Source organism: Mesorhizobium sp. CNPSo 4684, from assembly GCF_057784315.1.
Genome location: NZ_JBWLUX010000041.1, coordinates 1 through 54,937 on the forward strand (window position 1 = coordinate 1; position 54,937 = coordinate 54,937).

The window sequence follows — 54,937 nt, forward strand, 5'->3', positions numbered from 1 at the left end:
CCTACTCCACCGTCACCGATTTCGCCAGATTGCGCGGCTGGTCGACGTCGGTGCCCATGAAGACGGCGGCGTAATAGGCCAGCATCTGGATCGGCAGCGCATAGATGATTGGCGAGATGATTTCCGGCACGTCGGGCAGGATGATGGTCTCCATCGTCTTGACGCTGACCTGCGCCGCGCCCTTGGCATCGGTGATCAGGATGATCTTGCCGCCGCGCGCCGCCACTTCCTGCATGTTCGACACGGTCTTCTCGAAGATGCGGTCATGCGGGGCAATGACGATGACCGGCATGTTCTCGTCGATCAGCGCGATCGGGCCGTGCTTCAGCTCGCCGGCGGCGTAGCCTTCGGCGTGGATGTAGGAGATTTCCTTGAGCTTCAGCGCGCCTTCCATGGCCAGCGGGAAATTGGTGTCGCGACCGAGATAGAGCACGTCCTTGTAGCGCGAGATTTCACGCGCAATGCGCTCGATCTGCTCTTCGAGCTTCAGCACCTGGTTGGCGTAGCGCGGCGCTTCCGAAAGCGCGCGCACCAGCGTCTTTTCCTCGTCCTTCGAGATCGTGCCGCGGGCCACGCCGGCGCGCACCGCCAGCGACGCCAGCACCGAAAGCTGGCAGGTGAAAGCCTTGGTCGAGGCGACGCCGATCTCCGGCCCGGCCAGCGTCGGCAGCACGACATCGGATTCGCGCGCCATGGTCGATTCGCGCACATTGACGACGGCGCCGATCTTCATGCCGGCCTTGCGGCAGTAGCGCAGCGAGGCAAGCGTGTCGGCGGTCTCGCCCGACTGCGAGATGAAGAAGGCGGCATCATCAGCCGACAGCGGCATTTCGCGGTAGCGGAATTCCGAGGCGACATCGATGTCGACCGGCAGCCGCGCATAGCGCTCGAACCAGTATTTGCTGATCAGGCCGGCGAGATAGGCGGTGCCGCAGGCCGAGATCGCCAGCCGGCCGATCTTGGCGAAATCGAAGGGCAGCTCCAGCGGCTTCGACACGCCGGAGACGAAATCGACATAATGCGCCAGCGTGTGCGAGATCACTTCCGGCTGCTCATGGATTTCCTTCTCCATGAAATGGCGGCGGTTGCCCTTGTCGACCATGAAGGAGGTCGACAGCGACTGCTGGCGCTTGCGGTCGACCTTTTTGCCGTCGATGTCGAAGATGGTGACGCCCTCGCGGCGCACCACCGCCCAGTCGCCGTCTTCGAGATAGGTGATCGAATTGGTGAACGGGGCGAGCGCGATGGCGTCGGAGCCCAAAAACATCTCGCCGTCGCCATGGCCGACGGCCAGAGGCGGGCCGTTGCGGGCGCCAACGATGAGGTCCTCGTCGCCCGTGAACATGATGGCCAGCGCAAAGGCGCCTTCCAGCCGCTTCAGCGCCTGGTGCGCGGCCTCGACCGGCTTCAGCCCTTTGGCCAGTTCCCGCGCCACCAGATGCGCCACGACCTCGGTGTCGGTCTGCGACGAGAAGACGTAGCCGTCGCGGATCAGTTCGTCGCGCAACTCGGCGAAATTCTCGATGATGCCGTTGTGGACGATGGCGACGCCGTCGGAAAAATGCGGATGCGCGTTGGTCTCGTTGGGCACGCCGTGCGTTGCCCAGCGCGTGTGACCGATGCCGATCGTGCCGTCGAGCGGCTCGTCCTTCAGCCGCCGTTCGAGGTTGATCAGCTTGCCTTCGGCGCGGCGGCGCCCGAGCGCGCCTTTCTCGACGGTGGCGACGCCGGCCGAGTCATAGCCGCGATATTCCAGCCGTTTCAAAGCATCGACGATGAGCGGCGCAACCTGGTGCTGGCCGACAATCCCGACGATGCCGCACATGGCCTGCTCCTATTGTCAGCGAACCCTGGCCGAGTTGCTGCAACAGATACATTACCTCTGCTTGATCGCCAGCTGATCGTTCAATCGAAGGAGCAGATTAAGGTTAATCTGACGCCGAACAACGGCGCACCTGTGAAGGGAATAGTGATCTGCTACGGCTATCGGCTCAGAATGTGGCGTATGATCAGCCCTGGGTGGCGACCGCGAGCCTCTTGGCCCTATGGTGCGGAAAAAGGACCGAGCATCTCTTCAGAGGCTGCGTTGCCTGGTTGAGAGAAGGGCCTATGTGATTTAAGGGGCACAGTCGTAGTCCGGTGCAAAGGCAGCAGATGACACAAACTCTTACCGGTGACGGTCGCACAGTGGGCGCCGTGATGCTCATTCAAGGATTGCTAGCGCAAATGATCGCACGGCATCCTGAACGCGACCTCATTCTCTCGGAGGTGCAGCACCTCGTGAATGAGATGAGATCGCAGGCATCCGATCCCTTTTCGGAAGGAACGTCTGACCAGTTCGTGTTTCTTACCGAGGTTGCCGAGGGCATGGCAGACACACTGGCAACTATCACCGCAACTGCCCAAGCACTCGTGGTGCCGTCGGCACCTGAAACGGAAGACCAGGCAGGCGAACGAAAGCCGCGAAAGAAATCGCCTCCGAAAAGAGCCCGCCAGCCGGTGCCAGCTGACAGTCTTAAATAGCCTGAGAGGGTCCGGCGTGGAATGATCCGAGAGACCGGTTGGTTACGGACAAGCCGTGTCTCGAACCGGGCCGGGGGTGCGTGAACCCGCGCCTCTGGGGACCGCTGGCGCGGGCTTGCGATTTGGATTTCCCAATCATCAAGGACGGATATCGGGGGAGAATCCGTATCCGAAATCCGGAAACTTTGACTCAGTTTGCGTCGTTCCTATCGAGATGGAGGGTTCACATGCTGAACTTAAGTTGGCTTGGCGTGCTGATAATTTCGTATGCCGCAATCGTTGGCACGAATCGATTCCTGTTCCAAATAACGCCCGATCGAACGGCCACGCCCGATCGAACGAAAGGATCCCTTCAAGCGTTCGAAATTCTCGCCGTGCTAGGTAACGTGATTTTGCTCTTCGGATTTTTCTCAGCGCAAGGGCTATAGCGAGCACGCGGATTTTGGTGTGACAGGCCATCGATCTGAGGTCGTAGGCCGCCAGGAAGCAGCCCATCCAATCGATGCGCCACCTCAGTGCATCCAATGTTTCTTCTTTCACACGCCAACCGGCCGCCTCTCGCATCGAGAAAAGACTACCAAGCCCGGCCTGGCCAACCCGAAGACAGAGCGTTCGGGCCAGCGCAGATCCACTCGGGTTTTGGCCTGAACGATCCTTCGTTTAAATGCTTCGCTGAGATCAGGAGCAGCGCAAACATCTTGGTCAGCCGGGGTGCTTGCTGCCCTCCGGTGAGGCCCGGTGCGCTTACTGTCTCCCCCGACATGAGAGCGCCGGGCCGCTGCAGATCACCGCTGCTGTCAAAGATCGGGCATGTTCTGGTTGTACCTGAGAACTTCCAGTGCGCCGCGCACTGCTTGGTCGAGTCCAGGCGACAGCGATCATTTGGACGCCAGCTTCGAACCGGCTGTCGACCGATGCGCGGCTTCCGAACCGAAATCGCAGCTTGGGGCAAGCCCAGTCGATGCCAGCCTTTCCAATAAGAGGAAGGAGGACTCACGAACTGGTTTGCCTGCGCCCTTCCTTTGCTGCCCTGTACTCGCCTTCCCAAGGTAAGCTTTCAAAGTCCGGCCTATACCCACGTTCGCGATAGTGAGCCGCGTCAACGTAGCTGGCTTTCTTGTCTTCCATCACACACGCGCATGGAGGATTTCCCGGACACCTGTAAAGGCCTGTTACTGTCATGGATGTTGCTTCCTTGTACTAATTGGCCTCGGTGCCCAAAAATTATCCTGACCTGTCCAGCTAGAGCGGTGTTTGTGCCCGGCCGCCACTAATGCGCCGACAGCAATCCAACGCTAGAGACCGAGAATTTGGAACTCCCGCTTGAACTATCGACATTCCGGTGAGCCATTTCATCGTTCGAAGACATGAAAGCAAAGCGCCGTGCGGAGCGACAATTGACAGGTCCGGCGGACCGCCTGGTTTTGTATTGGCGGCTTGATCGCCAGTTTTGCCGGGCCGCGCATCCGTTTCGTATTGCACCGGCGTCAGGTCCGATGGATGGCTGGCCGCGGACGCTCTGCCGAGCATATCGCCATTCTCAGCCAACTTCGCGGTCGCGACTTTCGAGCGCCTCAAGCATGGTCGTGAACAGGCTACCCACCTCCTCTGAAATCTCTTCGGGTGGAATTCCCGCCTGTCTTGCATCTGTGGTTGCTCGTTCCGCAAGGCCTCGCGCCAAATTTGGATCAGATGACGAATGGTGCGGAAGATTGTCGTCCATCCATCTCTGCAGAAAGTTCAAGCCCCGCACGCTCACTGCGAAACCGTTCTTGGTCGTAGGCTTTGTGGTCTCAATATCGGCAATCGAACCTCCTCAGGTCACTTCAGCTGCGCGTGATTACTCACCTTCACAGCGGACTATCCAGGTTGCATTTGTCGGCAGACACAATCAAGACGGTTAAGTTTTCCACTACTATAATTTGTTTGCCCCAGTTTTGTTCCTACCCAATTTCAAGCGCCGCCCCTATGGTCCGCCCATGGAACGACGACACACCATCCGAAGAGGCGCGGACAAATTGTGGGAAGTCTACGACGTAGACGACCAGAACGTTGTCCATATAGACGGGGTTCCCCTGGCCCATTTGCAAGACGACGAAGCCTTGGATGCCTTGGAGTTGCTGGAAGGCGGGTTCCTGGTTCCCAGTGACTTACCCATGACTGGCTGAAGCCGTTTTTGCCGATCGTTAGCTACCGCCAAACGCAAAAGCTCACCTGCCGTAGCGATTGCCGAAGATAGCGAAGCACCGCCGTCCTGAATTCCGTCGCTCACGTAATTCGTTCGCATGTTTCGCTCGCATTTCCCCCGGATGCATAAATTGGTCAGCCGGCGCCCCAATGCCCGCCGGTTAGGCCCAGCGGCCAACCGCTGCCCAGTCCCTACGCGAGCCGCTGGGCCCCCTGCAAATGCAGGACAGTCGTGGCTCCCCTCGAAGAAGATAGCGCAGGGTACATGTTGGAGTAAGTGAAGGTCTCCACATTGTGATGGTTTCAAGATCACCAGCACTGCGGACTCGGATTAAACAGCCGCGGCATCCGGCACGACCTCAGGTTTTATTATAACCAACAAAGACGTCTCTGACACATTTGCGATCTTTGAATGCACCAGCACACAGGAACGTACGGGCGGGGAGATCGTGCAATGGTCGGTGTTAGGGATACGCTAAAATCTGAGGCTGAACGGATCTCGATCGACAAGCACACAAGGGCTGACGAACTGCGTCGCGAACTAACCCTGCATGACGAAGCCAGGGCAAAACTGAGAGCCGATCTCGACAACAACGCCGCTGCAGGTTCGCGCGTATACACCTACAAGCCCATTGTTGAGGGGGTGGCTCAATGTCCACGCTGTTGGATACTCCATGGAAGACAAGAGCCCATGTTGGATCAAGGCAGCATCGAGGAAGGCAGTTCGCTCAAGTGCCGAGCGTGTGGGTTGCAGGTGTCCTCGGGATCGTGAAATCTCTGACCGGCGCCGGCAGACAGCAATCGGTTCCCAGGTGCAGGGCCATGGTTTGCGAGAAGCGCCTGGTGGAATCGAACCTGTTCACCGCTCATTGTGAATTTGACCAACGCAGGGATCGTCATTCATTTGGCCGATGCGTCGGCACGCTGGAGGACGGAAGCTGAAAATTGCTGCCGCCAGTTAACGCTGCGCCATCGATGGCTGCAGCAATCTCGGATCAAGGATTAATGCCGATTGTTGCGCGTAGACTCTTATCCGATCGTGGCAAGGACGGCCTTTCCGTTTACTTTGGTGGGTGTTCTCTTGCTCGCGCTGTTGCCTGAGCGACTCCTCGAGATTCTCGACATGGCCTTCACGTCCAATCATGACAAGCTCAACCATGCTGCCGCCTTCGCGGTTTTGGCGGCCCTTGGCAGCCTCGGCTGGCCCGAGCAAAAAACAAAGCTGGTTGTTCTTCTGCTTCTTATAGGTGCCGCGATCGAGATTCTTCAGGGCACGCAATTGATAGCGCGCGACAGGGATGTATTCGACTGGCTTGCCGACGGCGCGGGTATGATCTGCGGCCTGGTCGTCGCGGGCTTGATAACGAGGCTGGCTGGCGCACTGCGATAAGTGTGTGGTGGATGCCGGGTTCGCTCAGGGGTAGCAAAGCGGGCCACACGTCGCCAACAATTCTCAAGACTTCGCGTTTGAGATGTGTCCCGAATTGCCTACACGATGGGCGATAGACGGTGTTGCTCGCGCGAGAGCGTTTCACCGTTTCACGGAAACGGCGAAACGTCCTATCTTTTTGTTTTTACGCAATTTCCGGACGGAAAACCGCACACACTTTTCCTGGAATTGCTCAACCGAAGGCTTGAGGTGCCGGCTGCACTGGCCATCGACCGTGTTGACGACAATCTCGTCTAGCTCGATCGGCTGGTTGGACCGCATCGATTACGCCTGGCGTCTGATCACTAGCCGCAACGGAGGCGCCCGGCCAGCCCAGCGAACACACCCCAAATGCGCCGCGAGTATTTCTCAGCATCATCAGAATGATCGATGAAAAGATTTAGACGGGCGGCGATAAGTGACCTTAATTTCAGCGTGAGCCAGCCATGTCACCAGCCAATTTCGGACCTGAAAGGGTAATTGAGGATCCAGAGTCGGGTTTTCAACCAGCGGCCTCCGATACATGGTCGAACGTGCCAGAATATGCGCTTGATCAGGGCGGTCCCGTTCTGCGCCCTTATCGCCGGATGGGCACGGACTTTGCCGATACTGCCGTCTTCGATCATCTGCGAAGCATCGCCGGGCAGTATCCCGAAAAGCTCGCAGTCAGCGACGGAACCAATCGCTTTACCTACTCGGAACTTCTTTCGGCCGTTGAGGCCCTGTCTAGCCAAATCGCCACCATTGTTCCCGATGGACAGGCAGTCGGGATCCTTCAAGCAAACTCGGCCTTCTACCCGTTGGCAATGCTGGCAAGTATGGCTGCCGGGCGACCTTCGGTACCACTGAACACCAGGGATCCCGACTCCAGAATCAATGCAATCGTGGCTGCGGCGCGGCTATCGGCTGTCATAGGCGATGGCGACATACGCCCGACGGGTCTGCCGCAAGCTGTCCGTTGGATCGATGTCGTGCCCCGCGCTATACCGAAAATCGATCGGATACCCCAGTCCTTTTCCGTCTCCGTCGATTCGCCGGCAATCGTGCTCTATACCTCGGGTAGCACCGGGCGCCCCAAAGGCATTGTCAACAGTCAGCGCAGTCTTCTGTGGCGTGTTCAGCAATATGTCGACGCATGCCACATCGACTCAACCGACGTCTTCTTGCCCCTGACGGGGCCAGCCACGATCGCCGGATGCCGGGAGGTGCTCGCTGCCCTTCTCACAGGGGCCACTCTTCATCTTGTCGAGGTCGAAGCGATAGGCTTGCGCGCCCTTCTGGGCCGGATCCAGTCCGAAGGCGTGACGGTCACTTATTTGGTGCCGGCGCTGCTGCGCGCACTCTTGGCAAATAGGTCAGAGGATGCCTTCCGCACACTAAGGGTCGCTCGAATTGGGGGCGAGAAGGTTTCGTGGGCCGATATTGCGCTGCTGCGCCAAGCGGTCTCGAGCGACTGCCTCGTCCAGATCGGTTACTCATCAACCGAGACCACTGGCTCACAATGGTTTTTGCCGAACGACTGGCCAGAGCAAGGCGCGTCGGTGCCGGTGGGCTGGCTCCTTCCAGGAATTACATTTGCGATTGTCGATGACGAGGGACGGCGCGTCCCGCCGGGCACGACCGGAGAGCTCGTAATAAGAAGCCCATATGTGTTGCTTGGCCATTGGGAAAACGGCGCAGTCGTGCCTGTGGCTTCGGATCCAAACAATCCCACCCTCCGCATCTTTGAAACGGGTGACCTCGTCCAGTTGGACAAGCATGGCCTGCTCCAGGTCGTCGGCCGCAAGGGACGCCAGATAAAGATCAATGGCCGACGCGTCGAACCGGCAGAGCTGGAACAGGTATTGCGCAGCGTGCCCTCTGTCCAGGACGCCGTGACTATTGTGACGGCGGCTACCGAACTCGTCGCTTTCGCAGTACCTCGTGGCCCGGCCAGTTCCAACTTTTCCGACGACCTTCGCCAGCTTGTCAGAATGACTCTGCCCCCACCTTTATGTCCCTTGAGGTTGCATGCGCTGACCGAAATTCCACGCATGCCGAACGGAAAGGTCGACATAGCGAGGCTTGCCGCGTTGGACAGCGCAAGCATCAGGACAGCCCCGACTCCGCAGGTCTCGAATGCCGGACGCGAGCAGAATGTCCATCAGGTGGTGCAGCGGGCCTGGACCAAAATTCTCAATACCCGCGTCGCCGCCGGGCGTTGGGATGATGCAGGCGGCGATTCGCTGAAGCTGTTGCACTGCGTCATGGAAATCGAGGGTGTCATTGGACAGGAACTCGACCTCGAAGCCTTCACCGTCGGGATGACCTTCGACGAGATGGCAAAGGCGGTTGCCACGGCAAAGGCGGGCAACCAGCAAGCCAATGCGCGCAAGGACCACGTTCCAATTCTTTTTCTGCTCCCTGGGTCGGTTGGCTACGGCCCGAGCCTTGCCGCCTTCGCGTCCTCTATGGGCAAGACGGCGCGAGTAGTTCCGGTCCGATATCCTGCCCTGGCGATGATATTGCAGGGCGAAAATACTGTCGGCGCCATGGCTGACGCCGCACTCGCTCAAATAAACCGCGCCCAGCCTGCAGGTAACGTACGACTCCTCGGCCATTCACTCGGCGGCGTTGTTGCTTTTGAAGTCGCTTCGCGGCTGCTGGCTGTCGGACGAACCGTGAAATTTTTGGGCATCCTTGACACGAGCCTTCTCGGCGAACGGAGCACCTATCGGGAGACAATTATCCGCACATACCATCGAATCCGAACCAATCGCATCACGGCCTACCGGATGGCTTGCCGTGCTCTCGCAAAGGTCACGGTCAGGATGGGCTACGAGGCGCAAGTCGCTCGCATGCTCGACCGGTATGCGCAGGATAAGTTCAACGCGACAAGCTTCAGGGCCAAACTGGAACTTCAGGAAGTTTTGAGAGCCCGAGCCTTCTGGCAGTGGCTGCAGATGCCAAAGCCGACACTGCCGATCACGGGCACCCTATTCCGTTGCGCTCGGCCAGGAATGCCTCGAGCCATTGGCTGGGACAGTGCTTTCGCAGACCTGGATGTGATCCCGATCGTCGGCAGCCATATCGATATGGTCTCAGAACCTCATGTCGCCTCGAACCGCCCGCTCATCGAGGCGGCCGTGGCGCGGACTTATCTGCCAGAAGAGTTTCGCCAGGGGGAGGACAGGTCATCGACGTGATCTCAGGATTCGGCAAGGATACTCTGGTGCTCGATCCTCGTGCGGAGGTCGATCGCATCATTGAAATCTTGCGCCAGCAGGTCTTCGGCACCCTCCGGCGCCGAGGGGTGGTTGTCGGACTCTCCGGCGGGATCGACAGCTCCGTCGTCGCGGCCCTTAGCGTTCGCGCGTTCGGGAAAGACAAGGTCCTCGGCATATTCATGCCGGAGCTCCATTCCTCAGGGGACTCGCTAAGGCTTGGCCGCACGGTGGCAGCGCAACTCGGCATAGACTCGATCCTTGAAGACATCACGCCGGCCTTGGAGGGGATCGGCGCCTATTCCCGCCAGGTCGACGCAATCAGGACCGTCGTTCCGGCCTATGGCGACGGCTGGAAATGCAAGCTGGTGATGGCATCCGTCCTTGAGAGCAACGGCCTCAACATAACACGCCTCACGGTCGAAGACCCCGAGGGCAATATCGACACCGTTCGCTTGTCGCCAGCAGCCTATCTGCAGATCGTCGCCGCCACCAACTACAAGCAGCGGGTGCGCAAGATGACGGAGTACTATCACGCGGACCGTCTCAACTTCGCGGTGGCGGGTACGCCAAATCGGCTGGAACATGACCAGGGCTTCTTCGTCAAACAGGGCGACGGCATTGCCGACGTGTTGCCGATCGTTCACCTCTACAAAACGCAAGTCTATCAACTGGCGGAATACCTTGGGATAGACCCGGAGGTTCGCAGCAGACCGCCGACCACGGACACTTTCTCCATGGCGCAGAGTCAGGAGGAATTCTATTTCGCACTGCCTTACCACCTGACGGACTTGTGCCTCTACGGCGTGAACCACGGCATTTCCGCCGCCGAGGTCGCCACGGTTGCCGGCCTCACCGAAGACCAGGTCCAGAAAGTCTTCAAGGACATCGAAAGCAAGCGGCGCGCAGCGCGTTACCTTCACGCCAGACCTCTGCCGGTCACTGCAATGGACGAGGGCTGACCGGATGTGCGGCATCGCCGGAATCGTGGCGCTGAGTGCTGCTGCGGCACCCCCGTCGCGTGAGGCGCTGCTGCGCATGGCAGGCTCGCTCGCTCACCGCGGCCCGGATGAACGTGGCCTCTACCGCGACAAACGCGCGGGCCTGGCCCATGCCCGCCTGTCGATCGTCGACCTGTCGAGCGGTCAGCAGCCGCTCGCCGACGCCAGCGGTACAACGTGGATCGTCTTCAACGGCGAGATTTTCAACTATGTCGCGCTCAGGGAAAAGCTGGTCGCACTCGGCCATCGCTTCCGCACCCGCAGCGACACCGAGGTGGTCATCCACGCCTATCGCGCGTGGGGCGAGGCCGCCTTCGAGCGCATGAATGGACAATGGGCGGTCGCGATCTGGGATTCGCTGGCCGGTCGTCTGGTTTTGTCGCGTGATCGTTTCGGCATCTGCCCTCTGCATTTTTGCGAGCATGCTGGTCGCCTTTATTTCGCCAGCGAAGTGAAAGCCATTTTTGCGGCTGAAGCGGCTGTGCCGAGAGCCTTCGATCCAGCCGGCATCGACCAGACTTTCACGCTCTGGACGGTGGTTCCGCCGCAAGGCGTATTCCAGGGGGTCAGCGAACTCAAGCCAGGGCATGTCCGCATCTACGAGAACGGCACTGTCCGCGAGCGGGCCTTCTGGAAACCTTGCTATCCCGACGCTTCCGGCTCGCATCATGAATTTGCCGGCTCGCTCGATGATGCAGTCGACAAGGTGCGTAGCGCACTGCAGTCCGCGACGTCGCTCAGGATTGAGCAGGCAGATGTGCCGGTCGGCTGTTACCTTTCCGGCGGACTCGACAGCTCTCTTGTCGCCATGCTGGGAAGAGGCATCGCAGGAAACCGCTTCCAGACCTTCTCGCTGCGTTTTGACGACGCCGAATATGACGAGACCCGTTACCAGCGGCTGGTCGCTGGCGCGACGGGCAGCGAGCACCACGAGGTGGTGGTTTCGCGCAGCGACATTGCCGATATCTTTCCGGAGGTGATCTACCACACCGAGCGCCCAATCCTCAGGACGGCGCCGGCGCCCCTGCTCCTGCTCTCGAGGCTGGTGCGCAAGCATGGCATCAAGGTCGTGCTGACGGGCGAAGGGGCCGACGAAATGTTCGCTGGCTACGATCTGTTCAGGGAAGGCAAGGTGCGCCGTTTCTGGGGACGCCAGCCAGAGTCGACGCGACGCGCGCGGCTGCTGGAGCGGCTCTATCCGTATCTCACCCGTTCGCCGGTCCATCAGCAAGCGATGGCTCGGCAGTTTTTCGGGCGCGATATCCAGGCCTATGATGGGCCAGGCTTTGCGCATGATACGCGCTGGCGCACCACCAGCGCCGTCAAGCGATTATTCTCGACCGATATGCGGGCCGAGACAGAACAGCGCAATACGGTGTCTGAGCTTCTGGCCCGTTTGCCCGCGGAATTTTCGGGTTGGGCGCCGCTGGCACAAGACCAGTATCTCGAGGTCCAAACGCTGATGTCGGGCTACCTGCTTTCGTCGCAAGGGGACAGGATGCTGATGGCGAACTCCATCGAGGGGCGGTTCCCGTTCCTGGACGATGACGTTGTAGAACTCGCGAATTCGCTTCCGGCCGAATACAAGCTGCGCGTCCTGGACGAAAAGCATGTGCTGAAGCGGGTGGCGAAACCCATTCTGCCGCCCGAAGTCGTGGCCCGCAAGAAGCAACCGTACCGGGCACCGAATGCTCTATGCTTCATCGCCGACAATGCCCCGGCCTATGTCCGTGAAGCGCTTTCGGAGACGGCGGTGCGCGAGGCAAACGTCTTCGATCCGAAGTCGGTCGCGCGCCTGCTCGGTAAGTGTCAGGCCAGAACCATCGACGGGGATTTGTCCAATTCCGACAATATGGCGCTGGTCGGCGTGCTGTCGACCCAACTCCTTCACCAGCAGTTTATCGCCACTCGTCCTGGCACCACGCGAAAGATTGAGCTCATCATCGATGTTGACCACGAGCATCGGGAAGAGGTGTTGGCATGATGCATGGCGCGATACCGCTGTTGCACGACTATCTAAGCCACTCCGCCGCCCGGCTCGGCGACAAGGTGGCGTTGGTCTGCGGAAGGCAACGTCTGACCTATGGCGAGATCGAGGCACGCGCCAACGCTGTCGCACAACATCTGGCAGACGCCGGGGTGATACGCGGCGATCGTGTGATGATCTTTGCCGACAACACCGTCGAGACCGTCGTCAGTTTCTGGGCGGTGCTAAAGGCGAATGCCGTGGTGTGTATCGTCAACCCGCTCACCAAAAGCGACAAGCTTGATTACCTGCTCAACGATTGCCTGCCGACGGCGCTGATAACGGACAAGCACCTGCATTCGGTCTTCAGCGAGCCCGCGCGCAAATGCCCGTCGCTACGCCGGGTTATCGTCTCCGGGTCCATCGATGACGGCGAGTTGATGCAGTTGCCCAATGCGGTGCGTTGGGACGTTGCCGTCGCCGGCCACGGCGCGGCGCCGGTGCGACGCTGCATTGACATCGATCTGGCGGCCATCATCTACACATCGGGGTCGACCGGCGAGCCTAAGGGCGTGATGTTGACGCACAGGAACATGATGACGGCGTGTACATCGATCGCCTCATACCTTGAGCTCGGCGAGGACGAAGTGATCCTCAATGTCCTGCCGCTGGCCTTCGATTACGGACTGTACCAGATGCTCATGGCGTTTCGCACCGGCGCCCGGCTGGTGCTCGAGCGCTCATTTGCGTTCCCGGCGCAGATCCTTGAACTGATCAAGCAAGAGCGGGTCACTGGGTTCCCCGGCGTGCCCACTATCTTCGCTGCCCTGTCGGAGCTCAAATCGCTGAAAGACCAGGATTTTTCGAGCATCCGCTACGTCACCAACACGGCGGCAGCTCTCCCGCTCAAGCACATTCTGATGCTTCAGGAGCTGTTTTCGAGCGCGCGCATCTATTCCATGTATGGCCTCACCGAATGCAAGCGCTGCACTTATCTGCCGCCGGAGGATCTCGAGCGAAAGCCGTTGAGTGTCGGGATCGCCATTCCGAACACGGAAATGTGGATCGTCGACGAGGACGATCGACGGGTCGGCCCCGGCGTCGTTGGCCAACTCGTCATCCGCGGCGCGACGGTGATGAAAGGCTATTGGGGCAAGCCGGAGGCGACCGCCAGAAAGCTCAGACCCGGCCCTCTGCCGGGCGAGCAGGTCCTGTACACCGGCGACTACTGCCGGATTGATGCGGAGGGCTACCTCTACTTCGTGAGCCGTGGCGACGAGATCATCAAATCCCGAGGCGAGAAGGTCGCGCCGAAGGAGGTGGAGAACGTGTTGATGGATATTCCGGGGGTCCGGGAAGCCGCAGTCATCGGCGTTCCTGACGACCTTCTCGGGCAGGCGGTGAAGGCGTTTGTCGTCATGGAGCAAGGAAGAACCATCGGCGAAAAACAACTGCAGAAAGAGTGCCAGAAACGACTGGAAAATTTCATGGTCCCGAAGTCGATCGTTGTTGTAGCCAGCTTGCCAATGACGGACACGGGAAAACTGAAGAAAACGGCTCTGTCATGAGCTGATTTGTGTGGGAATTTGACCTGGCTTTATGTTGTAGAACTGGAGGGATAATTCGATGTTGGCTAGTAAGGACAGAATAGAAATCTACAGGGAGCAAATTCGCGGTTTCCTGGCGTCGAATTTCTACGTGGCCGATGCCGAGGCCCTGGAGAGCGAGACGTCTCTGCTCGACCAAGGCATCGTCGATTCGACGGGAGTGCTTGAGGTCATCGGCTTCATCGAGGAAACGTTCGGAATCATCGTCGAGGACAGCGAACTGCTGCCTGAGAACCTCGATTCCATTCAGGGGATTGCGCAGTACGTCATCCGAAAAACGAACTGATTATCAAAGTTTTATGCAACGGCAACATCGGGAAGGTGGGTTTGTCGTGAGCCACGAAATCAGTGTCGCGGACGCCTACAGCAAAGGCCGCACCATCTTCATGGGGCTGGAACTGCTCGTCGCACCCGGGGCACTCGTGCCCCGACCGGAGACGGAGTTGCTGGGTACGGCCGCTCTCACTGCCTTGCGTCAGCTGAACATGGCGGCGCCCCGCATTGTCGACATGTGCTGCGGCGCCGGCAATCTGGCGTGTGCCATCGCGCACCATGCTCCCGCTTCTCGCATCTGGGCGAGCGACCTAACTGATGGATGTGTCGAGGCCGCGCGCCGCAACATCACCCATCATGGGCTGGCAGACCGCGTGTCTGTGCTTCAGGGCGACTTGTTCGAGGCCTTTTCGGGCCTGGAGCTTGACGGCACGGTCGACATGATCGTCTGCAATCCGCCTTACATTTCGGAAAAGCGGCTCGAGGGCGACCGCGCACACCTGACGGACCTGGAGCCGCGTGAGGCGTTTGCGGCTGGTCCTTATGGCCTGAGCATCCACATGCGCGTGATCAAGGACGCTCCACGTTATCTGCGTCCCGCTGGTATCCTGCTCTTCGAAGTCGGTCTTGGCCAGGATCGACAAGTCATGGGTCTGCTCGAACGCTCCAAGGCCTACGAGAAGATTCACGCGGTCGTGAATGAGGACGGAGAGGGCCGAGTGGTCGTCGGTCACATGAAGAAAGAGGCCTGAACCAGACTTTCGATCGGATTCACTCATTGTCGCGATCCGACAGACTTTAACCATGCGAATTGGCGACGTGACCGGCCTGGGCAGGCATTCGCCTTCCCAGGCCGGTTATCCCCAGCTTGGCAGGCCAATTAGCGATATTACGGCCCAGCGTCACGATTTTGCTGCATTGCTCAATTTTGTCGAACGTTAGCTGGGCGTAATGTTTCGGGAGTGGGCGGGGCAACGAGAGGCAAGAGTTTGTCCAACACCTGCGGAAGCTATGACACCATGCGACATTCTGGCGTGCGAGATCGCATGTCGTGAGGGAACAGCGCGCGCAAGATTTACGCTCAGCCATGTTGGGCTGTGGGCCTGGGCTGGTTGGTATTGGCCTCTTTTCGGCAGTGATAAACGTTCTGGCACTGACCGGCTCCGTCTATATGCTGCAGGTCTATGACCGTGTGCTTCCCTCGCAGAGCGTTCCGACACTCATCGGATTCACGATCGGCATGCTGGGCCTTTATGCCATTTACGGGCTGCTCGATTTCGTACGGCTTCGCCTGTTGGTTCGCATAGGCAATCGACTCTACCGAAACCTGCAGCAAAAAGCCTTCACCATTTCACTGTCACTGCCCCTTCTTGCCGGGCAGGACGGCAACCGGGTGCAGCCGCTTCGCGATCTGGACCAACTGCGCGGCTTTCTTTCCGGCTTGGGGCCGACGGTTGTCTTCGACGCCCCATGGCTACCGTTTTATATGGTGGTCATTTATCTGTTGCACCCTTCCCTTGGGCTGCTGGCAACCGCCGGCGCCGCTGCTGTCGTGATTTTGACGGTGGCGGCGGAAATCATAGGCCGCAGACCCGCCGCTCGTGCATCTGAAACACTGATCGCGCAGCGCGTTCTTGCAGATTCCGGCCGCCGCAATGCAGAGGTCGTTCAAGCGATGGGTCTCTCCGCCCGGCTCGGCCGGCGGTGGAGTGGGGTCAGCCATGCGTATCTCAAGAACCAGGAACGGCTGTCCGATATTGTGGGCGCAACAGGATCGCTGTCGAAAACACTCAGAATGGCCTTGCAATCAGGTGTACTCGGATTGGGCGCCTACCTGGTGATCGGGGGCGAGGCCTCGCCAGGCGTGATTATCGCGTCTTCCATATTGCTAGGCCGCTCACTGGCGCCGGTCGATGTGGCGATTGCAAACTGGAGAGGGTTTCTGGCTGCCCGCCGAAGCTATAGCGACCTGGCGGCTGCGCTGGATGCTTTCGGCAGCCAAAAGGCCCCTATGGAGCTGCCACGGCCGCAAGCACAGCTCTCCGTTGAGGAATTGACGATAGCGCCACCAAGCGCACAGAAGCCGACCGTTCTCAATGTAAGCTTCCGCTTGTCGAGTGGCGCCGGGATGGCGGTTGTCGGCCCGAGCGGATCCGGGAAGACAACGCTCGTTCGCGGTTTGGTCGGGGTGTGGAAGCCCCTTCGAGGAACGGTCCGACTGGATGGGGCGGCGCTCGATCAGTGGGATTCCGAACTGCTCGGCGCTCATATCGGCTACCTGCCACAGGACGTCGAACTGTTTGACGGATCAGTTGCCGACAACATTTCCAGGTTCGGAGGCGGGAGCGACCCTAAAGGTGTCATGGCAGCCGCCCGGGCAGCAGGGGTGGACAAGATGATCATGCGTTTGCCGGAAGGCTTTCAAACACGCATCGGAGAAGGAGGAGCGGCCCTTTCGGCTGGCCAGAGGCAGTTGATCGGGCTCGCAAGGGCATTGTATGGCGATCCGTTTCTTGTCGTTCTCGACGAACCAAATTCCAATCTGGATGTGGACGGCGACGCGGCTTTGGCAGGAGCGATCATGGCGGTACGCCAGCGCGGGGGCATCGTGATCGTCGTTGCGCATCGCCCCTCTGCCCTCGTCAACATCGATCAAGTACTCGTCATGTCCAACGGCATGGTCCACTCTTTTGGCTCGCGTGATGATGTCCTGGCAAATGTGATCCGCCCCTTCCCAAATCCGGAGAGGCCAACAGTCGTTCCGTTGCAGAAAAGTGCAGGCGGTCATGCTTGAGGAATTGCCCCGTGTCTGACGCGACCCTTTCCACATATGCTGCCGGCGCGAGCCAATGGATCGGGACGGATCTAACCGAACAGCCGGATGGCATTCGAGCCAACCTGTTTCTGGGCTTGGCGACCACGCTCCTTTTGATTGTCGGCGGAGGACTTTGGCTGGGGTTGACCAAGATTGCCGGTGCCGTCATTGCGCCGGCAACGGTGGTCGTCGAAACCAACATAAAGAAAGTCCAGCATCGAACCGGCGGCACCATCGGCGGCATCTTCGCCCAGGATGGGGACCATGTGCGTGCCGGCGACGTGTTGGTCAGGCTCGACGACACGTTGACACGGTCAAACCTGCAGATCGTCAGTGAAGATCTTGACCGCGCCACCATCCGCCTGGCGCGGTTGGAAGCCGAGCGACAGGGTTTGCCGGAAATGCAGGTTCCACCCAGCCTTGGGGTGCGAATGGGCAACCCGCAGGTGGCGGCACTTGTCAATGGCGAGCGGGCTGTATTCGAAAGCCGTGCCGCGGCATTGGCCGGCCAGAAAGCGCAGTTGAAAAGCCGTTCACTGCAACTGGGGCACCAGATCGACGGCCTCAAGGCTCAGCAGGCTGCGACGGAGAACTCTCTGGACCTGTTGGCTCACAGCCTGGCCGACGTCCAATCGCTTTACGCCAAGAAGCTGGTGTCCAAAGAGCGACTGAGCAATGTCAGCCTGGAAGAAAGCCGAACCCGCGGCGAGTCCGGACGACTTGTCGCAGCAATCGCCGAGGTGCAGGCTCACATCAGTGAAACTGACCTGCAGGTGCTTCAACTCGACGAGCAGATGCGCAGCGACGTGACAAGTGAACTCCGCGAAACGGAGGCGAAGCGCACCGAGCTCGAAGAGCGCAAGATAGTGGCGGACGACGAACTCGCCAGGACCGATATCCGGTCCCCGCAAACGGGGACCATACAGGAATCCTCGATACACACGGTCGGAGGCGTTATTGGCGCTGGGGAAGTGCTCATGATGGTTGTGCCCGATACTGACAATCTCGTCGTGGATGCTCTCATTCCTCCAACCCGCATGGATGATGTTCACCCAGGACAGCGGGTTTCAATCCGCTTTCCTTCTTTTGACGTCGGAACGACCCCCGTTTGCGAAGGCTCCGTCAAGCGCATCTCTGCCGACCTGATCAAGGATCAGCAACGTCAGCTTTCGTACTTCTCGGCGCGCATCAACGTGGACAATGAGGCGACCTGCCTGACGGGAGAGAAAATACTCAAACCAGGCATGCCGGCCGAGGTCCACATAAGCACCGATGAGCGCAACGTCTGGTCATATTTGCTGAAGCCTCTTACGGACCAGTTCTCCAGAGCCTTCAAACAATAAGGCATTCCCTCAACCTGGCTGTCGCCCGGGTGAGGGCTATTGGACTGCCACATTTTCGAGACCGCTGCTGAACCGCACCTCGATCGTATCTCCCGGTGTCACCTCGGTGTCTTCTTCGGCAGGTTGTTTGCGCCATTCTTCGCCGACCTTACGCACGATCGTGATCTGAGCCCGAATTGTTTCGCCAGCAACTGGCAGCGGCATGGCGGATGCACCAGTGGGCTGCAACTTCTGGCTGGCGGCGCGAAGCCTGGCGGTGGTGTCGGCAAGTCGCACGTCGGTATCTTTGAGCTCGGTCAGCAAGCCGATCCTGCGCACATTGTCATTGCGCTCGCGCTGTCTGCGATAGTCCTCCTGCTGGCGCCGCGCCCTCATGAGTTCGACCGATGTTTGAAGGACCCCGTTGGAAGACAGAAGCACGGAGCGCCGGACGTCAGCGAGCCTGTTGCTGGTCAGATTGCCCGCCTGGAACAATTTCGTCACCCGCGCCAGATCCTCTTCATCGGCCTTGACCCCATCGCTCTCGACCTGCTCGCGCTTTGTCAGAACGTCGATCTGTGTAGCCGCATCCTTCGCACCCTGATCAACATAGCTTTGTTCCTGCTGGAAGTTGTCGAGGGAAAGCTTCAGTCCTTCCGCCTCGGCTTTGGCGATCGCCGAACTGAAAGCTGCAGACAAGGGCGAGCCTTGGGGCGGCTGCATGTCGAAAGTCGCCTGATCCTGGAGTTCGGCGCGAAGACGGGCACTGTGGAAGTAGTCTCGCGTGTATTCCCCCCACAGCGACTCATATTCGCGTTGCAGGTCTACCGGGTCGGGACCAGCCTGGTTCGTCCGCGAGCGCAAAAGGCTGACACCACCAGACACCGCCACGGCCTGCCTTACCGTCATCAACGGTCGATACGCTTGCTGGCCCGGAGTGAGTACGTCACCAGTCACATAGATCGGACGATATTCCGCGACTATGGCCGTCACATCGCCTGGCTTGATGACGATCATCTGCTCTCGCCCATCGGGCAATCGCTGGTGAAATATCTTGGTAGGCAGGATCGCTTCCATGCGAGCCTGCAATTCCGCCGGCGTCAGGCCGCCAACTGACACCATACCGACTTCGGGAAGCGCAATGGTACCGTCTATCTGGATTACGGCACGCTGGGTCCGTTCAGGAATGGAGGAAATTCCGATCTCGACGATGTCGCCGGGAGAAAGCTTGTAGGCAGCTCGCACGTCCGCGGCGCCAGCCATATCGATGGCGCCCAGCATACCGAGCGCTACAAGAAAGGTTCTACTCATGAACGCCATGGTCACAATCTCCACTAGTTGGATGTCGGCTCTTCCGGCCAATCGACTCGGGTGACGAAGTCATAGACAGGCCCGCCGGGCACGCCCCAGTTGCTGGCCCAGATCACCTGCGAACCGTCAGGGGACGGCGAGGCGTGGCTTTCGCTTCGGTAGTCAAAATCAATATTTCGCGTTTGCGCTATGCGCCGAACCTCTCCGCTGCCATCGAGGCGTAGCGCGATCACCTCTCGTGCATAGGGGGCCATTTCAGGACGGCTCGAGACCTCATCAGGATAGCCGCCATAGCTCAGGAACACCCAGCCTGGCTTGTCCAAGGCGCGCAGCGAAGCATGCATTGCCTCGCCATACTTCATAAGGGAAGTCACCTTGCCGTCAGACAGCCGGCGCTTGATCACCTGAAACTTGTCTGGATCGGATTTGCTGATGCCGACGTAGATTTCGCTTCCATCGTCATCGACAGTCATATCGCCATGGCCGGGCCGATGATGTTGTGTCCATCTCTGGCCCGGGGTGCCGTCGACAGAGAAAATAAAGGCCTGTTCGGTGATGCCGTCTGCCACTTCCTGAATGCAAATGATGTTGTTGCCGAGCGGCGAAATCGAACAGTTGTCATTGACGCCAGGAAGTTGCCCAAGCGTGATATCGACGAACTTTTGCCGCAGCTTGAGATCGTATGCAAAGACAACTTCGGCGCCGTCCTTGCGAACCGCACGCACTGCGATACGGTTGCCGTCACGGCTTGGGTTGCCTTTGCCCGGTCCGAAGTGCAGATCGTGATAATCTTTTGAAGCAAACAGCACGTCCTCGCGATTGGTCCGCGGTGCCCAGGTCGATATTTTCTGGCCCTGAACGCAGATCATCAGCGCCGCGTCTCGAGGGTGCCATTCACATTCAGCCGATCGATTGCGCATGAAGATGGGAGCATAGGTGTGCCCGTCAAAGAAGCACATGCCGTTACAGCCGTTGGTAATCACAAGGAGGCTCTGATCCGAATTCCAGGCCTGGGCGCTTGAATAACGGTGGCTGCAATAATCATGTCCACAGGCGACGCCGTTGCCAAGCTGCCCTGGCTTGGTGATGCGGGTGAAGCTTGCGCCAACTACCGGATCGATGGCTGGGCGCAGGTAGTCGGGCAAGTCCATCGCTGGCGTCGCAACGAACAACGTCGACGTGCTGCTCCCCTGACCTCCGGCGACATGCAGATCAAAGAATGCGACAGCGGCAAACAAGAACAATACCAAAGGATGCCGGCCACGAAAGGTCATGTCATGTAGCTCATCTCGCGGCGCACCCGGCCTTCGCTAAGGCGGGCGCGCCACCATTCGATGGTTCGCTCCAGGCCGTCGCGCAGACTGGTCCGCGCTCGCCACCCAGTTTGGCTTTCGAACTGCGAAGAATCGGCGAGCAGTGCACGGACCTCGGAATTCTGCGGCCGCAGGCGGCCTTCGTCTCGATGGACAGGCTTTTTTGAGCCGCTCAACTCGAGCACCAGCTTCAGAACATCTGCAACCGTCGCGGCGCGTTGGCTTCCGGCATTGTACGCATGGCCGAATTCGAGATCAGCCACGCCGGCAGTCAGGAATGCGGCCGCGGTGTCTTCCACAAAAGTGAGGTCACGGATCGGGCTTGTGTCGCCGACCATGATCGCTGAACATTTGTTGTCGAGCGCCTGCCGGATGATGGTCGGCACGATAGCTCGTTCGCTCTGCCGTGGACCATAGGTGTTGAATGGCCGCATCGTCACGACGGGAACGTCAAACGACCTGGCGTAGGCTTCCGCCATCATATCGGCGCCAATCTTGGAAGCCGAATACGGTGACTGCCCCTGCAGCGGGTGCGATTCCTTGATAGGCATGGTTAACGCTGTGCCATAAACTTCGCTTGTCGAGGTGTGAACCACGCGCTCCGTCTCCCATTGGCGCGCAGCTTCCAGAACATTCACCGTACCCAGGATGTTGGTCTCCACATAGGATTGCGCAGCCGCGTATGAGTAGGGAATCGCGATCAGTGCAGCCAAATGGAACACCACGGCTTGGCCACGCACGATCCTGTTAAGGAATGCGCTGTCGCGCACATCGCCCCGGACAAGCTTCAGCTGGCTTCGAATGTTGTCCGGCAAATCGTCGAGCCAGCCGTGGCTGTCGAATGAATTGTAAAGGGCCAGCGCCGTGACATCGGCTCCGTCGCGAACCAGTGCTTCGGTGAGATGCGACCCGATAAATCCATCGGCGCCGGTGATGAGAACTTTTTTGCCCTTATAGCCCATGACTGATTGTCCTCTTTCCTATGTCACACGCTGGTCTTGCAGGTCATCAGAGCGCCCATTCGGCAGCGGCGGGACCCGGCCAAGAATTGCCAGAAAACCGCGTGCCATCCAGACAATGTCGGATGCAAGCGTGCGTCGGGGGTAATAGGACAGGTCGATCATGGCCTTGGCGGGAAACAGCACCTCCCGGTAGTACAGCAGCGGATCCATCGACTGAGGATAAAAACTGGCCTCGTTCCGGAAAAGAACCTGTGATGGACCGAGCAAGCCGGGCTTGTATCCCAGAACGGCCTCCGAGCCGCTATGGAAGCAATCCACGAAGGCGAGGCTTTCCGGTCGCGGCCCAACAATTGCCATCTCGCCCCTGAGGACATTCCACAGTTGCGGCAACTCGTCGAACTTTGTCGCGGCGAGGATCCGGCCTATTCTCGTCATGCGAGTGTCCCCGGCGACAGTCAGCGCGAGACCGTGAGGATCGCATCGCACATCGAACTTGCGAAACTTGTACATGCGAAAGGGCCGACCTCCTGCGCCGATGCGTGTCTGCGCAAAAAAAACTGGACGGCCGCCTTCGACTAGAAGAGCAATTGCAATCAGCAGCATCAGTGGTGCGAATAGGATGACAGCAGCACTGGCTACCGCTATGTCGATCGAGCGTCTCGCAAGCCCATGGGCCGAGCTTGGCACGAAACGCCGATGAAGGGATCGGTCCGTTGCATTCATGCGGCTGTTCCTGCCTGAGCGCCGCTGTTCACCGCCGCTGCCAGAGCTTCCACAACCGCTTCGACGACGGGCGATGTAATTTGGGGGTGAAGTGGAATTGTCAGCTCACGTTGAGCAAAGTCGTCTGTGCGCGGCAAGTGGGTCCCCGGGGAGAGCTCGCGGTAGAGCGTCATCTGGTGCACGGGCGGATAGTGAATGGTGGTCTGGATCCCTTGCGTGCGCAATTCGTCGATGACGTCTTGCCTGTTGGCATAGCGCGGCAGAAGGATCGGCATGATGTGGTATGCGGACTTGCGCGGTTCGCTGAACGGAACTGTCACCGCCGGGCAGTGTTTTGCAATGAGCCGCCGATAAAGTACGACCAGGATGCGCCTGATCTCATTCCATTCCTGCAGGTTTTGCAGCTGCACGAGTCCAATTGCTGCCCGCATCTCGTCCATGCGGTAATTGAAGCCGAGCATGGTCACGTCGTATTGGGGCGTTCGGCTGTTCAGCCGCTGGTGTGTTCCGGTGGTCATCCCGTGCCCGCGGGCCTGGCGAATCCGTTCGCGCAGTTCGGGATCTTTGGCAATGACAACCCCGCCTTCGGCGGTTGTCATGTTCTTGTTGCCATAGAAGCTGAAGGCGGCAGCGACGCCAAACGTCCCTACCTCCTTCAAGCCAGGAGCATGCGCGGCGTCTTCGATGATGTGCAATCCGCGGGCCCGGGCAAATCTCTGCCATTGTTCCCGATTGGCGAGGTACCCTGCAAAGTGAACGAGAATTATTGCCTTGGTGCGCGGTGTGCAGCGGGCCTCCGCTTCCGCAAGCGACATCAACGGCACGTCGGCCGATTCGATATCGACGAAGACGGGAGTGGCGCCGACATAGAGCACCGAATTCGCGGTTGCCACGAAAGTGAGCGAGGGAACCAGAACCTCGTCACCAGGGCCGATACCAAGTCCGTGCAAAATGAGATGAAGTGCTGCTGTGCAGGAACTGACCGCCACACAGTCCTCTGCGCCATGCATGCTGGCAAAGGCCTGTTCAAAGGCTCGCACCTGCTCTCCCATGGTCAGCCAGCCACTATCGATGACTTTTGATAGAGCTGCCTTCTCCGGGACACCCAAAATTGGGGCACTGACCAAGAGCATAATGTCCTCCTAGACTATTATTGGTGATTTGAACTCGTGACGTGATTTGTCAGGCCGCTGCCGCGGCAACCTCGATCGAAGCCGATTGCTCTTCCCAGGAAATGGCTTGGGCGTTTTGGAAGTCGTCCACGCGACCAATATCGAGCCACAGGCCTTCGTGCTTGTAGGTGTGGACGACCGTGCCTTGCTGCATCATCTGCAGCATCAAATCGTCGAATCCGAATGCAATACCCGACGGAATGAATTTCAGAACATCGGGGTTCATGCAGTAGATCCCCATGCTCACGAGATGAGAAAGCGTCGGCTTCTCGCGAAACATCTGGACTGCATTGTCGACTTCGTCGATGACGCCAAAGTCCATCTTGATCAGGCGGTTGGCGGTAGCGATCGTTACCGGATCCTTGTGCTTGCGATGTGCCGCAATGAATCGGCTGAGGCTGAGATCGGTCAGAACATCGCCGTTGAGCACAATAAAGGGTTCACTCAGTTCATCCCTGATCAGCGAGAGTGGCCCGATGGTGCCGAGCGGCTCCATTTCTTGAGTGTATCGTATCTTCAGGTTCCATTGCGAACCATCGCCGCATACGCTGCGGATAAGATGGCCGAGATATCCGGTTGTGATATAGACGTCTTCAATGCCATTGCGCCGCAGCCACTTCAAAAGCAGCTCAAGCACGGGGCGAGCACCAATCGGCATGAGGGGCTTCGGCAGGACCGATGTGAAGGGGCGAAGGCGCGTTCCCATCCCACCGCATTGAATAACCGCTTTCATCCGATCCTCCTGATTTATTACCAAGTCGATGGTGGTGTCCGGGAAGGCGCGTTTGGGTCTTTTCAAACGTGAAGATCGGTTGAAATTCTTGCCGACCCCCGCGCGTCAATCCGAGCATCATAGGAGGAACGGTAAGTGACCGTTGGCTGGATGTCGTCGTGCAATCGAATGGTAGTGATCCAACACTTCTGGTGTTCAATAGCCGTGCTGAAGGTAGGTTGGTCGGTCAGGCTGAGGCCTGCCCCGAACGGCGGCGAGCCATCAATGTCTGCCAAGAGATATTCAAACGTCCGTGACTTCCCAGGCCCCAAAACCAAGGATTTTTGCGACTGCTGGAACGGTCTGCCGAACTCCAGCAAGACGCTGAAAATCCCAGCGAAATTTCCTTAGTTGGGGCCGAATTAGCGAGATTTAGAATCGGGCGTTCCACAACGCTAGGTAGGGCTAATTCAACATGGTTAAACGACATCTAAAAAAAACAGGAGAGTTTTCCGCTATTTAGTATTACATTAGCAAAAGTGATAGTTAGCGATACGCGGGTTCTGCTAACATTGCTTGGGTTGGTTCGACGAGTGGTTGGCCACGCTTCTGAATGCCTCTCACCGATCGGTCTCCCAATCGTAAGGGATGTTTCAAGGGCCCAATCGTCCTTGTTCATTGGGCTCGAGTACGGGTTGGGGTAATGCAATGTATCGAATCGTCATTGCCGACGATCACGGTCTGTATCGTCGCGGCTTGCGACTGGCGCTAAGCGCCGGCATTCCGAGTATAGAGATATTTGAGGCTGCATGCTTCGATGCGGTGGTCAGCCTCTTGGCGGATCAGGCTCCCATACATCTTGCGATCCTGGATCTGAATATGCCGGGGCTGTTCAATCAGCAGGTGCTCGCCGACGTTCTGTCGACATACCCGGATACGCGCTTCGCAATCGTTTCGGGCAATGATTCACGTTCGGAAATATTGACGGCTCTGTCGATCGGCCTTCACGGCTACATCGTAAAGTCGCAAAAAGACGAAGAAGTCGTTTTGGCGGTGAGCGAAATTTTGTCAGGCCGCATCTACGTTCCGGCGCTCTTGTCGCGGACTTCTGCAGGCCAAGGGCTACACGCGCCCCCGCCCGAGAGAGCCTCAACTCAACCGCGGACCGGGACCGGGACCGGCAGTCTTAGCAAGCTGACCTTGAGGCAGAGGGATGTCCTCAAGCTGATGGCCGAAGGCTATTCAAACAAGGAGATCGCTCGCCATCTTGACATCGCCGAAGCGACCACAAAAATCCATGCTGCTGCCATAATGCGTGAGCTTGGAGTGCGAAACCGGACCGAAGCAGCCCTTGTGCTGCAGAATTGGCTTTCGAAAAACGCGAGCTAGGATTCGATTTCATGCTGTGACAGGCGCAGCGAGTACCGCAACCCGTGGTCCAATATCTCCAGTTTGGAGGAGTGGCCGATAAGGGGTGCGCCATCGATCCCGATTATCATTGAACCAAAGCCGTGGCCGATCATCTTGGCCTTCTTGCGTCGGCCCGATTCCACCCAGTGGAAAACGATATCGTTTCCCTCACCTTCTGGAGCGAAGGACCAGGTAACCTCGAGCCGGCCTCCTGGCTCGCCAAGTGCGCCGTGCTTTACGGCGTTCGTCGTCAGCTCGTGAACCACCATTGCAAAGCTCTCTGCCGCACCGCTTGACAATATGATGTCAGGGCCGTCGACCACGATATCGCGTGTTCCCATGTAGAGTTGCAGTTCCCGGACAACCAGATCGTCGAGCAGCACCGAAGCGCTGGTGCGGCGTGAAAGCAGCGTATGGGTCGCTTCAAGGGCTCTAATTCGATCGATCAGGTCCTCCTTGTATTTGGCGACATTGTTCTCGGGAAAATCGACCATTTTTACCAGCGCGGTGATCACCGGGAAAAGATTGCTGAACCGATGGCGTTGTTCGAGCATTACGCGTTCCCGCTTCTTTACCGCTGCGCGCAGCAGCGTGGTCTGCCGGCGCTCTGTCAGGTCAGCGGCTACCCCGATGCGCAGCAGATGGTTATCATGTCTTTCCTCGCGCCCACGCAGAGCTATCCAGCGGATGTTTCCGTCCGCTCGCCGGACGCGTATCTCGATATCGTGATTAGTAGTGGAGGCAGGTTCTGTCGTGGCTGCCAGCTTTGGCCAGTCCGCCGGGTGCACGACAGCAGCAAGATCTTGCAAGGGCCGGCTGGCGGCTGGAGGCAGGCCTAGAGTGTCCCAGAATTTGTCGGAACCTGTGACAGTTCCATCGGTGAGGTCGATTTGCCAAGTGCCCAGGCGGCCAGCAGAAAGCGCGAGAGAAAGCCGCTCCTTCTGCGCCCGGATCGCCTCGCGCGCCGTTCGTCGCTCCGAGATATCGTCGACCACCACGAACATACCCCCCGAAAGGACGCCGTCAGGCCGGGATGAAGACAGGACTACCCGAGCCCAGAATGTCGTATCATCCTTCCTCAACAAACGGACCTCAGCACCGGAAGGGGTCGTGGCATTGCCCTGACCTTCAATCAATATCAACATCGAATCCCGGTCGTCGGGATGAACAAGGCTCACAAGCCGCAATTGGGCGAGCTCCGCTTCAGTATAACCCGTCAGCTCACACAGGCGTCTGTTGGATTGCAGTAGCTCACCGTTCTCATTGGCGTTGGCAAAGCCCATGGCCGCACGTTCGAATGCCCACCGAAAGCGGCCTTCGGTTGCCTCGACAGCAGCGAGCCTGGATTCGGCGACCTCCACCGCCTTTCGCAGGTCTTGTCGGAGCCGGTGGAAGACAAAGGCTATCACGCCACCCGACACCAGAAGGTAGATTGCCCGCAACCAGTCTTCATTGGAGATCCGACCGCCAAGGATGTTCTGGGCCCATAGGCCGGCGCCGGCGATCGCCAGCGTCGCAGCGATCGCGGCTCGACGACCTTCAAGATACACGATGACAATTATCGCCGGAATAGTTTCAATAAAACTTGGCCCGAGACCAGTATGAATTATGCCAGTTATTTGGAATATAATTGTGGCAACAAGCACCAATATTGAAGCCACGTGAGCTAAAGGTGTACCCAGCAAGCCGAAACCCAACCTTCGCAAATGCGATCCCATGCACCAGTCTACATCTTTCGGTCTAGTCCGTCGAGGCTAGGAGGCAACCGCCTAACTAGTACCACTGCCGGATTGCCACACCCAAGCACCAGATTACTATCCGTTCGACAAAGGAAAAACGCAGGAGATATCGAAGAGTTTCCGTCGGGTAGAAACACTGGGCTTGGGGTAGGAACAATGTCTCTGATTGATAGGCGCAACGACACCGTTGCGGGCGGGCGGTATGTTGTCTTGGGGAATAAATATGGTTGCGTGACGCGTACGACGGGGCGCGCTCCAGATAGGTTGGCCGATGTCGGCGACTCGAAGCGCCGCGGCATGGAATCCGTCACCGGCATGCTTGACCGCATCGGCTGTGGGTATCTCGTCCTGAATCGCGAAAAGAAGGTGGTTGAATGGAACGCCGCCGCTCAGGACACGTTCGAACGCCAGGATGAAGCGGCTGGTACAGCCGCCGAGCTTTCGGCCGCACTAAGGCGCCTGGTTGCGAATGTTCCGGCCAACTTTCTGCCAGGCTCGCTGTCATGGGTTGTGATCCGCAGCGCCGGCGACCGGCCGGTGGTACTCAATGAAGGGGGGGTCGTTGCTCCTGATGGAACGAGCATCGTGGCATTGTTGGACCGCGAGAACAGATCGTCGGCCAATCCTCAGACATTGCAAAAGATGTTCGGCCTGACGAGTGCGGAGACCCAACTCGCCATGCGCTTGGCCCAAGGGGATGCGCCCTTGGAAATCGCCCGCAGTTGGCGGCTTAGCCGGACCACGATCAGGTCTCAACTGGCGTCGCTCTTCGCCAAGACCGACACAAAACGCCAAGGGGAACTGGTGGCTCTTCTGGGGCGTATTTCCGTATTGCCGTGAGGGTTGCCGTCTCGATCGCGAGGCGGCGTCACTCGGAATTCTGGCCGCTGTGGAGCTGCCCTCGCGCAGCTCCCAGCCTGCCACGGCGCCACGGTCGGCCAGCTCGACGAGCTCAATCTTGAGGGGGGAAAATTTCGACATGGTCGGACAGAATTCCGAGGGCCACAGGGTGGGCAATGGTCAACGCGACAGGTCCGGTCCGGCGGAGGCAAAATCTGGACCGGCCCCATCGGACCGCGCGATCCTGCAACTGTCGCGGAAAGGACCGATCGTCGTCACCGGCGCAGCGGGCTTCATCGGATTTCATGTCGCTTGGCGGCTTTTGCGCTCCGGTGCGGAAGTCGTAGGGGTGGACAATTTCACCCCCTATTACGATCCAAGATTGAAGGAAGCGCGATTTGCGCGCCTGTGCGCCGAGCCGGGGTTTACTCCGATGCGTCTGGATTTGGCGGATCGGTTGCCTGTGCAGTCGCTGTTCTACGACTTTCGTCCATCGCATTTTGTTCACCTGGCTGCCCAGGCGGGCGTGCGTCATTCGCTGGTCGACCCGCATGCCTATGTACAGTCCAACATCGTGGCGTTTCTCAATGTCCTGGAAGGCTGCCGGCACGCCGGCGTCAAACACCTAGTCTACGCCTCGTCGAGTTCCGTCTACGGCGCCAATCAAACCATACCGTTTTCCGAACACCACGGCGCCAACCACCCCCTCAGCCTCTATGCCGCGACCAAGCGTGCAAATGAAGCCATGGCGCATTCGTACAGTCATCTGTTCGGCTTGCCCACGACAGGATTGCGGTTCTTCACCGTCTATGGGCCGTGGGGAAGGCCCGACATGGCGGTCTACGCGTTCACTCATGCAATCGCCCAAGGGAAAACGATCGCAGTGGCCAACGCCGGTCGTGTGTGGCGAGATTTCACCTACATAGACGACATCGTCGAGGGAGTGGTTCGAGTGCTCGCCGCCCCGCCGCGTGCCGAACCGAATTGGGATGGTTGCGCAGCGGATCCGGCTACGAGCTCGGCGCCATATCGTGTGTACAATATCGGCAATGATCGGCCCGAGGAGATCAACCGGCTGATTGCAATCATCGAGACTGCCCTTGGTCGTCGGGCTCTTCGCACAGATGTGCCCTTGCCTCCCGGCGACGTCCTGGAGACTCGCGCCGATGTCGGCGATCTTCGCAGCGCCGTAAACTTCGCTCCCTCTACAGCCCTCGAGGACGGTGTTCAGCGTTTTGTCGAATGGTATCGACACTTTCATGGAGGCGATACTATTGCCTCGGCAGAACAACAAAACCTCATGCCTGTGTAAACCATTGACCGCGGGTCCAACCCCGCCCAGCTCATCTCGTCCCACCCCGTTCAAGACGTGACCTGTTGCCGGCTGCTTCGGGCAGAGCCTCTTCTATGTCGGCGCGACGCGGCTATTGGTTCGAGCGCTCGCCGATCCAATCGGGGAGATGCGATCCATCCCAGACAGCAATGCGCGGATGAGCGGCTTGCGTATCGGGCTCTCGATGAAACGCCAGACCACGAACGAGGCAAGGAGAGCCGTGGCCAAGACGACAAAGAACGCGGCGTTCTTGCCGATCTGCGGGGCCAGAGCGTTAAGCGAGATGTAACCGATATACTGGTGCAAAAGATAAAGCGGATAAGTCAATCCGCCGAGCATCAGGACGGTCTTTGAAGGTGTTATCATGGAACGGATAAGTATTGCGCCTACGAAAATCCCGAAAACCACAGCTTTGGCTACAAAGAGAGCAGGATAGGAAATGGCTACACCGTGATGCTCCAGCATCCAGCCTTGATCAAACCTGATCGTCTGGCAAGACACCAGGAATGCAACTGCAAGAAGGATGAGCGCCGCCGGCGAACGACCTTTTGCAACGATTTGTTGGGCCAGAATACCGAAGGCAAAGAAAGGCGCATAGTCGGTGATAAAGAGAACTCGTATTGCCGTGCTCCCGAGGAAAAGCTCATTTCCTGCCGAAACTGCGAGCCAGATGGCAACGATGGCTAGTTTCCAGCGCTGAAACGCACCCGCAAGCATGAGCAGTGCGATCCAGCTGTAGAACACGATCTCGACCATGATCGACCAGTAGACGCCGTCCATGGATGGCCTGTGGAATGCGCGGGCGAACATGGAAAGATTGGCGGCATAGGTCGAAACATTAGTCGGAAAACGGGGGTCGTTGGCGATTGAGAGAACGACGAACGTCACGGTCATGCAGACGACGAATCCAGGATAAAGCCGGACAAAGCGCGCGACTGCGAATTCCTGCCAGGTCCGACCTTCGGCCGACCAAGTTATGACGAAGCCACTGATCAGGAAAAACACACTGACGCCGAGATAGCCGTAGATGGCAAACGGTGCAGCGGCTGCATATCCAACGTCGACATCCCCGGTTATTGGCCCGCGAAAAAGATAGTGAAAGGCCACAACCGCCAGCGCCGCAACCAATCGCAACAGGTCTAACGATGCCAGGCGCGATGAATTGGTGTTTCTCGCCTGTTCCATTGCCATCTCCCAGATCGCGTCATGCTTTTGGGGGCTGATCGGCCGCCTGATCTGTCATGGCCACAGCGCCATAGAAAGCCCGCCGAGCGCTGATCGAATAGTGATTGCCGCATCGAGGCGCATCATCGTGCGTTTGCATGAGGTCTGCCGTCCACGACCTCAACCCGAGAAAGGTTCACAAATGTCGAGAGCGCCCGGAGTTAGGAATAGCTCGCTTGCCGTTTGCGTCGCCCTCAATTCGAGCGACCGCGAACGCTTTGGCACCGTAGCTCCAAGCCGTCAGGTCAGCGCAAGAACCAGTGCCGTTGGTGACTTGCGAGCGGGCGCGCCTTGAGTGACATCAATGCAAAGATCAGCCCGGGAATGATCTTCAGTCGCTTGCGAATATAAATCGCCATCGCCATGTTCCAGACCACAAGGGCAAGCGCGAGCCCCACTGCCGCACCCAGTGAACCGTAGATTTCAATGCCCGCCGCACAGCCTATGATGCCAATCGCCGCGCCAACTATCATGGTTATGGCCGCGGCCCATTCATTTCCGGTCATGGTCAACAGGTTCAACTGGGGTCCGCACAGTGCAACGAAGACATATCCGAGCATCAGCACGCGCGCGATCGGCGCCCCTGTGCCGAAATCCTCACCAAACCAACTCAAAAGAGGTCGCACGATCACAAGCAGCGGGAGCGCCATCGCTATGGCGCCGGCTGCGGAAAGCAAGGTCGCTCGCGAAAACAGCGCCTGCAGGGCTTTGCGATCGTTTTGAGCATAGAGGGTAGCTGCAGTGGGCGAAAACATTGTGGAGACGGCCACCAGGGCAAGACTGACGAGCAACGCCACGTTGAGGCCCAGGGCGAAAATGCCCGCGTCACGGATATGCCCAGTCCAGCCCAGCACCATGACCCCAGCCCTGTTGATAAAGACATCGAGCCCGGCCATGAGCATAATAGGCGGAACCACCGCCCACCAGTCTTTCGATGCGTCGGCAGGTTCAGCGCGCCGCAAACCGGGAGGCTGGAACCTTGTGGCCATTACGAATACCAGTCCGACCGTTACACCCGAACTTGTCAGCACTGCTTGCATCACCAATGGCGCATTCAAGGTCCACGCGCCGGACAGGGCAGCAGCTCCAAGCAACGTCAACAACAACCCGTCGCGCACAATGCGTTCGGGCAAAAGGGCTGAGACCCCGCCCCCGAATGCACGAACAAGTGCAGCCCCCAATGCGGAGGCGGTGACCAAAGGCACGGCTGCCATGCCGAGAAGCTGGCTGATCTCAAGTTCCTTGTTGGAAGGACCAGAAAACAAAAAGATGAAAGTGGCGCCAGTCAGACCGAATAGAGTCGCCACCGCCAGCGATCGTTGCACAGCAAACCGGATTACACCGTGCGCCAGGTCAAGTCGACCTTGGGCACGATAGGCGGATACGAAGCGCAGCAAGGATACGTTGAAGCCGAGCGTTGCGAGATAGGCAAGAACCGAAGTCCAGGACAGGACATAGGAATAGATGCCATAACTGGTGGAGCCGACGATGCGCGCAATCAGCAACTGCGCCAGACTGGTCAGCCCTGCGCCTGCGACATAGATCATAAGAGCAAAGATGGCGGCATAGCCGAGGCTACGGGTCAGATCTTCCTTCTTCGGCAAAATGGTATCTGCAGCTGCAAGGGAAGTTGCAACATTTTGAGCGGTTATCGTACCTCCACACTCCTCAATATAGCATCCTACGTCACCTCCAAGCATTGGATGGCCAGCTTCGCCGCGTGGCAAATATCTGACCCCATCGTGCTGAATCTTTGAGATTATCTTTCGTGCGATGCGCTGAATGCTCGCCAACGACGACCGATCATTGAGCGTCTCAACAGGAAGAATATTCCTTTCGTTTCCGAGCAGAATATCATTTATGTTTTGAAATACGCCAAACGCTCGCATGCTTGTGTCAAGATCCGCATCGAGAATTCGCTCAGCAGGAGCATCGTGCTTCATCCGCTCCCGCAAGCGTGTCTCCACGATGGGACGTGGCAGAACAACTCTGAGCGTAAAATCCGCCACCGGCGTGAGTTTTAGCGTCCGTGCGATTGCAATATTATCAGCCGCTCCGTTGAAAATCGCCAGCGATGCAACTGCCTGAACATATCCCTGCTCGAATATTATTATTTCTTCGGATTGCTTCGCCTCATCCCAAGTGTGAGAAAGCTTCAGAATATGTTGCCACACCCTAGCCCGCCATATGAATTTCTTTGGCGGAATAATTCTTATCATGGCAAGTGAAAGCGAAAGATACTTCGCTAAGCCTCTCGGTGATAGCAATACACTAAAGGCAGAAAATATTGCCGCCCCGACTCTAAAAAGAAATAGGAATACTCCAAGGTCGACACTGCCCCCCCTCTTTCTGCGCTGACGACTGTGGACAACCCTCGTAGGGTAGCCTTGTCCACGCAACCGTCCTGCAAGCGCATCAGCAAAGGCTGCCTTGCCTGATCCGGGCGGTCCGAAGAGCTCAATGATCATTTTCCGCAACCGTCCTTTGTCATGCCCCCACGAGCAGCAGGTCGCCGCTGTCCCCAAAGCGATACGCTGCATGCTGTTTGAGGTTGACCTGCGTGAGCACGGTTCCGACAGGAACATATCCGGGCTCCTCGGGCTGGAGCAATTCGAGGACACCGCGTGCGACATTGCGCGGTGTCTTTGCCCAGCGCACCGCAAACAGAACGGAATCCGCCCAACCCGCCAGCAGCCGGGATTCGGGGCCCCCCAGGCCCGGTGGTCCGTTCAGGACGACGAGGCTGTAGACTGAGCCCAGCCTGTCCATAAATTGTCGCGGTGCGTCCATTGTGAACAGCAACTTCAGGAGGTCATCCGAGAGCGCCGGCGCGGCCATGAAATCGACGCCGATCTCAGGCATGCTCGAAATTACACCCTCCAGATCACAGCGCCCCTTCGCATAGTCTCCAAAGGATCTATGCGGTTTCAAAATACTAAACTCGCTCACGAAATCGTTCGTAAGCCGCGCGTCGTGGCGATCCAAATCGATGAAAAGCACACGGCCGCCCAGGCGCGTTGCCGCGAGGGCCAGGCTCCATGCGAGCTCGGTCTTCCCATCGCTTTGGTCACTGGACGTAACAAGGACAACCTGAGACGAACGGCCCCTTGCCTGAAGCGGTGCCGCATTGACCAGCAGGGAAATTGCAGCCCGGCTGTATATTGATTGCTGCTGCCCAAGAACCAGCTGTTGCAGGCGCCTGGCACTGGGTCTTGAGACCTTCGGGAGCAATCCCAGGCAGGGAAAGCCGAGGGCTGCTTCAGTCTCCGCCTCACCGCGCAAAGTCTGATTGAGACGATTGCCGAGAAGGACAAGGATGCCACCAATAAGACCAAACACGACCATGCCGGGTGGAATAAGGTAGATCGGCGAGAGGCTCTTGGGGTTCGTCGGCGGCCATGCCGCCGAAATTATCGAAACTCCCGACGAAGGGTTTGCAATGCGCCGGCTCAGATCCTGTTGTCTGGTCAGGAGCTCATTGTATCGCTGCGTCAGGATGGTAACCTTTGGTTCAAGTGCGCGCATCCCTGAAAGTCGGCCCGCAGTGTCGGTTACTACGGCTTCGAGGACATTCTTGCGCGTCTCTAGCGCCGCGATCTGGGCACGGTACGTACTCGCCTCCGCAGCGATACGTGCGATGCTCTGTTCGATCTCACGGTTAATCGCACCCGCGGGATCGTTTCCTGCCGTATTGTCTGCCGGATGAGCCAGAAGGTCGGCGAGCGCCGGCGATCCAATGACGTCCGCAAGCGCGGCCGGCGAGGCGCCCGACTTTTGCAGGTCCTGGATTTTTTGAAGACGAGACTCTGTCGTGGTGAGATCGGCCTTCGACAAGGCAAGCTGTTGGTTGAGATCAGCTGTTTCCCTGGCAGCGTTGTCGGCTGCACCCTGATCGACAGTGCCATGGCTCAGCCGATATTCCTCCAGACGATCGGTCGCTTCTGCCAGATCGCTTTGGACCGTCGGCAGAGCGGCAACGATGGACGCGAGCTCCGCCCTGTCGGCGGTTTGGCTGTTGCGTGCGAGATCATCGACATAAACCCGGGCGAATGTGTTGGCCACCAGGGCTGCCCGCACAGGATCCTTATCGCTGAACCCGACTGTGATAACACGCGAGCGCAGTTCCTGGCCAACTCGCAGTCCACGTCGCAACGTCTTCAGTTCTGCTGCATCATCACTGCCATGCGGCAAGATTCGATCCAACAAATTGGCTGCAAACGAACGCTTTTCCGTTGGCGCCTCAGGAGCCGATCCCTGCGCGACAGAACCAGAACCACCGACGTCAGCCTGTTGATCAGCTTCGGTCCTGCGCAATGCCGCAACAACGCGACGCAGGTGCCCTTGCGACAGGAGCATGGTCAAATGGTTGTCGATGCTTGTGTCCAACATGTCCTGACCACCTGTGCCGTCAGGCGCAGTCCTCATCGAACTATCGACGATCACCTGTGTGGTCGCCTCGAACACAGCCGGGCGGGAAAAGCCAACAAGCCCTGCAAGTGCGCCGCCAAAAACGACCATGGCAAGCAGGAACCATTTCCGCCTCGCGATGGTGATGATCAGTTGGCCGAAAGGGGTCTGCGTGTCCATCGGTTCACGCAACCGCCGCCGCATGCGTGGATTGGTCTCGTGCACTGCTACACGCATCTCTGTGGTGCGCGGAAGCTGAATGCGACTGACAATTGAACCTTCCATCTCAAACTCCCGTCAACTCAAGCGCGCCCGGCAGGGTTGTTGATGCCACTGATGACCGATCGGCGTCGTAGCGCCATGCAAGGAACATCAACGTCGCCCACAAATCACGAGAATGATCCCGTTTTCCATCGAGGTGATCGCGCCAGCACGTCTGAACTTTTGCCACGTCGAAAAGCTCATGTCCGGAGTGGCGCATGTCAGCCAGAAGATCACTCGCCCAGGCACGCAAAGGCCCTCTCAGCCAGAGCGCCATAGGAACGTCGAAACCCTGCTTTGGCCGGTTTATCAGTCGCTGAGGAACGTACCGGCGCAGCAACTGGCGAAGGAGCCACTTGCCTTGTCCATGGCGAACCATTGCATTCGCTGGCATCCGCCAGGCGAATTCGACGACGCGGTGGTCAAGAAGTGGGCATCGGCCCTCAAGACTGTTGGCCATGCTGGCCCGGTCCAGTTTCACCAGGATGTCGCCGGGCAGATAATCAGCCATATCGTTGTACAGAAGCCGAGACAGCAGGTCATCAAGCTGAGGCGCGCGCCGAAGTGATGTGCGTGGCCCGGGGCGCGTTAGATTAGCTGTCGATGAGCCTGTCAGTCGTTGATACAGCTCCTCTTGATCGGCGGCAGAAAACAGCAGAGCCAGCCGATCCAGACGATCGCTGCGCAACGCGTGCCGAGTAAGCCCTGAAAGCGGCAGCTTGCTGAAAATATTGTGACGGGTTGCGCGAGCCATCAGCGCAATGGCCGCCGCAAGGGTCTCCCGCAGCGGCGAGGGCATACCATGCTGTCGATTGGCCCGCGCCGCCATAAGGTGGCGGGCGTAGCCGGCAAAACACTCGTCGCCACCGTCGCCCGTCAACGCGACCGTAACGTGCTGGCGAGCGAGCCGCGCCACCAGCAGCGTCGGTATTTGCGATTCATCGGCGAACGGCTCATCCCAAGTCTGAGGCAGTTCTGGAATGATGTCGCGCGCCGAGGCCGGCGAAAGGTGTAGTTCAGTATGGTCTGTGCCCAGATGCCGCGCAACCGCGGCGGCATGAGGAGCCTCATCAAATCCGCGCTCGCCGAACGCTATGGTGAATGTGCGTACGGACTTTTGCGATTGAGCCTGCATCAGGGCTACAACGGTTGAGCTGTCAACACCGCCGGACAGAAACGCGCCCAGCGGCACATCGGCGTTCATGCGCTCCCTGACGGCAAGTCGAAGTAGCGCATCGAGTTCACTCGTCAGTTCTTCGTCGCTGCCGACCATAGGGTTCTGTCGGCCTTTTGTGGCCACTTCGGCCAGTGACCACCAAGCTCGCACACGATGTCGAACGGAGCCGGTGCGACGCGCCTTGGCGAAGTCTTCGGCCGTCAAGGACAGGACCGAGCCTGGAGGTAGCTTGAATACCCCTCGCCAGATGCAATTGTGATCCGGCACCCATCCTCGCGACAGCATGGCCCTGGCAGCATTGGGATTGAGTTCCGGATTGAAACCCGGGAAACACCTGATGGCTTTCAACTCGGAGCCAAAAACAAGTGCATGGCGAGTTGGGGCGACATAGATCGGCTTTTTGCCCATTCGGTCGCGAGCCAGGTGAAGGGTCCTTGTCTTCAGATCCCACAGTCCAAACGCGAACATGCCGGCAAAACGCTTGAGTGAGGCATCAAGCCCCCAATTTTCGATCGCGCAGAGTATAACCTCTGTATCGCATGCTCCGCGGAACTGATGGCCGGCGCTCTCGAGTTCCTGGCGCAGATCGCGGAAATTGTATATTTCACCGTTGAAGGTAATGACATATCGGCCACTTGCCGAACGCATCGGCTGAAATCCTGCCTCTGACAAATCGACAATGGCCAACCGGTTGTGGCCGAAGGCGATACCGGCTTCACCATCGCTCCAGAAGCCTTCGCCATCAGGGCCGCGGTGACGAAGGGCAGCCGTCATTTGTGATATTGCCCGCAGCGGCCTTGTACTGGCCGCATCAGGGGCGAGGAGGATCCCGGCAATCCCGCACATGCTATCGGCCCGCCGCTCGTGCAGTTGCCGCAACCGGTTTGGCTGTCCCGGCAACCAGGCAAAGAGTGATTGAAAACCAAACGATCGGGTGGCGAATGACCAGGTGCGGGAAGCCGAAGATGCCTATCGACAACACGAGCGCCACCAGAGCGTCGAGGCCTTTGCGCCATGCCTGGATTGCCGCGGTGCCAAGAATCCACAACAGGGCAAGGACCGCGAGAATGCCCCCTTGAGTGTACGTATCAAGCAACGTGCTGTGAGCCTCGAAAGGCAGATCGATAAACTCCTTGGTCACGACATTCCTGTCGACATGAGGCCCGGGGCCAAGGCCAAGTGAGGCGGAGCCCAAGCCCTTGCCCAAAGCATTGGTCCAGATGTTGATCCGCAGATTGGCGGTCTCGGCTGTCGCCTCGCCGCCTTCTCCTTTGGTCAAGCTCTTGGCAAAGTTTTCGACACTGGTCGCTTCCGCAAGCACATAGGGTGTTGCAGAGATTGAAAGAGGAAGCAGAGCAGCCAATGACAGGAGCAGGACCTGGCGGCCGAGCGAGGCTTGTCCGCCTGTGGCGACCCAGGTCCGGACACGCAGCAGCAAGAAGATCAAGCCGGTCAGAACGATCGTCAAAAGATAGGTGTCGCTCTTGGTCAATCTCCCGACATAGACGATGAGAGCAATGCTCGCGAGCGCGTACGCCCTGGCGATCATGCTATGGGTTGTTACCGCCAGATGCAGCGCAAGAGGGCCGAAAAGTGCGCAATAAAGAGCCAGCTGGTTTGGATTGTCGGACCAACCCGTGAACCGGTCCCAGAACCACGGGTTTACTCCGGACTGATGGATCAAATTGAATCCAAGTGCCACCTGGAAAGCAAAACATCCATTCGCAATTGCGATCACCAGCCATGAGGTGCGGCGCAGATGGCGATCCGCGTTCGGATCTGCCGCAAGCAGGCATGTGACGGAGGCCAATAGCAGGTAGGCGATCGTGTCGTGTATCGGCGCTTCTAGATACTGAACGGTTGTAAGCATGCCGACGATCAGGCCCAGGCTGAGGGCGAATGTCATGATCGCCCAGAAGGCACTGAGAATGGAAAGTGCCGGCGTGACCACGAGTTGGCCCCCCGCAAGTACCCGGCCCAACGATATGAGGATCCACAGGGCCAGAAATAGTTCGCTGATGCCGAACGGCGCTCCCGGGATCTCAAGTTGAGATGCGTAGGCCATCGCGACGCCGCCGGCCAACAACACGTCTCGAATCATTGGCGCACCTCGCCCAGTCGGCCGAGCGCGGCATCCTTTCCAGCCTGCGAAGGCAAATCTGCATCGCCGAGGGATCTGGCGCCAAGGACCTGATTGTAGAGGTCGCAATACTGATCGATCACCAGCGGCAGCGCGAAATGCGTCTTGACGAATTCGACGGACCGATGACCCATGGTCCTTCCGCTGCCGCGGTCGGACAAGATTTCTATTATTCTTGACGCAAGACCATCTGCATCATGGGCTGGGACCAGATATCCATTCCAACCGTCTTCGACCACCTCATTGCAGCCGGGCATATTAGAGGCGACGATCGGCAATCCCGCCAGTCCCGCCTCAAGCAGGACGCGCGGAACTCCTTCCCGATATTGCGTTGGAAAGGCGAATAGATCGGCCATGCCAAGGAGGGCGGCAACGTCCTGTCGTGGACCCAAGGCTATGACATGAGGGGAATACCGATCGATGTCCGATTTGGCGACGGCAAACGGACCCTCGGATTCCCATGGGCCGACCAGTACAAAACGGGCATTGGGCCTCGCGGCCAGGACGCGGGGGACGGCTTCAAGCAGTGTCGGGATGCCTTTTTGACGAGTGAGCCGGCCGACAAAAATTACAACTTCAGCGGACTGGAGCCCAAGCTCTTGGCGCAATTTCTCTGGCGACGATGTGAGATGGGTTGCGGCAGCGAATGCATCAACATCGATTCCAGAACTGCGGATTACTCTTCCGCTGCCGCGTCCGATCAGCCGATAACGCTCAAAGAAAGCGTGATCGTCCCGATTTTGGAATACTGTCGCAGCCGTCCAGAATGACGAAAGCCACTGCAGTGTGCAAAAGACTGGACGAAGGGCCAGAGCCCTTGGCTCCAGAGATGAAAACGTCCAGCCCAGCCCATTGATTGTACGGACGACCGGAACCGACCCGCGCACCGCCAGTGGTGTTAACAGATTGGGCTTCGTGTCAAAGCTTTGGACAATATCCGGACGGAGCTCCGACATCAGTTTTCGAATCGTTTTAATGGCGCCGCTGCTGCCATTGGAAAATCGGTCGAAGCCATAACGACGATGCGTAATGCCATGCCGCAAGAATGCGGCCTCATCGCCGGTGGAGACTGCACTGACCCGAAAGCCCCTTTCGCGCATCGACAGCAGGAACGGAATTCTAAAGGCGTGATCCTCGCCCCCCACACACACGAGATGCGGATTCATTCCCCGTCTCCTGACCGTGCGCATAACTCCGATCGTGCGCGCTGGCCGGCTGTTGGTCCTGCCGTCATTGTCCTTGGTTCCGCTGCCTGGAACTTGTCATGCCAAGCTTCACGGTACGGTCAGGCTTGCCGGCTGTCCTCGTCCGTTTGAATGAGCGAGTTCCACTCGTGCGCGCAGGGTCTTCGGCTCGGACCGAAATGATGCGCGTCGTCTCCCGGCAAGGCGCGCCTGAAGGAGTGCTTCGGGTGGCCTTCCCTCGCTAGCGGTTTGGCCTGGTTCGTTTACCCACCGGCCATCTCCGCGAAAATGCGACTGGGGTCGCAAGACACCATGACCTGGCTCAACATCAGTACAGAAGTTCGCAGGCAGACGCATGTCGCGCAGAAAGCGGTTCCTTTTCCGCCGCCTGTCGACTGCCTTCAGTAAGTCGAATTGCCGGATATTAAGATTCGAAGGTTTCGACGCGTCGCATGAGAGATGATCGGCTCAACAAAGCATCCAAAAACGGGGTTTCTTCCAAAAAATTGAAGGTTTAACGCCGATGTTTTGAGCTCTCAGTAACCACGCCAGTAATCAGTGATTGTCAGTGAGTATCGGTTTTGATTTGGTGCCGACAATGCCGCCGATTAGGCAAGGCAAGCGTGATGTTGGGCCTTGTTGGCTTGAGGCTGCCGAGGTGTTCAAGGCTCAGATCAATGTTTCTATCAACGCATTTCCGTATTTGATTTGGCGCTAATGTAGACTCTCGGCTAGGCAGGGGGTGGGGCGCTACCAGTCAGAAGAGAGAACCTTCGCATGGCTACGATGCACTACGCCTACGGCGCCCCTGCCGCAGCAGCTGCAGCCTACGGCTTCAACCTAGTCGATCTCCAGTACGCCTCATCGGTCAACGCCCTGCCGGATGGCTCCAAGGCCTTGATTTGGCTGGATGAAAGCAACGGTGTAACCGCCTCCTTCATAGACAAGGTGACGCCTCTCCTCAACAATCCGAAGGTTTTTGGATTTTATCTGACCGATGAACCTGACCCCACTGGTAAATATCATACCCAGGTCAGCGCTGCGAATCTGAAGGCCGAATCAGACTGGATTCACTCCCATTTCCCGGGGGCCAAGACTTTCATCACTCTGATGGACATGGGGTCATTCACAAATTCCGACTACACGAACACCTATAATCCGGCCAACACCGGGATCGACTTCTACGGAATAGATCCCTATCCGGTGCGCTCGACCGTGGTCGACTTCGATTATATCGATAGAGCTGTGGCAGCCGCGCTGAAAGCGGGCATACCATTGAGTGCAATCGTTCCGGTGTATCAGGCGTTTGGCGGCGGTGGCTGGGCGACCAATACGGGCGGTTCGTATGTGATGCCTACGACCGCCCAAGAGCAGACCATGTTGGACCATTGGGCAAAGCTCGTTCCTTCACCTGCCTTTGACATGGTCTACAAATGGTCTTCGCAGAACGGCGAGACATCGCTCGGCAACACGCCGGCAATGCAGGCTTTTTTCCTGGATCACAACAGCCATACCGGGACAACGACCCCGCCGCCAACCACGCCAACCACCCCTCCGCCAACCACGCCAACCACTCCTCCCCCTGTCGATCCTACTCCTCCGACCACGGACAAAGTCGTCGGTACCAGCGGCGCCGATCTTCTTCAGGCAGTCGGCGCGCACACGATGACCGGCTATGGCGGCAACGACACATATTATGTTGACAGCACTGGTGATCGGGTTGTCGAGGCTTCCGGCGGCGGAACAGACAAGGTTCTCACCTCAGTGAGCTATGCGCTTTCCGCCGGCTCATCGATCGAGCATCTCGCCACCACCAATGTGGCCGGCACAGCGGCAATCAACCTGACCGGTAACGAATTCGGCCAGACGCTCGAGGGCAATGCCGGCAACAACATTTTTAAAGGCGGCCGCGGCGCCGACATCATGATTGGCCACGCCGGAAACGACGATTACTGGGTAGACAACGCCGGCGACAAGGTGATCGAGACCCCTGGCCAGGGTCAGGACAGGATATGGACCTCTGTAAGCCATGCGCTCTCGGCCGGCTCGTCGATTGAAGTCCTCGGCACCACGAAGGAGTCTGCCACCACGTCAATCAACCTCACCGGCAACGAATTCGCCCAGACCATCCAGGGAAATGCTGGCAACAACGTCATCAGCGGCGGCGGTGGCGCCGACAAACTGACCGGCTTTGGCGGCAAGGATGTTTTCGTCTTCAACTCCGCGCTTGGCGCGGGCAATGTCGACAAGATTACTGACTTCAACCCGTGGCAGGACAAGATCTACCTTGATGATGCTATCTTCAAAGGGCTCAAGGTCGGAACGCTCGCAGGCGGTGCTTTCCATGGCGGGACGGCAGCACACGACAGTACCGACCATATTGTCTACAACAGCACGACCGGAGCGCTCTATTTCGACAGTGACGGAGCCGGTGGCGCCGCTCAAACGCAATTCGCCACGCTTTCCCCACATCTGGCGATCACATCAAGTTCATTCGTTGTGATCTGAGAACGTCAACTGCCCTCGCGCTGGCTTCGTGATGAATGAAGCAGCGCGAGCGCAACTGTGCGGGGCTTCCTGCCGGGCGTATGGCTCAGGACGAACCCACGCGCCTGAGACATTGTCTCTGTAGGCAGAGGCCACTGCAGGCAGGGGCCTCGGCGCTGACTATGCGCAACCTACAAAGCCGACCATCACCGGCGAAATCCTCGAGATGGAATAACCTGTGACAGACTATGGCGCACCGACTGCGCCGTTGGGCCTTGCTGTCTGACCATGCCCCCACCTTGCGAGATCGGCGGATCTCGCCGAGCTGGGGTTCCCAACCCTTGGACCCGCTCCGTGGGCGTCACCCGTTTCGCGCGCTCACCAGATGCAACTGAGTCCCGTTCGCGATCGGTGCACGGCCGATATGTCCGCATCAGGCCTGCCTCGTCCGGGGGCAGTTGAATCCCGATGCAATCGCCCGCAATTCCCCTCTGAGACTGAAGTCACATACGCCCGTCATCTTCCGGGATTAATGGAAGGTATCTGCAGTTTGGGGCGTGACCATGCCTATAGCCAACGATCTGCTCGACGTGGAGCTCCAGTTTGAGTGCCCGGTCTGCAAACATCCAATCATTCGAAATGGCTCATGGTTTAAGTCGATTTCTCGCTTCACCTGTGACGGCTGCGGGGCTGGGCTTCGGCTAGGTTATTTCGACAAACTGGCTCTGTTCGACAGGCACAAGCATTTGGTCCACTCGCGCTGGCGATCAGCGGATCGATTGAATAGTTGAATCGTCGGATACCGCGATCCGGACCTGAGGCGATGTCTGACGCCTACACGCACCGGCTGGCCGGAATGGATGGCGATCGGACAGCAGTAGACCAACCCGTCGATTTACTCATCCGGGGCAGGATGGTGTGTCGGCAAGTCCGCCCACTCGCATCGGTTCTTGTCGACTGCCGCTCCATTCGCCTCGACCAACGCCGCCAATAGGTCAAACGCTCTTTGTCCCAACTGCAAAGGCTGCCCGTCGCGGCGCAGCAAGCGGTCCGTTCCGTCGAGCACGAACGGGCCAAAGGAGTTGTGTGCATCTTCCATAGACACGATCGTAGCCTGTCTTCCCAAGCTGGTCATCGCACGCTCGCTGGCAGTATCTTGCTCGCCCAACCGCATCGCGCCAGAAGCCAGGGTGCATCGCGTCCGCTTTCCGGACGCCTGGTCGAACCGCGGTACCTGCTATCCAGGTTCAAGCGCGCCACCTTGGGCTTTGGATGGGGTAGCATCCAAAACGCAATTCACGAGAAGCAAGCAAGCCCTCAGACCATTCTCCATGGCCGCTTCTGCCGTGCGATCCCACGGGGAAACCGACAACGCATTCCCGCACACGTCTCGCGGTAAATTTGGTATGCATATGCGAGGGAGAGGGGGAACAGATGTAACACGATCCTGGCTTGCCGTCCGGCGCGACGCCGACTCTCCTGTTTCCGAAGACCTGATGCAAAAGCAAAGTAAGATCTCATGTCTTCTTCAGATGTGACCGGCTCATCCAGCCCCGCGGGCTGGGGATTGGCTGCAAAGCTGTTTACAACCCTCGTCCTTCTTGGCGCGATCGCAGTCATGATCACCGGGGCGCTGGGTTACTTCCGCGCCCGCGACGCTCTCGAAAAAGCAGTCTTCGACCAACTCACGGCCGCCCGTCAGACCAAGACGCGCCAGGTCGAAACCTACTTCCGCACAATCCAGGCGGAACTGCGCCTGCTTGCCACTTCCAAGATGGTGATCGATGCGACACGCGAGTTCCGGACCGCGGTCGACCAACTCGACCGGGCAGGCGCGCCGCCTGAACTGCGGCAGAGGGTCGGCGATTGGTACGCTGAGAACTTCATGCCCGGAATGACGCGCACCCTCGGTAGGGAGCCAGCCCTGTCGGACTACCTGCCGGTCGGTGCTGCCCCCTACTATCTGCAGTATCACTACATTGTGGACAATCCCAACCCGGCGGAGCGGCGCAAGCTTCTCGACGACGCTGGCGACGGGAGCGAATACTCCAGGCTGCATGCCATATATCATCCATTGATGCGCGCTGCGGCTACCACGGTCGGCTTTTTCGATTTCATGATTGCCGATCCCAAATCAGGTCGCCTGATCTATACGGTCGAGAAGGAGGTGGATTTCACCACGTCTCTTCAATTGGGTCCGTACCGCGGCACCAACGTCGCGGCCGCCGTCGCCCGCTGCTCGCAGATCGCAGACCCGTCAGCCATCTGCCTCGTAGATTTCGCCTCTTATGCGCCATCAGGCGGCGCGCCGATCGCCTTCATCGCAGCACCGGTGATTGCCCAAGGCGTCGTCATCGGCGTGCTGGTCGCGCAATTGTCGAATGATGAGATCGACAACGTCGTCACCGGTAGCCGCCGCTGGCGGCAGGAAGGGTTCGGCAACACGGGTGAGGCCTATCTCGTCGGGCCCGATTATCTGGTGCGCTCTGGCCCGCGGGCGTTCTACGAGAACCGGGATAACTTCTTCGCCGACCTCAAATCCGTTGGCACTTCGGACGAGGAAATCGCCGTCATTCAGCGTTACGGGACACCAGTGCTGCATCAGCGCGTCGACACCGAGGCCTCCCGTGCCGCGCTCGCCGGTGTCGAGGGCACGGGCGAGATCATCGGATACCGTGGCGTCCCGACGCTCGCCTCATGGGGACCGCTCGCGATTTCCGATGTCAAGTGGGCTCTCGTCGCCAAGATCGACAGCGCCGAGGCCTTCGCACCGATCGCCGAACTCCGCCGGGATCTGTTGCTCGTCGGAGGACTGGCGATGCTCGTGGTCGTCGCCACCGCCTCCTGGCTGTCGCATGCGCTGCTCGGACCCCTCCGCGATCTGACTGCCGGGGTGAAACGCTTCTCTGCTGGCGACTATGCGACCAGCGTGCCGGTCCGCACGCGCGACGAGATTGGCGAGCTCTGCTCGGCCTTCAATGGCATGGTTGAGGATCTGCACCAGAAGAATGTCGTGATCGAAAACAAGAACCGCGAGAACGAGCTGCTGCTGCTCAACGTCCTGCCGGCACCGATCGCCAATCGGCTGCGCGCTGGCGAGGAGAGGATCGCCGACGGCTTCGCCGAGGTCACGGTCGCCTTCGCAGACCTGGTCGGGTTCACGGCGCTGACATCGGAAATGCCGCCGCACGATGTCGTGATGTTTCTCAACGGACTCTTCACGCGCTTCGACGTTGCCGCCAATGATCTCGGCATCGAGAAGATCAAGACGGTGGGCGACTCCTATATGGCGGTGTGCGGCCTGCCCGTGCCGGTGGCCAACCACGCCGAGCGCATGGTCCGCATGGCCATCCGCATGGTCCACATTACCCGTGAGCACGCGATGGAACACAACGTTTCGATGAAGCTCAGGGTTGGCGTCAACAGCGGGCCGGTGGTCGCCGGCGTCATTGGCAAGAGCAAGTACATCTATGATTTATGGGGTGACACAGTGAACCTGGCGAGCCGCATGGAGTCGGGTGGAGTTCCCGACTCTGTTCAGGTGACGCGCCCCGTCTACGAACAGCTCAAGGACCAATTCATCTTCGAGCCGCGCGGCGCTATCGAAGTCAAAGGCAAGGGAAAAGTGGAAGCCTGGGTATTGAGGTTTTAGTCGCGGGGGCAGCTCCGATGCCGGCTTGCGCCCCTTCTGTCCGCCGTCAATGGCTTTCGCCGCGGGCGCAACTGGGCGTCCCGAGGGGAGCGGACCCGAATGTCCGCTTCGCGCCCCAACGCGGTCAGCCGGTCGTCGTTCAACTCGATCCGCTCGCCGACCTGCTCAACCGAGCACCGCCCTGAATCCTGAGTCGTTCTGGCGGAGACGTTCCTCGATCCATTGCGCCGTGCGGTCGTAGGCGTCCGAAAACAACTCGGAATGCCGACTCCAATCCATGAAGGTGCTCGAAACCTGCGGACAGACTAAGACATCCTCGTCGCCGACGGCAATGTCCTGTGGCCCGTGTGCCAGGATACTCGCGGCAATAACCTGAAGCATGCTGGGAACCTGCGGCAGGCGGGCACGGCCGAAAGGGTTCAGCAGGGCGATCGCCAGTTCCGATCTTCCGGGGATGCGGTCATAGTCGATGTGGTATTTTTGCGGTGCACTGGACCTGAAGCTCACGATGACATTGGGGCCGGTCTTGAGTTCCCTCATCTGTTCCAGCGGCAAATTGTTCATGATGGCGCCGTCCACCAGCATATCGCCATCAGCCGTAAAGAACGGCGGCAGGACACCCGGGAGCGAGCCGGATGCCCGAACGGCCTGCCAGAGTTTTCCACGACGGTGGACATGGGGCTGACGGCTGCTCAGATTGCTCGAAAGCGCAAAGAACGGAAGCCAAAGATCTTCGATCAGAACGTCGCCGTATTCCTCCCGGAGGGCTCGATCGAAGGCTTTGTGATCCAGGAGTGCGAAACGCGGCCAGGTGGGGCGCCGAAACGCCCGACTTTTGACAAATACGTTGTGCGTGCCGCGGTCGATCTGCTCCGCGTCCAACCCTCTTGCGAAGCCGGCCATCATCGCCGCTCCGGAACTCGTCCCGCCGAGATAGTCGAAGCGCCCGCCCGCCTCGACGAAGGCCTTGTAGACGCCCAGATGGGCGCTGCCCAGGGACCCACCCCCCGCCGCCACGAAGCCACGTGCCTTGCAGGAAATAAATCGGACCAGGCGCTGGATATCAGACGCGTCCTCCAGCGCAACATGATGATGCTGGCCGACATGGGGGCGCTCATCGAGCCACGCAGAGGTGCCGGAGACCGCAGCCGAGCGATTGTCGTGAATTAGGACAAGCCGACCGGTCGATGGTGGATGGACCGATAGCGCCAACTCCTCGGACGTGTTCAAGCGAGGCGAAGAGGACGCGTTCGCTAACAGCAGGACGGTATCGGCCTGGCGAATGCAGACTCGGGTCCATTCATTAGGTTCTTCATCGGCGACGTAGACAACGAATTCAGCTTGCGCCTCCAGTTCGTTCAACCAGTTAAGGACCGGTTGGTCGTCGATCGGACGACCTGCGAACTTCGCGTGGACGTCAAGCCGGGAAACGAACTGAGCGCGCGTGACCGCACCGAACTCTTGCTGTAGCTGCCCGATGAAAACCGGTGAGATGCGACTTCCGCCGGCTGCGATGATGGCAAGCGTTCGGATCTTGGCAGGTTTCTGACGTGACAAAATCGGAGATTGCGTGGCGAACCGGCGCGCCAGAGATATTGTGACCGCCTCTCTCAGGTTCGGCAGGGCCTCGGCCGCCTTCTCGAAATGATTACGACTGATTTCAAGGACGATCGAATCGCGCGCTGCAAGGACAGTGGCCGTACGGGGCAGCCCTGCAAAGAAACCAATTTCGCCGACCAGTTCGCCTTGTGCGATCTCGGCGACCGAGCCAATCCGATCTCCTTTGTGTACCGTAAAGCGACCGGACAGCACGACGAAGAACCTGTCCGATGGATCGCCTTCGCAAACCAGGACCTCACCGCGCCTTAGAACCCGACGGTCGGATTCGGCAGCCAAAGCCTCGAGCGCCAGCAACGACGCACGATCGAACATCAATGTCGCCGACAATAATCTCGCGGCGAGAGAATCGGCGGAGGACATTTTGAGCCAGCCGGGGAACGCATTCGCTCCGGTAACTGTATACCGTACCGCTCGTGTTTGCAGCATCGCAAGGCGCGATCCGAGCCGAACCCCAACGTTGCCGGGTGGGGCCCGTCTAGCGGGGGCAGCTCCGATGCCGGCTTGCCCCCCTTCTGTCCGCCGTCAATGGCTTTCGCCGCGGGCGCGACTGGGCGCCCTGAGGGGACCCGCTTCGCGCCTCAGCCCGCAATAACTTCGAGAACCACAAGGGAAGTGCCGGGGCCGCAAGAAGCTGTCGTATTCCGCACTGGTGCGATCCGATACTTTACATGCTATGTGACCTTCAATTGGGGGCCATAGCAAATGAAAGAAGAGACCGGCGTTCAGAAGTTGGTGCGCACGCTGCGTGCCCGAGCACCCGATGACGCAGCTGAATTGCTCGCCAGAGAGTCTCCCGAGTTCATCCGCGACACACTAAAGCTGTTGCCGGACGGGCACGCCCGAAAGGTGGCCGAGCATTTGCCACTGCACATGCGGCCCATCGGGTCTCATGGCGGTGGCGAGGGTGTCGCGATACCCGAGTCGCTCATCGAACTGATCGACCCGATTTCCGCCAGCGTTCCAGTCGGAACGACCGTTGCTGCCGCGGTTGAAGCTGTCAGACGCGCCCAGGTGCCGACTGAGCTCACTTATCTCTACGTCACGGACGAGGGCGATAAACTGGTTGGCCTGGTGGTCCTGCGCGATCTGATGCTGAGCGAACCGGACGCCATTGTCGATCAGATCATGCTGCCCAGGCCGTTTGCTCTGAATGTCGATCTATCTTTGAGCAACGCATGCGAGGCAGCGGTACGGCGTCACTACCCTGTCTACCCGGTGGTGGACACGGAGAACCGGCTGCTCGGGCAGGTTCGCGGTTGGCGCTTGTTCGAGCAGCAAATCATCGAGATTTCCGCCCAGTCCGGCCAGATGGTAGGTGTCCAGAAGGAGGAGCGCTCTTTTACGCCGCTGTTTTCAGCCTTCTTGAAGCGTCATCCGTGGCTGCAGTTGAACCTCCTGACGGCCTTCCTGGCCGCATTCGTGGTCAGTTCGTTCACAGGCACGATCGAGAAGGTCGTCGCCCTGGCGGCGTTCCTCCCGGTCTTGGCCGGGCAGAGCGGAAACACCGGCTGCCAGGCACTGGCTATGACGCTGCGTGGCCTTGCCCTGGGGGATGTGGACAAACGACCGAAGCTGCACCTGGTGATGAGAGAGGGCGCGCTCGGGATCGCTAACGGCTTGCTCGTCGGCCTTGTTGCCGCTGCGGCGATGTGGTTCTACGCCTCGAGACAACCGGAGTCGGCGGCCCAAGCGCCCATGCTGGCACTCGTGATCCTGCTTGCCATGTCCGGAGCGTGCCTCATGTCCGGAATCTCCGGCGTGCTGATCCCGTTGGGCCTGCGCCGGGTCGGCGCCGATCCGGCGGTCGCTTCGGCAATCTTTCTCACCACCGTGACCGATATTATTGGCATGGGCCTGATGCTGGGGCTGGCCACCATACTCGTGCTGTAGCAAGGCGCGGCCAGGGACGCGTCCCTGGGAATTGGGGTAAGCTGACCTCGTCGCGTTCAGCGAATTGCGAGAGCCAGGCCGCATCCCGGACACATCGTGAGAAGCATCTCAGCTCTCCGACCCCTTGCGCAACGCGACGGAAGACCTTGGATAAGCCTCGGGTGACCTTGAAGCCTCGTTCGGTGACCAGATACGCGCAGAATCGTGCAAACAATATAAATCTTGTCCCACTTAGGGATTTGAATTATTTGCCGCTAGTGCCGAATACTCCAATTACGTCCAGCAACGCTGAGAAGATGTTTTGGCAACCAGTGCAGCCGAAATAGGAATAAACCCGACGATTTGTTGCGCAGCTGCAACAGCTGCTGAAGCTCGCATGGTCTGGTGACGGTTTCGTCGCCTTTTTTCTTGTAGTCGTGCTAAATCCTTCGCACTAGTCGGGTCAGGGGTGGGGTTCTCGGCATGCAATCTTCGGCTCGAATGATCTTCGGCTGTGCCGCAGCGCTGCTTTTCAGCGGCGTATTGCCGGCCGGCGCACAAGGTCTTTTTGCGGGCTATGACGATGCGTTTTCGGCCCGAATCTCCAGTCCGGCCGACAATGGAACGCTCGCCCAATTCGTCACGGTTGCGGTCAACGCGGGACAATACGATCAGGCGATCTCCTCAATCGAGCAGTATCTGATCAAATACCCCCGCGATGCGCGCGCCCGGCTTGCGGCCAGCCGGTTGTATTATCATGTCGGGTCCTATGAATTGGCCCGGCGGCAGGTGCAGTACGGCATCGAAGTCGGCGGTCTGACCGAAAGTGAGCAGCAGGAAGCTGTTCGCCTGCTGGCCCGCATCGAGCGCGCGTTGCGTGGCGTTACCTGGGAACTCGCCCTGACGGGAGGCGTATTCAGCGCATTCACCGATTTTGAGCCAGGCGGGGCGCAGGACGACGACAGCTTCGTCTCGCCCTACGGGCGGGCCGACGGCTTTGTTCGATGGGACCTCGGCACGCCAAGTGCTGACGCCCTCGTTCTTTCGGGCTCGTTGACGGCGACAGAGCGTTTCTTCACGGAAGACCTGTCGGTTCCAGGTAGCGAGAAGACTTTTGTCCACGGCAACGCAGCGATTACCTGGGACAAGGGGCTGCCCAACAGTGGGATTGATTCGCTTCGCCTGCTGCTTTCCGCGTTTGCCGTTACAGATCGTTTCGACAGCGATATCCACGAAACCGGGGTCGGCCTCAGCGGACGTTTCCTCGTTCGCCCGACGGTCGAGACGACCCTCTTCGCCGGTGGCGGCTACATCGATCTAAGCGCCTCGCAAGGCATTTTCGCCGATAGCAGGGTCTTCTATGAGGCAGGCGGCAGCTACCGCTTCCGTAACGGCCAGGCGCTCGGACTGCGCTTTGTCGGCTCGAATGACTTCGCTTCAGGATCTGGCGAAATCGGCCGCAGCTACACGGGCGAGGTCCGCTATGGCGGCCTGTTGATGACCGTACCGGACTTTTTCGCATGGTCGCACCAGATCGCCTTCTCGGCCGGCCACAGCGACACTCCCGATCTGTCTGTCGGGATCGGCACAAATATCAAAAGCGACTTCTGGCGCATTGCCTCGGAAAGCGATTTTCAGATGACGGAAGCCCAGAAGATCAGCGTTGATCTCGCCTACAGAGAAACCAACTTCGCCGTCGCTAACAGCGACCGAAGATCGTTCGAAATGCTCATGAGCTATACGTTGACGCTCAATTGAAAGGGCCGCGATGAGGTACCGTCTGATCGCCACTCTTATCGCCTGCCTTGCCTTCGCTGCACCCTCCGCCGCTGAGACGGTCGGATCGATGACAGCCTATCAGACCAACATCGTTCGCAATAACGGTGGGACAATGAACGTTGGTGCCGGCGTCGAACTCGGCGACCAGCTGCGCAGCGATCCCACCGGTCTTGGAATGCTGGTGTTCCGGGATGAATCGAGCGCCAAGATAGGTCCGAACACCAGCCTGACGATCGATGAATTCGTCTATAAACCGGGCTCCGGATCAGGAAAGATCGACATCGGCATGAACAGCGGCCTGGCCCGTTTTTATGGCGGCCAGGTTTCGAAAGGGGGCGTCATGCAGGTTGCGACGCCGCACATGGTGCTCGGGGCGAGGGGCGGCATCATCGAGGTGATGGTGGCAGCCGGCCAGACTGTCGGCATACTGCGCGCCGGCCGTATGACCTGCACGATCAATGGCAAACGGCTAGTCATCACAAACCCCGGCTACGCCTGCACATCGGAAGATGGCAAGCTGTTGACAGGCTACGGCGGAATCGACACCTTCCCGATATTGGACAGTATCGACCGGATAGCCGGCACCGGTCTGCCAGGCGCACCGGGCCCTGGATTGGACGTAAGCGCAATTTGTGCGTCGGCACTCGGCGGCTCGCTCAAAGTCTGCGACTCCACGGACGGCGCATTGCCAGGAGTGGTCATGGAATTCCCTGACAGCCCAACGCCACCTGTGGGCAGCGGGGGGCGGAGGGGCGACGGCGAGGGCGATGGCTGCTCCCGCTTCTGCAATTAAGCCCGGGCGCCCGGCATGAGCCCCTTTGCTGATTGGCGCTGGGCTGATTGGCGCTGGACCGCGAGGCGCAAGATATCCGGTCTTGGGCTCATTCTTTTGCTGCTCGCTTCCCATTTGGCTTTCGACGGGCCTCTGTCGCGCCTGCGCGAACGCACGTACGACTTCTACCAGTTTCTCGCCCCACGCCAGGCGACGAGCAATCCTGTCGTGATCGTCTCGATAGACGACGCCAGCCTCAACGCACATGGGCGATGGCCCTGGAACCGTGGCCTCTTGGCCGATCTGGTCGATGGCATCACCCAATCCGGCGCGTCGGTGGTCGGGCTTGCGCTGGTACTCCCCGAAGCCGACACCTCGCCTGAGGGCATCGCCGGAGACAAGCGCCTGGCTGCGGCGCTGGCCAAAAATCGGACGGCGCTTGCCGTCAGCCTGGGCAATGAGGCGACGGTTTCAGAAGCAGAACCCAAAGCTGGCTGGTCGATCGTCGGGCAAGTCCCGGATACACTTCCCGGCTTCACCGGCTTGACCGGCTCGCTTGCCGAGTTCTCGAACGCCGCCGTGGGCCTCGGCGTGATCCGCACCTTGCCCGATCCCGACGGCGTACTGCGCCATGTGCCGCTGCTTTGGCTTCGCAACACCGCTCAAGGCGTGCAGCTGTGGCCGTCCTTCTCGCTCGAGCTCCTGCGCCTTTACACCGGACAGGACGGTTACATAGCCCGGATGAATGCAGGCGGGTTCGACGCACTCAGGATGGCCGGCGCCATTGTGCCGCTCGAGCCGGAGGGGGGCATCCGCCTCTGGGAAACCGCCACCGATACGCCCCGCCTGTCTGCCAGCACCATCCTTTCGGGCCATGGCGATGCGCGGCTGCGGGGCGCTATCGCCATTGTCGACCTGTCGGCTGTGGGACTGACGCAGTACCTGCCCACGCCGACACATCCAGCGCGACCAGGCGCGGACATCCACGCCGATGCGATCGCCCAGATGATTGCCGGGCGCTACCTGGCAGAGCCAACGCACGCGAGAATGCTCGAACGGCTCTGGTTTCTCCTGAGCGCCGTCGTTTTCATCGGGCTTTCAGGAGTGCTCGCCGGGCGTGTCGTGGTTGGCGCCCTCGCCCTTGCGCTGCTGGCCGTCACCCCGTTCGTGTTCGGCGCTCTCGAGTACAGCCTGCAAGGCGCACTCTATGACCCGCTGCAGCCGGCGCTTGCAACGATCATGGTTGCGGGCTTCGAAGGCTATGTTTTGTACAGGCGCAGCGAGCAGCGCCGGTCCACCCTGACGCGACAGTTCTCCCAATATCTTTCGCCCTCCGTGGTGCAGCGCCTTGCGAGCTCGGACACCGAGGCAATCCTGTCCGGCGAGAAGCGCGAAATCACAATCCTGCTCAGCGACATACGCGGCTTCACGACGATGAGCGAACAGCTCGACACCCAAGAAATCGCTAAGGTGGTCAACCATTTCCTCGGCATTGCGACCGATGAGATCCTCAAGCGCGACGGCACCATCGACAAGTTCATGGGCGATGCCGTGCTGGCCTTCTGGAACGCACCGCTTGATCAACCCGATCATCGCGAGCGCGCGCTCGAGGCGGGCCTTGCCCTGATCGAGCGGGTGAAGCTCGAAGACGCCGCCTTCACGGCCGATGGCCATCGCTCCATCGAAATTGGCGTCGCCATAGAGACCGGCATCTGCTCGGTAGGCAATTTCGGGTCCGAACGGCGCTTCGATTACACCGCGATCGGCTCACCGGTGAATCGCGCGGCACGGCTCGAATCGACGACCAAGAAGCTGGGCATCCCCCTCGTGCTTGGACCCGGCTTTGCAGCAGGAGCATCGATGCCGGTTGTCCAGGCGGGCGCCTTTGAGCTCCAGGGTTTCAAGGGCGAGGTACCGGTGTTCACCGTTCCGGAGATGCAAGCTGCTGAGCCGCGAAGGAGAGAGCCAACGCGGTGACCAATCTGGCGCCCCTGCTGAGCGGTTGGTTCGCCGCCATCACGGTCCTGTTAGCCAACTTTCGATCCCGAAACCTGCTGGTCCTCGGCCCATTGTCGTCATGTGCGAAGTTGCATCCGATTGGCCGTTCTGGAGCTTAGCCGGTTGCTGAAGCCGCAGAGCATCATCTATGGAACGGCAATCGTGGCTCTGTCATCGCGCACGGCATGCTTGCGTCGTCAAATAGCCAGGTGCTCTAACTCTAGATCAGGCCGCGCATCGTCAGTTCAGCCTTCAGATAGGCATAATAGATCGGCGCGGCGACAAGACCCGGCATACCGAACCAGGCCTCCATGAAAACCATCGCCAGAAGAAGCTCCCAGGCACGCGCATTGATCCGCGAACCGATAATCTTGGCATTTACGAAGTATTCGAGCTTGTGAATGACGATGAGAAAGGCAAGCGAGCCTAGCGCTGCAAGGAAGGAGATGCTGAGGCTGACAACCACGATCACCGTGTTGGAGATCAGATTGCCGATGACCGGCAGAAGGCCGGCGACGAAAGTCAG

Annotated in this window: 35 protein-coding genes and 1 pseudogene; 19 read left to right on the forward strand and 17 right to left on the reverse strand. The window is 59.0% G+C overall.

The features are described 5' to 3' along the window. Window position 1: 1 nt before the first annotated feature. The gene (gene glmS, locus AC04SG_RS28565; protein WP_488553779.1) at window positions 2–1,825 is read right to left on the reverse strand and encodes a glutamine--fructose-6-phosphate transaminase (isomerizing); all 1,824 of its coding nucleotides are present in this window, start codon (window positions 1,823–1,825) and stop codon (window positions 2–4) included. 329 nt (window positions 1,826–2,154) lie between these two features. On the opposite strand from glmS, the gene AC04SG_RS28570 reads away from it, so the two are divergent. Further along, on the forward strand, window positions 2,155–2,523 hold the full coding sequence (locus tag AC04SG_RS28570) for a hypothetical protein (protein WP_488553780.1): 369 nt from the start codon (window positions 2,155–2,157) through the stop codon (window positions 2,521–2,523). Window positions 2,524–4,063: 1,540 nt separating this feature from the next. Here AC04SG_RS28570 and AC04SG_RS28575 read toward each other — a convergent pair. Further along, a complete protein-coding gene (locus AC04SG_RS28575) occupies window positions 4,064–4,246 on the reverse strand; it encodes a hypothetical protein (RefSeq protein ID WP_477351236.1) in 183 nt (60 codons plus the stop codon). A gap of 1,476 nt (window positions 4,247–5,722) precedes the next feature. Here AC04SG_RS28575 and AC04SG_RS28580 point away from each other — a divergent pair. From AC04SG_RS28580 to AC04SG_RS28620, 9 genes are all read left to right on the forward strand, one after another. Further along, the gene (locus tag AC04SG_RS28580; protein WP_488553781.1) at window positions 5,723–6,100 is read left to right on the forward strand and encodes a hypothetical protein; all 378 of its coding nucleotides are present in this window, start codon (window positions 5,723–5,725) and stop codon (window positions 6,098–6,100) included. A 485-nt stretch (window positions 6,101–6,585) separates the two neighbouring features. After that, on the forward strand, window positions 6,586–9,324 hold the full coding sequence (locus AC04SG_RS28585; RefSeq protein WP_488553782.1) for an AMP-binding protein: 2,739 nt from the start codon (window positions 6,586–6,588) through the stop codon (window positions 9,322–9,324). Beyond that, the gene (gene nadE, locus AC04SG_RS28590; protein WP_352586394.1) at window positions 9,321–10,304 is read left to right on the forward strand and encodes an NAD(+) synthase; all 984 of its coding nucleotides are present in this window, start codon (window positions 9,321–9,323) and stop codon (window positions 10,302–10,304) included. The genes AC04SG_RS28585 and nadE overlap by 4 nt, the downstream gene beginning before the upstream one ends. 4 nt (window positions 10,305–10,308) lie before the next feature. Beyond that, on the forward strand, window positions 10,309–12,327 hold the full coding sequence (asnB, locus tag AC04SG_RS28595; protein ID WP_488553783.1) for an asparagine synthase (glutamine-hydrolyzing): 2,019 nt from the start codon (window positions 10,309–10,311) through the stop codon (window positions 12,325–12,327). Beyond that, window positions 12,324–13,877: a class I adenylate-forming enzyme family protein gene (locus AC04SG_RS28600; RefSeq protein WP_488553784.1), complete on the forward strand. Its 1,554-nt coding sequence runs from the start codon at window positions 12,324–12,326 to the stop codon at window positions 13,875–13,877. The genes asnB (AC04SG_RS28595) and AC04SG_RS28600 overlap by 4 nt, the downstream gene beginning before the upstream one ends. Window positions 13,878–13,935: 58 nt before the next feature. Continuing rightward, window positions 13,936–14,202 carry an acyl carrier protein gene (locus AC04SG_RS28605; RefSeq protein ID WP_112559405.1) on the forward strand — a complete coding sequence of 89 codons (267 nt, stop codon included), beginning with the start codon at window positions 13,936–13,938 and terminating at the stop codon, window positions 14,200–14,202. A 46-nt stretch (window positions 14,203–14,248) separates the two neighbouring features. Further along, window positions 14,249–14,941 carry a N5-glutamine methyltransferase family protein gene (locus tag AC04SG_RS28610; protein ID WP_436261148.1) on the forward strand — a complete coding sequence of 231 codons (693 nt, stop codon included), beginning with the start codon at window positions 14,249–14,251 and terminating at the stop codon, window positions 14,939–14,941. Between the two features lie 335 nt (window positions 14,942–15,276). Continuing rightward, entirely contained in the window at window positions 15,277–16,983 is a 1,707-nt protein-coding gene (locus AC04SG_RS28615; protein ID WP_488553804.1) for a type I secretion system permease/ATPase, read from the forward strand. Window positions 16,984–16,994: 11 nt separating this feature from the next. Further along, window positions 16,995–18,347 (forward strand): HlyD family type I secretion periplasmic adaptor subunit, encoded by a 1,353-nt coding sequence (locus AC04SG_RS28620; protein ID WP_488553785.1) that lies wholly within the window; start codon window positions 16,995–16,997, stop codon window positions 18,345–18,347. Between the two features lie 36 nt (window positions 18,348–18,383). On the opposite strand, the gene AC04SG_RS28625 is transcribed toward AC04SG_RS28620, so the two are convergent. The 6 genes from AC04SG_RS28625 to AC04SG_RS28650 are packed head-to-tail and all read right to left on the reverse strand — an operon-like array spanning window position 18,384 to window position 24,540. Then, window positions 18,384–19,646 (reverse strand): polysaccharide biosynthesis/export family protein, encoded by a 1,263-nt coding sequence (locus AC04SG_RS28625; protein WP_488553786.1) that lies wholly within the window; start codon window positions 19,644–19,646, stop codon window positions 18,384–18,386. 14 nt (window positions 19,647–19,660) lie between these two features. Next, window positions 19,661–20,911, reverse strand: coding sequence for a hypothetical protein (locus tag AC04SG_RS28630; RefSeq protein ID WP_488553787.1), 1,251 nt, complete (start codon window positions 20,909–20,911; stop codon window positions 19,661–19,663). Next, complete coding sequence (locus tag AC04SG_RS28635; RefSeq protein WP_436261152.1) at window positions 20,908–21,912, reverse strand: SDR family NAD(P)-dependent oxidoreductase; 1,005 nt, start codon at window positions 21,910–21,912, stop codon at window positions 20,908–20,910. The genes AC04SG_RS28630 and AC04SG_RS28635 overlap by 4 nt, the downstream gene beginning before the upstream one ends. A gap of 18 nt (window positions 21,913–21,930) precedes the next feature. Further along, the gene (locus tag AC04SG_RS28640) at window positions 21,931–22,635 is read right to left on the reverse strand and encodes a sugar transferase (protein WP_488553788.1); all 705 of its coding nucleotides are present in this window, start codon (window positions 22,633–22,635) and stop codon (window positions 21,931–21,933) included. Beyond that, window positions 22,632–23,768: a DegT/DnrJ/EryC1/StrS aminotransferase family protein gene (locus AC04SG_RS28645; protein WP_112559398.1), complete on the reverse strand. Its 1,137-nt coding sequence runs from the start codon at window positions 23,766–23,768 to the stop codon at window positions 22,632–22,634. Before AC04SG_RS28645 ends, AC04SG_RS28640 begins: the two co-directional genes overlap by 4 nt. Before the next feature lie 49 nt (window positions 23,769–23,817). After that, window positions 23,818–24,540: a nucleotidyltransferase family protein gene (locus AC04SG_RS28650; RefSeq protein WP_488553789.1), complete on the reverse strand. Its 723-nt coding sequence runs from the start codon at window positions 24,538–24,540 to the stop codon at window positions 23,818–23,820. A gap of 687 nt (window positions 24,541–25,227) precedes the next feature. Here AC04SG_RS28650 and AC04SG_RS28655 point away from each other — a divergent pair. Further along, on the forward strand, window positions 25,228–25,908 hold the full coding sequence (locus AC04SG_RS28655) for a LuxR C-terminal-related transcriptional regulator (protein WP_488553790.1): 681 nt from the start codon (window positions 25,228–25,230) through the stop codon (window positions 25,906–25,908). Here the strand turns inward: AC04SG_RS28655 and AC04SG_RS28660 are convergent. Further along, window positions 25,905–27,647, reverse strand: coding sequence for a PAS domain S-box protein (locus AC04SG_RS28660; RefSeq protein ID WP_488553791.1), 1,743 nt, complete (start codon window positions 27,645–27,647; stop codon window positions 25,905–25,907). The two genes, AC04SG_RS28655 and AC04SG_RS28660, sit on opposite strands and share 4 nt — an antisense overlap. A gap of 318 nt (window positions 27,648–27,965) precedes the next feature. On the opposite strand from AC04SG_RS28660, the gene AC04SG_RS28665 reads away from it, so the two are divergent. Continuing rightward, window positions 27,966–28,508 carry a helix-turn-helix transcriptional regulator gene (locus AC04SG_RS28665; protein ID WP_352586382.1) on the forward strand — a complete coding sequence of 181 codons (543 nt, stop codon included), beginning with the start codon at window positions 27,966–27,968 and terminating at the stop codon, window positions 28,506–28,508. Between the two features lie 244 nt (window positions 28,509–28,752). After that, window positions 28,753–29,820, forward strand: a complete 1,068-nt coding sequence (locus AC04SG_RS28670; protein WP_488553805.1) for an NAD-dependent epimerase/dehydratase family protein — start codon at window positions 28,753–28,755, stop codon at window positions 29,818–29,820. A 93-nt stretch (window positions 29,821–29,913) separates the two neighbouring features. Here AC04SG_RS28670 and AC04SG_RS28675 read toward each other — a convergent pair whose 3' ends face one another. From AC04SG_RS28675 to AC04SG_RS28700, 6 genes are all read right to left on the reverse strand, one after another. Further along, entirely contained in the window at window positions 29,914–31,026 is a 1,113-nt protein-coding gene (locus AC04SG_RS28675; protein ID WP_488553792.1) for an acyltransferase family protein, read from the reverse strand. A gap of 284 nt (window positions 31,027–31,310) precedes the next feature. After that, a complete protein-coding gene (locus tag AC04SG_RS28680; protein WP_488553793.1) occupies window positions 31,311–33,533 on the reverse strand; it encodes a lipopolysaccharide biosynthesis protein in 2,223 nt (740 codons plus the stop codon). A gap of 19 nt (window positions 33,534–33,552) precedes the next feature. Continuing rightward, complete coding sequence (locus tag AC04SG_RS28685; protein WP_488553794.1) at window positions 33,553–35,757, reverse strand: GumC family protein; 2,205 nt, start codon at window positions 35,755–35,757, stop codon at window positions 33,553–33,555. Window position 35,758: 1 nt separating this feature from the next. Beyond that, a complete protein-coding gene (gene asnB, locus AC04SG_RS28690; RefSeq protein ID WP_488553806.1) occupies window positions 35,759–37,756 on the reverse strand; it encodes an asparagine synthase (glutamine-hydrolyzing) in 1,998 nt (665 codons plus the stop codon). A 1-nt stretch (window position 37,757) separates the two neighbouring features. Beyond that, entirely contained in the window at window positions 37,758–39,011 is a 1,254-nt protein-coding gene (locus AC04SG_RS28695) for an O-antigen ligase family protein (RefSeq protein WP_488553795.1), read from the reverse strand. After that, entirely contained in the window at window positions 39,008–40,216 is a 1,209-nt protein-coding gene (locus AC04SG_RS28700; protein ID WP_488553796.1) for a glycosyltransferase family 4 protein, read from the reverse strand. The genes AC04SG_RS28695 and AC04SG_RS28700 overlap by 4 nt, the downstream gene beginning before the upstream one ends. A gap of 795 nt (window positions 40,217–41,011) precedes the next feature. On the opposite strand from AC04SG_RS28700, the gene AC04SG_RS28705 reads away from it, so the two are divergent. Then, window positions 41,012–42,742, forward strand: coding sequence for a calcium-binding protein (locus AC04SG_RS28705; protein WP_488553797.1), 1,731 nt, complete (start codon window positions 41,012–41,014; stop codon window positions 42,740–42,742). Between the two features lie 1,498 nt (window positions 42,743–44,240). Next, window positions 44,241–46,373, forward strand: coding sequence for an adenylate/guanylate cyclase domain-containing protein (locus AC04SG_RS28710; protein ID WP_488553798.1), 2,133 nt, complete (start codon window positions 44,241–44,243; stop codon window positions 46,371–46,373). A gap of 165 nt (window positions 46,374–46,538) precedes the next feature. Here the strand turns inward: AC04SG_RS28710 and AC04SG_RS28715 are convergent, their stop codons facing one another. Further along, the gene (locus AC04SG_RS28715) at window positions 46,539–48,305 is read right to left on the reverse strand and encodes a patatin-like phospholipase family protein (protein ID WP_488553799.1); all 1,767 of its coding nucleotides are present in this window, start codon (window positions 48,303–48,305) and stop codon (window positions 46,539–46,541) included. A 390-nt stretch (window positions 48,306–48,695) separates the two neighbouring features. Here AC04SG_RS28715 and AC04SG_RS28720 point away from each other — a divergent pair, with 390 nt between their 5' ends. From AC04SG_RS28720 to AC04SG_RS28735, 4 genes are all read left to right on the forward strand, one after another. Further along, entirely contained in the window at window positions 48,696–49,883 is a 1,188-nt protein-coding gene (locus tag AC04SG_RS28720) for a magnesium transporter (protein WP_488553800.1), read from the forward strand. Window positions 49,884–50,345: 462 nt separating this feature from the next. Continuing rightward, window positions 50,346–51,620 (forward strand): tetratricopeptide repeat protein, encoded by a 1,275-nt coding sequence (locus tag AC04SG_RS28725; RefSeq protein ID WP_488553801.1) that lies wholly within the window; start codon window positions 50,346–50,348, stop codon window positions 51,618–51,620. Between the two features lie 10 nt (window positions 51,621–51,630). After that, complete coding sequence (locus tag AC04SG_RS28730) at window positions 51,631–52,434, forward strand: FecR family protein (RefSeq protein WP_488553802.1); 804 nt, start codon at window positions 51,631–51,633, stop codon at window positions 52,432–52,434. Between the two features lie 15 nt (window positions 52,435–52,449). After that, window positions 52,450–54,390: a CHASE2 domain-containing protein gene (locus AC04SG_RS28735; RefSeq protein WP_488553803.1), complete on the forward strand. Its 1,941-nt coding sequence runs from the start codon at window positions 52,450–52,452 to the stop codon at window positions 54,388–54,390. A 241-nt stretch (window positions 54,391–54,631) separates the two neighbouring features. Here AC04SG_RS28735 and AC04SG_RS28740 read toward each other — a convergent pair. Continuing rightward, window positions 54,632–54,937 (reverse strand): annotated as a pseudogene (locus AC04SG_RS28740) (hypothetical protein); the annotation flags it as partial.

Excerpts from the sequence above, each read along its gene's own strand:
- AC04SG_RS28725 (WP_488553801.1), top strand. The coding sequence starts at position 50,346 with ATGCAATCTTCGGCTCGAATGATCTTCGGCTGTGCCGCAGCGCTGCTT.
- asnB (WP_488553783.1), top strand. The coding sequence starts at position 10,309 with ATGTGCGGCATCGCCGGAATCGTGGCGCTGAGTGCTGCTGCGGCACCC.
- AC04SG_RS28700 (WP_488553796.1), bottom strand. The coding sequence starts at position 40,216 with ATGAATCCGCATCTCGTGTGTGTGGGGGGCGAGGATCACGCCTTTAGA.
- AC04SG_RS28705 (WP_488553797.1), top strand. The coding sequence starts at position 41,012 with ATGGCTACGATGCACTACGCCTACGGCGCCCCTGCCGCAGCAGCTGCA.
- AC04SG_RS28625 (WP_488553786.1), bottom strand. The coding sequence starts at position 19,646 with ATGGCGTTCATGAGTAGAACCTTTCTTGTAGCGCTCGGTATGCTGGGC.
- AC04SG_RS28660 (WP_488553791.1), bottom strand. The coding sequence starts at position 27,647 with ATGGGATCGCATTTGCGAAGGTTGGGTTTCGGCTTGCTGGGTACACCT.
- AC04SG_RS28675 (WP_488553792.1), bottom strand. The coding sequence starts at position 31,026 with ATGGAACAGGCGAGAAACACCAATTCATCGCGCCTGGCATCGTTAGAC.
- AC04SG_RS28645 (WP_112559398.1), bottom strand. The coding sequence starts at position 23,768 with ATGCTCTTGGTCAGTGCCCCAATTTTGGGTGTCCCGGAGAAGGCAGCT.
- asnB (WP_488553806.1), bottom strand. The coding sequence starts at position 37,756 with ATGTGCGGGATTGCCGGGATCCTCCTCGCCCCTGATGCGGCCAGTACA.
- AC04SG_RS28570 (WP_488553780.1), top strand. The coding sequence starts at position 2,155 with ATGACACAAACTCTTACCGGTGACGGTCGCACAGTGGGCGCCGTGATG.
- AC04SG_RS28665 (WP_352586382.1), top strand. The coding sequence starts at position 27,966 with ATGGAATCCGTCACCGGCATGCTTGACCGCATCGGCTGTGGGTATCTC.
- AC04SG_RS28655 (WP_488553790.1), top strand. The coding sequence starts at position 25,228 with ATGTATCGAATCGTCATTGCCGACGATCACGGTCTGTATCGTCGCGGC.
- AC04SG_RS28680 (WP_488553793.1), bottom strand. The coding sequence starts at position 33,533 with ATGATCATTGAGCTCTTCGGACCGCCCGGATCAGGCAAGGCAGCCTTT.
- AC04SG_RS28605 (WP_112559405.1), top strand. The coding sequence starts at position 13,936 with ATGTTGGCTAGTAAGGACAGAATAGAAATCTACAGGGAGCAAATTCGC.
- AC04SG_RS28635 (WP_436261152.1), bottom strand. The coding sequence starts at position 21,912 with ATGGGCTATAAGGGCAAAAAAGTTCTCATCACCGGCGCCGATGGATTT.
- AC04SG_RS28735 (WP_488553803.1), top strand. The coding sequence starts at position 52,450 with ATGAGCCCCTTTGCTGATTGGCGCTGGGCTGATTGGCGCTGGACCGCG.
- AC04SG_RS28575 (WP_477351236.1), bottom strand. The coding sequence starts at position 4,246 with ATGGACGACAATCTTCCGCACCATTCGTCATCTGATCCAAATTTGGCG.
- glmS (WP_488553779.1), bottom strand. The coding sequence starts at position 1,825 with ATGTGCGGCATCGTCGGGATTGTCGGCCAGCACCAGGTTGCGCCGCTC.
- AC04SG_RS28600 (WP_488553784.1), top strand. The coding sequence starts at position 12,324 with ATGATGCATGGCGCGATACCGCTGTTGCACGACTATCTAAGCCACTCC.
- AC04SG_RS28650 (WP_488553789.1), bottom strand. The coding sequence starts at position 24,540 with ATGAAAGCGGTTATTCAATGCGGTGGGATGGGAACGCGCCTTCGCCCC.
- AC04SG_RS28720 (WP_488553800.1), top strand. The coding sequence starts at position 48,696 with ATGAAAGAAGAGACCGGCGTTCAGAAGTTGGTGCGCACGCTGCGTGCC.
- AC04SG_RS28685 (WP_488553794.1), bottom strand. The coding sequence starts at position 35,757 with ATGGAAGGTTCAATTGTCAGTCGCATTCAGCTTCCGCGCACCACAGAG.
- AC04SG_RS28715 (WP_488553799.1), bottom strand. The coding sequence starts at position 48,305 with ATGTTCGATCGTGCGTCGTTGCTGGCGCTCGAGGCTTTGGCTGCCGAA.
- AC04SG_RS28730 (WP_488553802.1), top strand. The coding sequence starts at position 51,631 with ATGAGGTACCGTCTGATCGCCACTCTTATCGCCTGCCTTGCCTTCGCT.
- AC04SG_RS28585 (WP_488553782.1), top strand. The coding sequence starts at position 6,586 with ATGTCACCAGCCAATTTCGGACCTGAAAGGGTAATTGAGGATCCAGAG.
- AC04SG_RS28615 (WP_488553804.1), top strand. The coding sequence starts at position 15,277 with ATGTTGGGCTGTGGGCCTGGGCTGGTTGGTATTGGCCTCTTTTCGGCA.
- AC04SG_RS28630 (WP_488553787.1), bottom strand. The coding sequence starts at position 20,911 with ATGACCTTTCGTGGCCGGCATCCTTTGGTATTGTTCTTGTTTGCCGCT.
- AC04SG_RS28695 (WP_488553795.1), bottom strand. The coding sequence starts at position 39,011 with ATGATTCGAGACGTGTTGTTGGCCGGCGGCGTCGCGATGGCCTACGCA.
- AC04SG_RS28710 (WP_488553798.1), top strand. The coding sequence starts at position 44,241 with ATGTCTTCTTCAGATGTGACCGGCTCATCCAGCCCCGCGGGCTGGGGA.
- AC04SG_RS28640 (WP_488553788.1), bottom strand. The coding sequence starts at position 22,635 with ATGAATGCAACGGACCGATCCCTTCATCGGCGTTTCGTGCCAAGCTCG.